The organism is Streptosporangium sp. NPDC051022 (assembly GCF_040683035.1).
GTDB lineage: Bacteria > Actinomycetota > Actinomycetes > Streptosporangiales > Streptosporangiaceae > Streptosporangium.
The window spans coordinates 1-55,924 of the sequence record NZ_JBFBCF010000046.1 but is presented as its reverse complement, the minus strand read 5'-3'; the positions used below and the strand labels follow the sequence as shown (position 1 = coordinate 55,924).

The 55,924-nt window shown below is 71.0% G+C and carries 56 protein-coding genes and 1 pseudogene (1 of these 57 cut by a window edge); 29 read left to right on the top strand and 28 right to left on the bottom strand.

Annotation, left to right across the window (positions count from 1 at the left end; all coding sequences use genetic code 11):
* Positions 1-987: the 3' portion of an ROK family protein gene (locus AB0N02_RS43445; protein ID WP_363960132.1), read on the top strand. The gene continues 153 nt to the left of window position 1, outside the view; 987 of the gene's 1,140 nt are visible here — the last part of the coding sequence; its start codon lies beyond the left edge, outside the window; the stop codon is at positions 985-987.
* 360 nt (positions 988-1,347) lie between these two features.
* Here AB0N02_RS43445 and AB0N02_RS43440 read toward each other — a convergent pair whose 3' ends face one another.
* Together AB0N02_RS43440 and AB0N02_RS43435 are read right to left on the bottom strand one after the other, a co-directional pair.
* Positions 1,348-2,097, bottom strand: coding sequence for an SDR family oxidoreductase (locus tag AB0N02_RS43440; protein ID WP_363960129.1), 750 nt, complete (start codon positions 2,095-2,097; stop codon positions 1,348-1,350).
* A gap of 157 nt (positions 2,098-2,254) precedes the next feature.
* On the bottom strand, positions 2,255-3,160 hold the full coding sequence (locus AB0N02_RS43435) for an AraC family transcriptional regulator (protein ID WP_363960126.1): 906 nt from the start codon (positions 3,158-3,160) through the stop codon (positions 2,255-2,257).
* Positions 3,161-3,264: 104 nt separating this feature from the next.
* Here AB0N02_RS43435 and AB0N02_RS43430 point away from each other — a divergent pair, with 104 nt between their 5' ends.
* The 5 genes from AB0N02_RS43430 (at position 3,265) to AB0N02_RS43410 (ending at position 8,512) form a co-directional block, all read left to right on the top strand.
* The gene (locus tag AB0N02_RS43430) at positions 3,265-3,621 is read left to right on the top strand and encodes an antibiotic biosynthesis monooxygenase (protein ID WP_363960123.1); all 357 of its coding nucleotides are present in this window, start codon (positions 3,265-3,267) and stop codon (positions 3,619-3,621) included.
* A 103-nt stretch (positions 3,622-3,724) separates the two neighbouring features.
* Positions 3,725-4,684: an alpha/beta hydrolase gene (locus tag AB0N02_RS43425; protein WP_363960120.1), complete on the top strand. Its 960-nt coding sequence runs from the start codon at positions 3,725-3,727 to the stop codon at positions 4,682-4,684.
* Between the two features lie 232 nt (positions 4,685-4,916).
* Entirely contained in the window at positions 4,917-7,001 is a 2,085-nt protein-coding gene (gene ligA, locus AB0N02_RS43420; RefSeq protein WP_363960117.1) for an NAD-dependent DNA ligase LigA, read from the top strand.
* Between the two features lie 299 nt (positions 7,002-7,300).
* A complete protein-coding gene (locus AB0N02_RS43415; protein ID WP_363960114.1) occupies positions 7,301-7,426 on the top strand; it encodes a hypothetical protein in 126 nt (41 codons plus the stop codon).
* A gap of 84 nt (positions 7,427-7,510) precedes the next feature.
* On the top strand, positions 7,511-8,512 hold the full coding sequence (locus tag AB0N02_RS43410) for a zinc-dependent alcohol dehydrogenase family protein (protein ID WP_363960111.1): 1,002 nt from the start codon (positions 7,511-7,513) through the stop codon (positions 8,510-8,512).
* A gap of 63 nt (positions 8,513-8,575) precedes the next feature.
* Here AB0N02_RS43410 and AB0N02_RS43405 read toward each other — a convergent pair whose 3' ends face one another.
* Complete coding sequence (locus AB0N02_RS43405; RefSeq protein WP_363960108.1) at positions 8,576-8,737, bottom strand: hypothetical protein; 162 nt, start codon at positions 8,735-8,737, stop codon at positions 8,576-8,578.
* On the opposite strand from AB0N02_RS43405, the gene AB0N02_RS43400 reads away from it, so the two are divergent.
* The gene (locus AB0N02_RS43400; protein ID WP_363960106.1) at positions 8,736-9,317 is read left to right on the top strand and encodes an inositol monophosphatase family protein; all 582 of its coding nucleotides are present in this window, start codon (positions 8,736-8,738) and stop codon (positions 9,315-9,317) included. The genes AB0N02_RS43405 and AB0N02_RS43400 overlap by 2 nt on opposite strands.
* Positions 9,318-9,351: 34 nt before the next feature.
* Here AB0N02_RS43400 and AB0N02_RS43395 read toward each other — a convergent pair.
* Positions 9,352-9,513, bottom strand: a pseudogene (locus AB0N02_RS43395) (IS630 family transposase); the annotation flags it as partial.
* 60 nt (positions 9,514-9,573) lie between these two features.
* Between AB0N02_RS43395 and AB0N02_RS43390 the strand changes: the two are divergent.
* On the top strand, positions 9,574-10,065 hold the full coding sequence (locus tag AB0N02_RS43390) for a leucine-rich repeat domain-containing protein (RefSeq protein WP_363960104.1): 492 nt from the start codon (positions 9,574-9,576) through the stop codon (positions 10,063-10,065).
* A gap of 254 nt (positions 10,066-10,319) precedes the next feature.
* On the opposite strand, the gene AB0N02_RS43385 is transcribed toward AB0N02_RS43390, so the two are convergent.
* From AB0N02_RS43385 to AB0N02_RS43370, 4 genes are all read right to left on the bottom strand, one after another.
* Entirely contained in the window at positions 10,320-11,096 is a 777-nt protein-coding gene (locus AB0N02_RS43385; RefSeq protein WP_363960101.1) for a L,D-transpeptidase family protein, read from the bottom strand.
* A gap of 27 nt (positions 11,097-11,123) precedes the next feature.
* The gene (locus tag AB0N02_RS43380) at positions 11,124-12,218 is read right to left on the bottom strand and encodes an FAD-dependent oxidoreductase (protein ID WP_363960171.1); all 1,095 of its coding nucleotides are present in this window, start codon (positions 12,216-12,218) and stop codon (positions 11,124-11,126) included.
* A 450-nt stretch (positions 12,219-12,668) separates the two neighbouring features.
* Positions 12,669-13,223, bottom strand: coding sequence for an erythromycin esterase family protein (locus AB0N02_RS43375; protein ID WP_363960098.1), 555 nt, complete (start codon positions 13,221-13,223; stop codon positions 12,669-12,671).
* Positions 13,224-13,587: 364 nt separating this feature from the next.
* A complete protein-coding gene (locus tag AB0N02_RS43370) occupies positions 13,588-14,400 on the bottom strand; it encodes an alpha/beta hydrolase (protein WP_363960094.1) in 813 nt (270 codons plus the stop codon).
* 51 nt (positions 14,401-14,451) lie between these two features.
* Between AB0N02_RS43370 and AB0N02_RS43365 the strand changes: the two genes are divergently transcribed.
* Positions 14,452-14,628, top strand: coding sequence for a hypothetical protein (locus AB0N02_RS43365; protein ID WP_363960092.1), 177 nt, complete (start codon positions 14,452-14,454; stop codon positions 14,626-14,628).
* A gap of 152 nt (positions 14,629-14,780) precedes the next feature.
* Positions 14,781-15,362, top strand: a complete 582-nt coding sequence (locus tag AB0N02_RS43360; protein ID WP_363960089.1) for a TetR/AcrR family transcriptional regulator — start codon at positions 14,781-14,783, stop codon at positions 15,360-15,362.
* A 236-nt stretch (positions 15,363-15,598) separates the two neighbouring features.
* Here the strand turns inward: AB0N02_RS43360 and AB0N02_RS43355 are convergent, their stop codons facing one another.
* Both AB0N02_RS43355 and AB0N02_RS43350 read right to left on the bottom strand, forming a co-directional pair.
* Complete coding sequence (locus tag AB0N02_RS43355) at positions 15,599-16,651, bottom strand: HAMP domain-containing sensor histidine kinase (RefSeq protein ID WP_363960086.1); 1,053 nt, start codon at positions 16,649-16,651, stop codon at positions 15,599-15,601.
* 266 nt (positions 16,652-16,917) lie between these two features.
* The gene (locus AB0N02_RS43350; protein WP_363960083.1) at positions 16,918-17,409 is read right to left on the bottom strand and encodes an SRPBCC family protein; all 492 of its coding nucleotides are present in this window, start codon (positions 17,407-17,409) and stop codon (positions 16,918-16,920) included.
* Between the two features lie 201 nt (positions 17,410-17,610).
* Between AB0N02_RS43350 and AB0N02_RS43345 the strand changes: the two genes are divergently transcribed.
* A complete protein-coding gene (locus AB0N02_RS43345; RefSeq protein ID WP_363960080.1) occupies positions 17,611-18,378 on the top strand; it encodes an NYN domain-containing protein in 768 nt (255 codons plus the stop codon).
* A gap of 60 nt (positions 18,379-18,438) precedes the next feature.
* On the opposite strand, the gene AB0N02_RS43340 is transcribed toward AB0N02_RS43345, so the two are convergent.
* From AB0N02_RS43340 to AB0N02_RS43330, 3 genes are all read right to left on the bottom strand, one after another.
* Positions 18,439-18,600, bottom strand: coding sequence for a hypothetical protein (locus AB0N02_RS43340; protein WP_363960077.1), 162 nt, complete (start codon positions 18,598-18,600; stop codon positions 18,439-18,441).
* Positions 18,542-19,504, bottom strand: a complete 963-nt coding sequence (locus AB0N02_RS43335) for a universal stress protein (protein WP_363960074.1) — start codon at positions 19,502-19,504, stop codon at positions 18,542-18,544. The genes AB0N02_RS43340 and AB0N02_RS43335 overlap by 59 nt, the downstream gene beginning before the upstream one ends.
* A gap of 95 nt (positions 19,505-19,599) precedes the next feature.
* Complete coding sequence (locus tag AB0N02_RS43330) at positions 19,600-20,082, bottom strand: CBS domain-containing protein (protein ID WP_363960071.1); 483 nt, start codon at positions 20,080-20,082, stop codon at positions 19,600-19,602.
* Between the two features lie 283 nt (positions 20,083-20,365).
* On the opposite strand from AB0N02_RS43330, the gene AB0N02_RS43325 reads away from it, so the two are divergent.
* Entirely contained in the window at positions 20,366-21,040 is a 675-nt protein-coding gene (locus AB0N02_RS43325; protein WP_363960069.1) for a pyridoxamine 5'-phosphate oxidase family protein, read from the top strand.
* A 173-nt stretch (positions 21,041-21,213) separates the two neighbouring features.
* Here the strand turns inward: AB0N02_RS43325 and AB0N02_RS43320 are convergent, their stop codons facing one another.
* The 3 genes from AB0N02_RS43320 to AB0N02_RS43310 form a co-directional block, all read right to left on the bottom strand.
* Positions 21,214-21,882 (bottom strand): CBS domain-containing protein, encoded by a 669-nt coding sequence (locus tag AB0N02_RS43320; RefSeq protein WP_363960066.1) that lies wholly within the window; start codon positions 21,880-21,882, stop codon positions 21,214-21,216.
* Between the two features lie 433 nt (positions 21,883-22,315).
* A complete protein-coding gene (locus tag AB0N02_RS43315) occupies positions 22,316-23,008 on the bottom strand; it encodes a methyltransferase domain-containing protein (protein WP_363960063.1) in 693 nt (230 codons plus the stop codon).
* Between the two features lie 188 nt (positions 23,009-23,196).
* Positions 23,197-24,375: a glycosyltransferase gene (locus AB0N02_RS43310; RefSeq protein ID WP_363960060.1), complete on the bottom strand. Its 1,179-nt coding sequence runs from the start codon at positions 24,373-24,375 to the stop codon at positions 23,197-23,199.
* Between the two features lie 182 nt (positions 24,376-24,557).
* Between AB0N02_RS43310 and AB0N02_RS43305 the strand changes: the two genes are divergently transcribed.
* Positions 24,558-25,790 carry a glycosyltransferase gene (locus tag AB0N02_RS43305; RefSeq protein WP_363960057.1) on the top strand — a complete coding sequence of 411 codons (1,233 nt, stop codon included), beginning with the start codon at positions 24,558-24,560 and terminating at the stop codon, positions 25,788-25,790.
* Between the two features lie 15 nt (positions 25,791-25,805).
* Here the strand turns inward: AB0N02_RS43305 and AB0N02_RS43300 are convergent, their stop codons facing one another.
* The 5 genes from AB0N02_RS43300 to AB0N02_RS43280 form a co-directional block, all read right to left on the bottom strand.
* Complete coding sequence (locus AB0N02_RS43300) at positions 25,806-28,496, bottom strand: tetratricopeptide repeat protein (RefSeq protein ID WP_363960054.1); 2,691 nt, start codon at positions 28,494-28,496, stop codon at positions 25,806-25,808.
* Positions 28,493-28,888 carry a hypothetical protein gene (locus tag AB0N02_RS43295; RefSeq protein ID WP_363960051.1) on the bottom strand — a complete coding sequence of 132 codons (396 nt, stop codon included), beginning with the start codon at positions 28,886-28,888 and terminating at the stop codon, positions 28,493-28,495. The genes AB0N02_RS43300 and AB0N02_RS43295 overlap by 4 nt, the downstream gene beginning before the upstream one ends.
* Positions 28,889-29,027: 139 nt before the next feature.
* Positions 29,028-29,450 carry a DoxX family protein gene (locus AB0N02_RS43290; protein WP_363960048.1) on the bottom strand — a complete coding sequence of 141 codons (423 nt, stop codon included), beginning with the start codon at positions 29,448-29,450 and terminating at the stop codon, positions 29,028-29,030.
* A gap of 236 nt (positions 29,451-29,686) precedes the next feature.
* Positions 29,687-30,304 (bottom strand): VC0807 family protein, encoded by a 618-nt coding sequence (locus AB0N02_RS43285; RefSeq protein WP_363960045.1) that lies wholly within the window; start codon positions 30,302-30,304, stop codon positions 29,687-29,689.
* Positions 30,301-31,479, bottom strand: coding sequence for an alpha/beta hydrolase (locus AB0N02_RS43280; protein ID WP_363960042.1), 1,179 nt, complete (start codon positions 31,477-31,479; stop codon positions 30,301-30,303). The genes AB0N02_RS43285 and AB0N02_RS43280 overlap by 4 nt, the downstream gene beginning before the upstream one ends.
* Positions 31,480-31,566: 87 nt before the next feature.
* Between AB0N02_RS43280 and AB0N02_RS43275 the strand changes: the two genes are divergently transcribed.
* Positions 31,567-32,130 (top strand): TetR/AcrR family transcriptional regulator C-terminal ligand-binding domain-containing protein, encoded by a 564-nt coding sequence (locus AB0N02_RS43275; protein WP_363960039.1) that lies wholly within the window; start codon positions 31,567-31,569, stop codon positions 32,128-32,130.
* A 93-nt stretch (positions 32,131-32,223) separates the two neighbouring features.
* Here AB0N02_RS43275 and AB0N02_RS43270 read toward each other — a convergent pair whose 3' ends face one another.
* Complete coding sequence (locus AB0N02_RS43270; protein ID WP_363960036.1) at positions 32,224-32,685, bottom strand: SRPBCC family protein; 462 nt, start codon at positions 32,683-32,685, stop codon at positions 32,224-32,226.
* Between the two features lie 580 nt (positions 32,686-33,265).
* On the opposite strand from AB0N02_RS43270, the gene AB0N02_RS43265 reads away from it, so the two are divergent.
* Positions 33,266-33,823 carry a DUF6886 family protein gene (locus tag AB0N02_RS43265; protein WP_363960033.1) on the top strand — a complete coding sequence of 186 codons (558 nt, stop codon included), beginning with the start codon at positions 33,266-33,268 and terminating at the stop codon, positions 33,821-33,823.
* Positions 33,824-33,916: 93 nt separating this feature from the next.
* On the opposite strand, the gene AB0N02_RS43260 is transcribed toward AB0N02_RS43265, so the two are convergent.
* Positions 33,917-36,226, bottom strand: coding sequence for an excinuclease ABC subunit UvrA (locus tag AB0N02_RS43260; protein ID WP_363960168.1), 2,310 nt, complete (start codon positions 36,224-36,226; stop codon positions 33,917-33,919).
* 338 nt (positions 36,227-36,564) lie between these two features.
* Between AB0N02_RS43260 and AB0N02_RS43255 the strand changes: the two genes are divergently transcribed.
* Genes AB0N02_RS43255 through AB0N02_RS43245 form a run of 3 tightly spaced genes read left to right on the top strand, consistent with a single transcriptional unit; the run spans position 36,565 to position 37,888 of the window.
* Positions 36,565-37,332, top strand: coding sequence for a MerR family transcriptional regulator (locus tag AB0N02_RS43255; RefSeq protein ID WP_363960030.1), 768 nt, complete (start codon positions 36,565-36,567; stop codon positions 37,330-37,332).
* Complete coding sequence (locus tag AB0N02_RS43250; RefSeq protein ID WP_363960027.1) at positions 37,329-37,484, top strand: hypothetical protein; 156 nt, start codon at positions 37,329-37,331, stop codon at positions 37,482-37,484. Before AB0N02_RS43255 ends, AB0N02_RS43250 begins: the two co-directional genes overlap by 4 nt.
* A complete protein-coding gene (locus AB0N02_RS43245; protein WP_363960024.1) occupies positions 37,481-37,888 on the top strand; it encodes a hypothetical protein in 408 nt (135 codons plus the stop codon). Before AB0N02_RS43250 ends, AB0N02_RS43245 begins: the two co-directional genes overlap by 4 nt.
* 75 nt (positions 37,889-37,963) lie before the next feature.
* On the opposite strand, the gene AB0N02_RS43240 is transcribed toward AB0N02_RS43245, so the two are convergent.
* Entirely contained in the window at positions 37,964-38,692 is a 729-nt protein-coding gene (locus AB0N02_RS43240) for a DUF4328 domain-containing protein (RefSeq protein WP_363960021.1), read from the bottom strand.
* A 255-nt stretch (positions 38,693-38,947) separates the two neighbouring features.
* On the opposite strand from AB0N02_RS43240, the gene AB0N02_RS43235 reads away from it, so the two are divergent.
* On the top strand, positions 38,948-39,691 hold the full coding sequence (locus AB0N02_RS43235; RefSeq protein WP_363960018.1) for a response regulator transcription factor: 744 nt from the start codon (positions 38,948-38,950) through the stop codon (positions 39,689-39,691).
* Positions 39,688-41,166 (top strand): HAMP domain-containing sensor histidine kinase, encoded by a 1,479-nt coding sequence (locus AB0N02_RS43230; RefSeq protein ID WP_363960015.1) that lies wholly within the window; start codon positions 39,688-39,690, stop codon positions 41,164-41,166. The genes AB0N02_RS43235 and AB0N02_RS43230 overlap by 4 nt, the downstream gene beginning before the upstream one ends.
* Before the next feature lie 42 nt (positions 41,167-41,208).
* On the opposite strand, the gene AB0N02_RS43225 is transcribed toward AB0N02_RS43230, so the two are convergent.
* Together AB0N02_RS43225 and AB0N02_RS43220 are read right to left on the bottom strand one after the other, a co-directional pair.
* On the bottom strand, positions 41,209-43,455 hold the full coding sequence (locus AB0N02_RS43225; RefSeq protein WP_363960012.1) for a glycosyltransferase family 39 protein: 2,247 nt from the start codon (positions 43,453-43,455) through the stop codon (positions 41,209-41,211).
* A complete protein-coding gene (locus AB0N02_RS43220; RefSeq protein WP_363960009.1) occupies positions 43,452-44,702 on the bottom strand; it encodes a bifunctional glycosyltransferase family 2/GtrA family protein in 1,251 nt (416 codons plus the stop codon). The genes AB0N02_RS43225 and AB0N02_RS43220 overlap by 4 nt, the downstream gene beginning before the upstream one ends.
* Before the next feature lie 198 nt (positions 44,703-44,900).
* On the opposite strand from AB0N02_RS43220, the gene AB0N02_RS43215 reads away from it, so the two are divergent.
* The 8 genes from AB0N02_RS43215 (at position 44,901) to ftsH (ending at position 52,113) form a co-directional block, all read left to right on the top strand.
* The gene (locus tag AB0N02_RS43215) at positions 44,901-45,692 is read left to right on the top strand and encodes a response regulator transcription factor (RefSeq protein WP_363960006.1); all 792 of its coding nucleotides are present in this window, start codon (positions 44,901-44,903) and stop codon (positions 45,690-45,692) included.
* A 74-nt stretch (positions 45,693-45,766) separates the two neighbouring features.
* Positions 45,767-45,949: a hypothetical protein gene (locus AB0N02_RS43210; RefSeq protein WP_363960003.1), complete on the top strand. Its 183-nt coding sequence runs from the start codon at positions 45,767-45,769 to the stop codon at positions 45,947-45,949.
* Positions 45,946-46,341 (top strand): substrate-binding domain-containing protein, encoded by a 396-nt coding sequence (locus AB0N02_RS43205; protein WP_363960165.1) that lies wholly within the window; start codon positions 45,946-45,948, stop codon positions 46,339-46,341. The genes AB0N02_RS43210 and AB0N02_RS43205 overlap by 4 nt, the downstream gene beginning before the upstream one ends.
* Positions 46,342-46,417: 76 nt before the next feature.
* On the top strand, positions 46,418-47,011 hold the full coding sequence (locus AB0N02_RS43200) for an MFS transporter (protein ID WP_363960000.1): 594 nt from the start codon (positions 46,418-46,420) through the stop codon (positions 47,009-47,011).
* 204 nt (positions 47,012-47,215) lie between these two features.
* Positions 47,216-47,815 carry a copper chaperone PCu(A)C gene (locus AB0N02_RS43195; RefSeq protein WP_363959997.1) on the top strand — a complete coding sequence of 200 codons (600 nt, stop codon included), beginning with the start codon at positions 47,216-47,218 and terminating at the stop codon, positions 47,813-47,815.
* Entirely contained in the window at positions 47,815-49,038 is a 1,224-nt protein-coding gene (locus tag AB0N02_RS43190; protein ID WP_363959995.1) for a Dyp-type peroxidase, read from the top strand. The genes AB0N02_RS43195 and AB0N02_RS43190 overlap by 1 nt, the downstream gene beginning before the upstream one ends.
* A 120-nt stretch (positions 49,039-49,158) precedes the next feature.
* Positions 49,159-49,935: a transglutaminase domain-containing protein gene (locus AB0N02_RS43185; protein ID WP_363959992.1), complete on the top strand. Its 777-nt coding sequence runs from the start codon at positions 49,159-49,161 to the stop codon at positions 49,933-49,935.
* Between the two features lie 225 nt (positions 49,936-50,160).
* The gene (gene ftsH / locus AB0N02_RS43180; RefSeq protein WP_363959989.1) at positions 50,161-52,113 is read left to right on the top strand and encodes an ATP-dependent zinc metalloprotease FtsH; all 1,953 of its coding nucleotides are present in this window, start codon (positions 50,161-50,163) and stop codon (positions 52,111-52,113) included.
* A gap of 78 nt (positions 52,114-52,191) precedes the next feature.
* Here ftsH and AB0N02_RS43175 read toward each other — a convergent pair whose 3' ends face one another.
* Positions 52,192-52,458 carry a DUF1876 domain-containing protein gene (locus AB0N02_RS43175; RefSeq protein ID WP_363959986.1) on the bottom strand — a complete coding sequence of 89 codons (267 nt, stop codon included), beginning with the start codon at positions 52,456-52,458 and terminating at the stop codon, positions 52,192-52,194.
* Positions 52,459-52,747: 289 nt separating this feature from the next.
* Positions 52,748-53,527 carry a helical backbone metal receptor gene (locus AB0N02_RS43170; RefSeq protein ID WP_363959983.1) on the bottom strand — a complete coding sequence of 260 codons (780 nt, stop codon included), beginning with the start codon at positions 53,525-53,527 and terminating at the stop codon, positions 52,748-52,750.
* A gap of 135 nt (positions 53,528-53,662) precedes the next feature.
* Here AB0N02_RS43170 and AB0N02_RS43165 point away from each other — a divergent pair, with 135 nt between their 5' ends.
* On the top strand, positions 53,663-55,585 hold the full coding sequence (locus AB0N02_RS43165; protein ID WP_363959980.1) for a Xaa-Pro dipeptidyl-peptidase: 1,923 nt from the start codon (positions 53,663-53,665) through the stop codon (positions 55,583-55,585).
* The last annotated feature ends 339 nt before the right edge of the window (positions 55,586-55,924 follow it).

Genomic DNA, 55,924 nt, shown 5'->3' with positions numbered 1-55,924 from the left:
CCCAGCAGCGCGGTCGGCGGCAAACCGTCGCGCCCGCTGTGGTTCTCCCCCAACAGCCCACCCATCGCCGCCGTCCACCTGCTGCCCGGACACGTCGAGACCGCGCTCGTCAGCGCGGGTGGCACGATCCTGACCACGGCGAGACGCGAGTACCCGGCAGACACCCACGACGCCGACCTGGTCGTCGACGCGGTCACCGACGCGTTGGACGAGCTGTTCGCCCCGAACCGACCGGCCGCCCTCGGCGTGGGCATCGCGGTCGGCGGCATGGTCAACACCGACAGCGGCACCATCGTGCAGGTCAACCTGGCTCCCGGCCTGGCAGGCCTGCCGATCGGTCCGCTCATCGCCGACCGCACCCGCCTGCCCGTCTACGTCGACCTGCACCCGCGCGTCCAAGCTCTCGGTGACCGCTGGTTCGGGCAGGGACGCGGGTTATCCACCTTCGCCTCGCTCTACGCCGGAGAGGCACTCGGCGTAGGACTGGTGCTGAACGGTTCGGTACACCGCGGGCCGGGCGGCGCGGGTGGCGAGATCGGGCACAGCATCGTGCAGGTCGACGGCCTCCCCTGCCGCTGCGGTCAGCGCGGCTGCTGGGAGACCATCGCCACACACCGCTGGCTGCGCGATGAGGCGGCCCGGCTCAATCTGCCCTCGGCGCCCACATTGACGGTCGGGCCACTGACCCGCCTCGCCGCCAAGGGCCACCCCGGGGCGGCTCAGTTGTTCGACCGGTATGTCGACAATCTCGCCGTCGGCATCACGAACATCCAGCAGCTTCTCGCCCCCGGGCTGTTCATCCTGCACGGCGATGTGGTCGCGGGCGGCGAAGCGTTGCGCGGCAAGATCGAGTGGCGAGTACGTCAGCGCACCGCCGCCCATCCGGGCAGCCAGCCGCAGATCGCGTTCTCCGCCCTGCACGACGACTCCACCCTCCTCGGCGCCGCCGGACTTGTGCTCTCCCACTTCCTCCAGCTCACCCCCTGAGACGGCCTCCCGAGAGGAGGCGCAGGGCAGAAAACGTCCGCGATCCCTCCCGGTCCTGCGCCGTAAGAGATCGACCGAAAGGAGTCGGCCGGGTGTCGACCCTCTCCAGGCGCGTGGGCGCGGCCCGGGTCTCGGCACGCGGCAGGCGCCCGATCGCGGCGGGCACCGCGACCGGCGCGGTCGTCGCCAATGAGCTGCGCAGTACGGCGCCGGCGTATGGATCGTCACGTCCCGATCCCCCGGATCAGGGCTGTCTCACGGCTGACGGATCGTGGACCGATCACATCCCGCCGACATCGTCCGCAGGACCGCGGACACAGACGAGCGGCGAACAGCGCGGCGTCCTCGCCCGCCGGCCCGTCACTTCGCCTGGGCGAGCCAGACCGCGTCGGGACCGGCCGGGAACCGCAGCTGGCCGGTCGTGTCGTGCACCGCTCGCCACACCGTCTCGGCGACGTCGCTCTCCTTGGTGAACAGGTCCCGGCTCGTGACGTCGTCCATGACCTTCTTCACCCACGGTACGTAGGGCGCCGGAACCAGATCCTCCAGCGGCCCGCCGTTCGTCGCCCTGGCTGCGAAGTTCGTCGTCAGGCAGGCGCCCGGCTCGACCGTCTTCGCCCGCACGCCGAAGGGCGCGAGCTCGAGCGCGAGGGATGCGGTGAACCCCTCAACGGCCATCTTGCTCGCCTTGTAGACGGCCGAGAGCGGCATGTGCCCCAGCACCACGCTGGAGGTCACGTTGACCACCACACCGCTGCCGCGCTCACGGAACCGGGGAAGCACCGCCTGCGTCGTCGCCATGACGCCGAACGTGTTGGTCTCGAAAACCTCCCGCACCCGGGCCATGGGGGTGCCCTCGAACACACTCATCGACGGGACGCCCGCGTTGTTGACCAGCACGTCGATGGGCCCCACCGCCTCGAACACGCCGGCGATGCTCTCGGGCTCGGTCACGTCGAGCTCGACGATGCGGAGCCGGTCCGACTCGGGCAGGACGCCCGCACGCGGCGTCCGCATCGTGGCGATGACGTTCCACCCCTGCGAGTGGAAGTAGAGGGCGGTCTCCCGCCCGTATCCGGAGGAGGTGCCGGTGATCAGGACTGTCTCCATGCTGTGCCCCTTGCGATGCGATGGGATCCGCGGATGGACGGGGGTCTTCCCGCTCAGCGGAAGAAGCGGTGATCCCATTGAATCGCTCTGACCTGCGGAGACAGTAGAACTATCCTCGCTCCCTCTTGCACAATCCTCCTTTGTGGTCCACTCCTGCTCAGGGCAGGACGCCCGCGGGGGTGCGTACGGTGTCCCGCAGGCGGGCCGCGTCCCGGCTCGGGGGCGCGCCGAACTGACGGCGGTACTCGCGGCTGAACTGCGACGGGTTGTCGTAGCCGACGCGGTGGCCGACCCCGGTGACATCGCCCGGGTGGGTGGCGAGCAGCAGCCGGGCCTCCTGGAGCCGGATCTGTTTCTGGAACTGGATGGGGCTCATCGCGGTCACCGCCTGAAAGTTGCGGTAGAAGGCGGAGACGCTCATGCCGGACAGACGTGCCACGTCTTCGACCCGGAAGGGTTCCGCGTAGTGCTCGCGGATCCAGCGCACGGCCCGGGAGACATGGCTGAGGCCGCTGTCGGCGAGGCCGAGCTGGCGCACCGCCGCACCCTGCTCGCCGGTGATCAGGCGCCACAGGATCTCGCGTTTGACCAGCGGGACCAGTACGGCGCGGTCGCGGGGTTCGTCGAGCAGGCGCAGCAACCGGACCGCCGCGTCGAGCAGCGCGGGCGGGGCGTCGCTGACGGCGATCCCGGACGGCGCGCCTCCACCGGCGCGGGGGATGTCTCCGGGACCGGCCTGCAGCAGCAGTTCGGCGACGGCGGACGGTTCCAGCGTGAGACCGAGGCCGAGGGCCGGCTGCTCGGGTCCGGCCTGGGTGAACTGTCCGGTGACGGGCAGGTCGACGGATGCGACCAGGTACTGCCCGGCGCCGTACTCGTAGACCCGGTCGCCCAGCGCGAGGCGTTTGGCGCCCTGGGCGATGACCGCGAGCACCGTGCCGGACATGGAGGGGGCCGGCGGATCCAGCCTGTCGACCTTCGAGATCAGGACGCCGTCGATGGCGGTGGTCCAGTCAGGACGGGCGTGCCGGGCCAGCAGGGTGCGGAGCTCTTCGAGGTGCATGCGTCCATTGCAACACCGTTCCGGGCCACAGCTCCCACAACTGCGAGGATCATGCAAGTACGAGCGAGTATCGTTCTAACGTTTTCGCAGGTCACCTCGGTTGAATGGAATCACCTCACTCCACCGCCGAGAAGAAGGAATCCATGATCGCCGACTACGGGTTCAACGCCGTCCTGACCGCCAAGCCCGGAATGGGCGACCGGCTGGTCGCCCTGCTGCTGACCGGCCTGAACGAGGGCAGCCCCGGCGCGAGCGAACACTGCCTCGTCTACCTCGTCTCCCGTTCCGTGTCCGACCCCGACGTCGTCCACGTCACCGAGGGGTGGACCAGCGAGGAGGACCATCACCGGATCTTCGCCGGCGAGGCCGCCCAGGCCATCGTGGCGCAGATCGACGGACTTCTGGCCAAGGAGTCCGAGTACACCGACTACGTCCCGGTCCGCGGCAAGGCCGCCTTCTGAACCCCGGATCGATCCCCCGGCCTGCCGCCGCCGCGCCCGCCGAGACGCCCCCGCCCCCGCCCTCCTCCGACCGTCGGAACCACCCCCGCGAAAGGCAACTACCATGACCACGGCACGCCCCGGCCTGGACCCCGAACTTCGTGAACTGCTGGCCGACATGCCGCTGATGTCCCAGCTCAGCCCGGAAGTGCTCGCGCAACTGCGTCGGCTCCCCTCGACGCCTGTCGAGTCCCTGCTCGCACATCGGCAGGCCGACCGGCGCGAGATCACCGTTCCCGCCGAGGACGGCGCCCCGATTCCCCTGTCGATTTTCAGCCCCGCGAGCACCGATCGCACCACCGCCGCTCCCTGCGTCTACTGGATGCACGGCGGCGGGATGGTCATGGGCGATCGCTTCTCGCAGATCGACATCCCGCTGGAATGGCTCGACGAGTTCGGCGCGGTCGTGGTCTCGGTGGACTATCGGCTCGCCCCCGAGGCCACCGGCACCGCCCTCGTCGACGACTGCTACCAGGGACTGCTCTGGATCGCCGGACACTCCGAAGAGCTGGGCATCGACCCCGCCCGGATCGTCGTCGCGGGCGCCAGCGCCGGCGGCGGTCTCGCCGCCGGCGTCACCCTGCTGGCCCGCGACCTCGGCACCCCGGCGATCGCCGCGCAGATGCTGATCTGCCCCATGCTCGACCACCGCAACACGAGCACCTCCAGCCGCCAGTACTCCGGCGGGCCCGGCGTCTGGACCCGCGAGATGAACGAGTTCGGATGGCGTGCCGTCCTCGGCGACCTCACCGGCGACGAGGTGTCCGAGTACGTCTCGCCCGCGCTGGCCGACGACCTCTCGGGCCTGCCGACCACCTACATCGACACCGGCTCCGCCGAAGTCTTCCGCGACGAGGACACCGACTACGCCACCCGCATCTGGGCGGCCGGCGGCCAAGCCGAACTCCACGTCTGGGCGGGCGGCTTCCACGGGTTCGACGCCCTGTACCCGCAGGCACACATCTCGGCCACAGCCCGCCGAACCCGCACCGACTGGCTCGCCCGGCTCCTGCTCCCGAACTGACACCGTCCCCCGCTCGTGGGCCGGCCGGTGTCCGAACTTCGCCGGTCTCGCTCGCGGACTCGGACGACGCAGGCGGCACCGTCGCCGCGGGTGACCGGCTGGGCCCGGCGGCCGTTCCGGTAGCGGGCGGAGACCGCCGGCCCGTCCAGCTTGGGTTCCACGCCCCAGGCCGTGACCGGATGCCCGAATTCCACAAGCTGAAACTGTCGGTGCCGAGCGACATGATGGGATCATGACCGACACGCCCCCCAGCACTTTCCTTGCTGATCAGACCGCCTATGCCGAAGCCGTTCAGCTCGCTCTGGACGCCGCTGCGGCCTACTACCGCGACGGCACGTCCACGCTGGACGACGACGCCTACGACCGGCTGGTTCGGGGCATCCAGGCATACGAGACCGAGCACCCCGACGAGGTGCTGCCGACCTCGCCAACGGGCAAGGTGGCCGGTGGCGCGGTGGTCGGCGACGTGCCGCACACGGTGCCCATGCTGAGTCTGGGGAACGTTTTCGGTTCCGAGCAGCTGGTCGACTGGGCCGCGTCGCTGGAGCGCAGGCTGGGCCGCCCGGTCACGGCATGGAGCGTGGAGCCGAAACTCGACGGGCTGGCGATCGCCGCGCGTTACCGTGGCGGGCGGCTGGCGCAGCTGGTCACCCGGGGTGACGGTGTCGCGGGTGAGGATGTGAGCCACGCGATCGGCACCGTCGTGGGGCTGCCCGCCAGGCTGGCCGAGCCGGTCACGGTGGAACTGCGCGGTGAGGTGATGATGACCACGTCGCAGTTCGAAGAGGCGTGCGCCAAGCGCCAGGCCCATGACGGCACCACGTTCGCCAGCCCGCGCAGTGCCGCCGCCGGCACGCTGCGCGCCCAGGACCGGCCGTATGTGTGCGAGCTGACGTTCTTCGGCTACGGCGCGCTGCCTCACCCCGACGACACCTCCGAGCCGGCCGTACGACTGCGCGAGCTGCCGCACAGCGAGGTCATGGCGTGGGTCGCCGCCCAGGGCGTGCAGACTCCCGCCGTCACCGACGTCGGCGGGATCGTCGCCTCCACCCTGGAGCAGATCCAGGAGCGGGTCGAGCAGATCGCCACGGTGCGGCCGGAGCTGCCGTTCGGCATCGACGGTATCGTGATCAAGTGTGATCTCGCCGCCGACCAGGCGCAGGCCGGCTTCAGCTCGCGCGCTCCCCGGTGGGCGATCGCCTACAAGCTGCCCGCCACCGAGAAGATCACCAAGCTGGTCGGCGTCGAGTGGAACACCGGCCGCACCGGGATCATCGCCCCGCGCGCGGTGCTGGAGCCGGTCGAGCTCGACGGGTCCATCGTCACCTACGCCACCTTGCACAACGCCTCCGACATGGCGCGTCGTGGCTTGATGCTCGGCGACAGCGTCGTCGTCTACAAGGCCGGCGACGTGATCCCCCGGGTCGAGGCGCCCGTCGTGCACCTGCGCACCGGCGCCGAGCAGCCGATCCCTGTCCCGCAGGTCTGCCCGAACTGCGGCGATGCGATCGACGCCTCCCAGGAGCGGTGGCGGTGCGTGCGCGGGCGTGCCTGCCGGGCGATCGCCTCCATCGGCTACGCCGCCGGCCGCGACCAGCTCGACATCGAAGGGCTGGCCGAAAGCCGCATCCAGCAGATGCTGGACGCCGGGCTGATCGCCGACTTCGCCGACCTGTTCTCCCTGACCCGCGAGCAGGTGCTGGGCCTGGAACGGATGGGCGAGACCAGCACCGACAACCTGCTGGCCGCCATCGAACGGGCCAAGGAGCAGCCGCTCAGCAGGGTCTTCTGCGCGCTGGGCGTGCGCGGTACCGGCCGTTCCATGAGCCGCCGCATCGCCCGGCACTTCGGCAGCATGGACGCCATCCGTACGGCCGACGCCGAGGCGATCCAGGCGGTGGAGGGCATCGGTCCGGAGAAGGCACCCGTCGTGGTGGCCGAGCTGGTCGAGCTCGCCGACCTCATCGAAAAGCTGGTGGCGGCCGGGGTCACCATGACCGAGCCAGGCTGGACACCACCCGCCGGCCCCGATGCCGAGACGGACCCGGAGGCGGGTGACACGTCCGAGCTGCCGCTGGCCGGGATGACGGTCGTGGTGACCGGCTCCATGACCGGCAAGCTGGAGGCACTGTCGCGCAACCAGATGAACGAGCTGATCGAACGCGCCGGAGGCAGATCCTCCTCCGGCGTCTCGGCGAAGACGTCGCTGCTGGTGGCCGGGGAGAAGGCCGGTTCCAAACGGGCCAAGGCCGAAGGCCTGGGGGTGCGGATCGCCTCCCCCGAGGAGTTCGCCGCCCTGATCAGCGCGTTCCTGTAAGCAAGAGGACGGCGCCCTCAGTCCCGTTCCATGACTCCCAACCTCACCACCGCGGGTTCGTGGACCGGGCCCGACCGGCAAGAAGAAGGCATGGACTTCGGCATTGTGCGCGGCGGCATCGATGAGACCGTTCAGCCCATAGACGCCACGGTGTTCGAGACCGGCGAGTCCGTGGTTCGCCTGGACGTCGACGGGCACATTCACAGGTAGACGGCAGCGGCGGCCGTGGCCACAAAGGCTCACAGCGGCAGCAGCCAGCCGAGCATCACCGCCGCCGTCGCGACCACCGCGGCGGGCGCGTGCAGGACGAGCGGACCGAGGTCCGCCGCTGCAAGGGCCTGGACATCCTCGCCGAGTGCAGGATGCGCGTCCTCGCCGGCGACACACCGTCCTCCAGCAAACTTCCGCAGACACTTACCGCTTAACCTGCAGAAACAGGATCACGCGGAGATCAACTCATACACCGCTCCGCTGGACGCGACCGTGACGACCACACTCTGGAGTCGGGAATGAAAGCCATCCGTTTCGCTCGGCATGGGGAGCCGGCCGAGGTTCTTACCGTCGAGGATCTGCCCATCCCCGAGCCCGGTGAAGGGCAGGTGAGGGTCCGCATCCTACAGACGCCGGTGAATCCGTCCGATCTCCTGTATGTACGGGGACACTACGCGGGTGTCCAAGCACATTTCCCGGCGCCGACCGGATTCGAAGGCGTCGGCGTTGTTGAAGCTCTCGGGCCGGGGGTGAAAGAGGTAACCGAAGGGCAACGGGTATCGGTCGTCAACGGCCAAGGCGGCAACTGGGCCGAATACGCTGTCGTCCCCGCCGGTGACCTGTTCCTCGCGCCCGACGAGATCCCCGATGACCAAGTGGCCTCCTTCGTCATCAATCCGGCCTCCGCCATTCTCATGGTCCGCCATGTTCTGGCGGTCCCCGAAGGGGAGTGGCTGCTCCAGTCCGCAGCCGGGTCCGAGCTCGGACGCATGGTCATCAGACTGGCCAAGCGGGATGGCATACGTACCGTGAACGTCGTCCGCAGACGCGAATCCGCGGAAGAACTGGAGCGACTCGGCGCTGATGTGGTGCTCGTCACCGCCGACGGGCCGATCGACGAACAAGTACGCAAAGTCGTCGACCCGGCGGGCGTCAAATACGCCATTGACCCTGTGGTGGGAGAAACCGGCACGCAGATCTTCAAGTCACTCCACGAAGACGGACGCATGCTGGTCTACGGCTCTCTCACGGGCGAGCCGATCCGCGTCGGTGACGACCCGCGTTTCATCCTGGCCGGTCGCCGAATCCTGGAGGTCTACTGGCTGGGATACTGGCTGCCAAGGCTCACGGAAGCGCAGCGAAAGCAGCTGGGCCAGGACATCACAGACCTTATGCGTGAGGGAATCGTGGAAACCTCTCCCGGGCGCAAATACTCTCTCGACGAGATCGACGAGGCTGTCGTTCAGGCGGAGCAGAAGGGCAGGCGGGGAAAGGTGTTCCTTGTCCCCGGAAACAAGTAGTGGGCGATCGTCGAACGCGGCGTTGGCATCCTCGCTCACGAGGGCCTGGAGGCGCTCGCCGGATCACATGCCGACCGACGACGAGCACGTGCTCCGCGCGATCCATATCGCGGTCAGCAAATCGCCCGCATGACCGACACCGGTCACGGCGGCAAGCGCGACGCCGACTTCCGCCGCGTCCTCGAAACACACGCTCCGAACCGCTGCCGCGAGCCACTCGGGCATGAAGATCACGATCTACGACTGGAGTACCAGGGCCTGCCTGGAGGCGGCCGGAGTCGAATGCGACTGCTCGTGCCTGGGCGCCCACCACGGCCAGGACTCCGACGGCTGGTTCGACCGAACCGGAGACGTGGTGGTGGCCGACCCGTTCGGCGGCGAGGTCTTTTTCACCGACGGTGAGTCCGCCTGGGTGCGGCACGACGGGGTCGATGCGCAGCTGGTGCCCACTTCCGCCACCCAGTTGGCAGACGTCAACCTGGACCCGCCGTTCCCGAGCGCGCCCGGATTCCGGGCCGTGGACCTGCCGGCCCACGCCGAGTTCGTCGAGCGGTTCCGGCCGCGGGTCGTGTCTACGACGTTGGCGCTGGCCTGGGTCGCGGCCGGCAAACGCGCCGCGTACGTCACCGATGGCGGTGACCTGTCCGGGAGCGTGCATTTCGCCGCCGGCATCGCTGTGTGCCGGGCCGCCGGCTGTGTGGTCACCGGGATCGACGGTGCCCCGATCGGGCAGGCAGGCCACGGGCTTGTGGTGGCCGCCGACGCCGAGACCCACGGGCTGCTGATGTCGATGATCCGCAGCTGAAACCAGTGCTGTGACCGTATCTCGCCGGGCTGGGTCAGGCTGCGGTCTTGAGCGGTCGTTCACCCCGGCGGACGCTTTTCTCGCTGCGGATGCGGGCACGTTCCTTGCCTTCGGCGGCCAGGATGTCGCGGTGCCGCGTGTTGGCGCTGCACCAGCACAGGTAGGCGTGCAGGGCCCGGGTCTGGAAGGTGCTCGACCTGAGTGAAAACGGCCTGAGCTAGGTACCCGAAACGGCCTGAGTCAGGTACCCGACTCGTTGGGAAACCTCATCGCCCTCACCGAGCTCAACCTGAGCGAGAACTACCTGAGCGCCGTGCCCGATCCGCTGAGAAACCTCATCGCCCTCACCAGACTCAACCTGTCCATGCTCGGGGTGCAGGCGCCGGAGTTCTTTCCCACGCTCGAACTGACGACATTGCCCGAATGGCTGGGCAACCTCACCAACCTCCCCGAACTCCACCTGGTCGGCAACCAGCTCCCCCCTGCCCGAAACACTGGGCGACCTCACCGGCCTCACCGAACTCGAATTGCGGGCAACCGGCTGACCGCCCTGCCCGAAACGCTGGGAGACCTTGTCAGGCTCACCCATCTCGGCCTGGCGAACAACCGGCTGACCACCGTTCCCGAGTCGCTCGGCGGCCTCCCCGCCCTCACCTGGGTCGACCTGTACGGTAACCCGTTGGTCGCCCTGCCCGAATGGCGGAGGGAAATCCACCTCCGCACCGGAATCGACGCCGACGACCGCTGAGCGGCCGCTCCGGGGCCCGGGGTTGAGGAGGACCGCGCCCGGCTCCTCATGTCGTACGACATCGTGGCCGACGACGACCACGGCGGCATCGGCGCCCGCGGGGCGACATCGGCCACGGCGCCGCCGCGCCGCAGCGCCGCGTCGTCCGGCGTCCGGCGCCGCGTCGTCCGGCGTTCGGTGTTCGGTGTTCGGTGTTCGGTGAGGAGACGGTGCCGGGTAGCTGCGTCCGGGACCTCCGTGAGCACGGTTGTGCCCTATCGGGAGTCGCGGACGTGGACCTGCTCCCCGTTTTCGACCATGTTGTAGAGGGGACGCGCGTTGTGGAGCGGAAGGCGGATGCATCCATGGGACGCGGGGCGCCGCGGGACAAGTTCGGAGCCGTGGAAGCCGATGCCGTCGTTGAAGTAGACGGTGTAGAACTGGTCGCCCAGGGGCCCGCTGGTCCATCCTGACGTCCGCCACCAGGCACGGAAGTCACCGGTGGGTGTGACGGCGACCCCGCAGCGGCCGTTCTTGCAGTACGGCTTGCCGGTGCCGGTCGAGATGTGCGAGACGAGCACGGGCCGGTCGTCCCGCCACGCCGTGAGCAGCTGGCGGTGTAGGTCGATCTCCACCCTTGAGGGTTCTCCTGAGCGCACCAGTGGCCTGATCCGCGCCGGGTGGGAGAGCGCCTGCCAGGTCGCCGGGTCGACCCGGTCGACGGGGGGCAGCCCGTTCGCCTTCTGGAAGGCCCATACGGCCATGCGCAGGGCGGAGCCGTACTCGTCGCCGGAGCCTCCGGGGTTGAACCCCAGCCGGTCGAGGCGGTTGCCGACCTTCTGGACCAGGGGCCCTCTGTCGCCGAGGTGGAGGGTGGGCGTCTGCAGCGGCACGGGGACATCCCCGGCCGGGGGGGTGCCTGCCGGGCCGGGGGTGGAATGCCCGGCCCGGTACGGAGACGCGATGCCGGTACGGGTGAGGTCCAACGGCAGGCACGACGTCAGCGCGAGAACCATGCCGGCGATCAGGAGGCACTTGATGTTTCTTCGCATTTTCCGCTCATCTACTCGGGAAATCAATTAGAAGGAATGCGAGTGCTTGCGGCTCTGCACGACTGAACGCACCAAGCCGACGGCTTCCCTGGCGCAGCCCCAGGAAAAGCTGAACCCGGCGCCGCCGTGCGCGAAATTGTAGACAACCTGATCCTCGTCATCCCATTCCAGGCAGACGTTCTCCTGACGGAATGGCCGCAACCCGGCCCTGACCGGCTCTTTGGGGTCTATTTCGGCGTTTCGCAGTGCGGGCATGAACGCCAGGCAGCGCTCATACATCTCCCGTACGGGTCCGTGGTTCTCCAGGTCGATGCCGGTGTCCCACTTGTCCCTCTCCGCCAGCCCGCCGAGGACGAGGAGCTCCGGATTGCGCGGCACGATGAAAACGATGTCCTGGCTGTCCTCGCCCTCGACGTGGGAGACACAGTGGGCCTCATCGATCCGGGGACCGTGGATCCCGCCGTTGCGAACACGCACGAGCGCGCCGCGCAGCGGATACATGCTGACGCCGCGGAGCCGGGCGGTACCGAGTCCGGCGCAGCAGACGATCACCTCGGCGCCGAACCGATCGAGGAGATCGGCTCTGCAGTCGGCCAGCAGCCCGTCGATCCGATATCGCTCGACCCGTACCCCGTGGATTTTGACCTGCCGCATCAGCCACTCCATGTACTGATCGGTGTCGATCATGGGCGCCATGTGGGAGTAGGCGTCGACCACGCCGTAGCCCGGACTGACACCGTTGCGTTCGGCGAGCGACCGGTCGCGGACGAAGCCGCGCACCTTCCCCGCGAGCTCCCGCATCTTGTGCAGATCGGACGGGTTCTCCTCGATGGGACACCGGAAATAGAAGTTGGACCTGCGCATGGCCACTCCGGGAACCCCGGCCCGGGCCAGCTTCTCGAACATCTCGTACGAGGTCATGCACCAGTCCTTGGAGCGGGCCAGTGAGACCTGGTCGTGGTGGTAACCGCACACCGCGGGCGGCCACTCCCACAGCGCGCCCGCGACGACCGAGACGATGTCCGGTGCGAACCTTTCGGCGACCACCGTGACGCGGAACCCCTCCCTGGCCAGACACAGCGCGGTCGTCAATCCACTCACGCCGGCCCCGACGACGAGCACCTTCCCTGAATCCCCACGCACCTTGGAACGCCTTCTCTCTTGATTCAACCGGTTTGATCGCTTTTTGGCACGACTGACCGTGAGAGGCTGTCGCGACGAACAGCGAAACCTGTCCAGGGTAAAGCCGGGAACCGATGAATTCCGGAGTGGAGAGGGGTTTGGAAGGTAAGAAAAACAACCGCAGCCGAAGGAAAGCCATTACCAGTCGAGGAAACAAACCCGATCAAAGCTCGCAGGATACGGCCGGATCGTCTCCACGCCGCGAAGGAGCAGACGCGCACAAGCTCGCGCTCACCGCCGCCGAATGAGCCGAAAACATTACGGCGAACCGGTCTCGATTCCGGTTTTGGGCGGCCTCCGCGAAATAGACCACAAGGCATGAAACGAGGATCTTTGTCGCCTCCGCCGCGTGGGGCGCAGCGCTCCGCCCGCCCGGCCTCAGCCTCAGCCTCAGAAGCGCACGGATTCATCCCGGGTGACCGTGGCGACGGCGAGGACCGCGTCGATGAGCGCGCCCTCGACGCTGCCCGGCGCAGGGGGCGGGAGCTGCGTTTCGGCCAGGGTGAAGCCGACTGCGGCGCTCTGGTCGGGACGCACGTCCGGCACGCTGTCAGCGGTGTGGGTGACGGCCAGTGAGCAGTAGTCCTGGCCGAGCATGCGCCGCAGGTGCAGGCCCACGGGCAGCACGGTGAACGCGCCGCCGAACTCCAGTGCCGTCTTCCGGATGTGGTTGTTGTGCGCCGCGACCACGATCCGTGTGCCGGGTTCGGCGTGCTCCAAGTGCCAGCGCACCGATTCGGCCAGGTAGATCTCGCGTACCGGCAGATCCGCGGTCATGCCCCGGCCGGACGGCAGCGCGTTCTGCTCCGCGGGGTCGAGGCGGGCCCAGGCGGGTGCCGCCGCGGCGCCGGAGCCGGAGCCCTGGAGGAACCCGTCGCCGATCTCCAGTGAGGCTTCGAGCAGGGGGAGCGTGTCGGGATCGACCTCGTGCAGGTAGTCGGCCACAGGTCACCGTCGTCGCCTTCGCCTTGGAGCCATCGGTCGAGCGGGAAGGCTTCGCTGAAGCCGGACTCGAAGGCGAAGACGGTGAACCCGCAACGCTCGGCGAGGAAGCGGAGGACACGCTGACGGGCTCGGGAGAACTCCTCGACGAAGTGGGCGTTCTCGCCGACGGCGACGACGTGGGCTCCGCCGACGATGTCCCGGAGGACTTCAAGGTCATCGAGAGGCTGGTGCGGGTCAAGGGTGCCGAGGGTGCCGAGGGTGCCGAGGGTGCCGAGGGTGCCGAGGATGGTGGCGTGCTCGCGGAACCAGTCGGCGAGCACGTTCACGGGAAGAGAAGACTGGTCGGTCGTGGGGTGAATTCCTTTCACAGCCGGTCGAGAAAGTCGCGGACGGCGGCGGCGAAGCCGTCCGGGTCGTCGTCGTGGGCCCAGTGGCCACAGCCGGGCAGCTCCCGCAGTACGGTGTTCGGCCGTCGCTCGGCCATCTGTCTGACCATCGTGGCGGGCAGGATGAGGCTGTCCGCGCCGTGCAGGAGAAGGGCGGGGCAGCTCGAACCGAGCCAGTCGGGCCACCAGTCGCCGACCAGTGCCTGCTGGGAGTTCATCATGTCGGCGTGGTCGAACAGGAAGCCCCAGCCGTCGGGGTGCTCGACGGCGCTCTCCAAGAAGTAGCTCGCGTCGGGGATGCCGTGGGCCTCGACCTGCCTGCGCAGCTCACCAAGGGTGACGGTACGGCGGGGCCAGCCCCGCACGTCCAGGACGGGGTGAGAGATCTCCGGTTGCCGGTTGTAGGCGCCGCCCTCCTCGACGATCAGGGCGCGGACCAGGTCCGGGTGCCGGGCGGCGAGCTGGTAGGCGGTGACCCCGCCCATCGAGTGGCCGAGCGCGACCACCGGGCCGAAGCCGAGGTGGCGCACGAACGCGGCGGCGTCGGCGACGTAGGCGTCCCGGCTGAAGTCGCCGTCGGTGTCGCTGTGGCCGTGACCGCGCTGCTCCAGCGAGATCACCCGGTAGGCGGGGGCGAGGGCGGCGGCCAGTGGGGCGAACATCCTGGCCCGGCCGAAATGCCCGATCACGGCCAGCACCGGGATGCCGTCGCCGCCGAGGTCCACGTAGGCCAGCCGCCGCCCGTTGACGAGCGCGTACCTCTCGGCGGGGCCTGCCGCGGTGGTTGTCATCGCCGTTCCTCCTTGGGGTCGTGGTGATGCGGATCTGTCAGGAAGAGAGCTGTGAGGGCCGACGCGGCCAAGGCCGGTCCGGCGGCGATGAGCGTGGCGTCGGCGAAGCCGTCCAGGAAGGCGTCGCGGGCCAGTGCCGCGAGCCGCTCTCCGTCCTGCCCGCCGCCCCGGACGGTCGGCCGGCGCGCCCAGGGCGACGCACAGGGCGACAAGATCGGCCAGCGGTGAGGGAGGACGGCGGGCGGGGGCAGGACAACCTCCGGAGGAGAGCGGGCGCGGCGGAGCGAGTTAGCGTAACAGTCGTTGCGCTAATATGCACAACGACTGTTACGTGAATAGGATGTGCGGCGGATGAGACCCGACCCGGAGGGAGCCGTCACATGGCCAGGCCCCGTGACCCGCGGCGCCGCGCCGAGTTGCTCGACGCGATCATCGATCACCTGACCGCCCATGGCGTCGCCGGGCTCTCATTGCGCCCGCTGGCTCAGGCCCTCGGACAGAGCACGTCGGTGCTCACCCACCACTTCGCCACCAAGGACGACCTCATCGCCGCCGTGCTCGAGCATCTGGACCGGCGGCAGCGCGACCGGTTGCAGGCCCTGCCCGGCTGGGAGGAGGGGCGCAGCCTGGGTGCCGTCATCCGGGCCTCGTGGGAGTGGCATCTGACCGACGACCACCTACCGCTGATCCGGCTGCTCCACGAGATCGAGGGCCTGGCCGCGGCCGGCCGGCTCACCGGGGCGTACGTCCCCACGATGCTCGGCGACCGCGCGGAGTTCGTGGCGGAGGCGCTACGCGCCCACGGCGTCCCGGACGACGTCGCCCGCGTCAACGCCACGCTGCTCAACGCCGCCTACGCCGGCCTGCAACTCGACTACCTGACCACCGGTGACAAGGAACGCGTCGAGGCCGCCCTCGACCGGCTTGTCGAACTCGCCGACGCCTGGACCCGCCGCCCCTGAAACACACGTGCCGGCCAGATCGGCGGCGGCCAGTGGGCGGGCAACCGATCGACGATCTTCTTGCCTGCCCAGGCGCCCGCGGCGCCGGCCGGAGAAGAGGGCAGGGAGTCGTCTCAGCGAGTGAAGGGGATCGCTCGTACAAGCGGGCCGCCGGGGTTGGGCCGGTACGGGTTGAGATCATGATGTCGCGGATTCGCCTGCGGAGAGCCCGCTGACGCCGGTGGATTCCTCACCCGCTATCTCGTGCCCGCCGGCAGCCCGACCGGCCGGGGGAAGCGTGCGACGAACCGTGCTCCGCAAGAGCTGTCTTCGATCGTGAGGGTGCCGCCATGGGCTTCGGCGATCTGCCGGGCGATGGCCAGGCCCAGGCCGCTGCCGCCGGAGTCCTTGGCGCGGGCGTCCTGCAGGCGAGTGAAGCGCTGGAAGATGAGTTCCCGCTGCTCGGGCGGCACCCCGCTTCCGTCGTCGTGGATCTCCAGTACCGCCACGTCGCCCCGGTGCTCGACGGTCACCGTGACGCTGGTGCGGGCGTGGCGTTCGGCGTTGTCCAGGAGGTTGTGCAGCAGCCGTTCCAGGCCGATCCGTTCGCCGTGGACCATCACGCCGCTGCTGAACCTCCTGACCACTCTGACCCTGCCTTGCTGACGGTCGTGCTGCCGATGATCCAGCTCGCCGTCCACCAGGACGGCTAGGTTGAGCAGGTCGTACTGACCGATGGTGCCCGCGTCAAGCCGGGAGAGCTCCAGCAGGTTGGTCACCAGGTCCTGCAGCCTCTCGACGGACTCCAGCAGTTTGCCGCCGGTTTCCCCCCAGTCGGTCTCCTCCGGCTCGATGAGCGCCTCCTCGATCTCGGTACGCATTGCCGCGAGCGGGTTGCGCAGGTCGTGGGAGGTGTCCGAGGCGAACCTCAGCTGCTGCTGGATCGCCGCCTGAACCCGTTCCAACGTCTGGTTGGTGCTCTGCGCAAGCTCCTTGAACTCGTCGTCATGACTCGGCAGTGGAACCCGCTCGCTCAGATTGGAAGGCCGGATCGTGGCGAGTTTCCCGCTGATGGCGCACACCGGCTTGAGGGTCTTGCTCATCATCCAGTACGTCCCGAGCGCGGTGGCCGCGACCAGCAGAAGCGAACCGCCGATGAGTCCGGCCAGGACGGCCGCGCTTCCGTAGAGCGGAGGCCGGGGAGCGCCCATCAGCAGCAGCAGGGTGGCGAAAGTACAGACCAGCGCCATGACGGCGCTCGCCACGATGGTCATGCGGGTTTTGACGGAGCAGTGATGCCATGCGCTCAAGGTGATCACCCCAGCGGCGCCCTGGGTGCGGCTGCGGACGAGATACCGGTTCAAACAGCCGATGAAGTTCCCCCTATTCCCATATGGCCCAACATCGGTGACTCAAGGTGACGAGTCATACCCCCCCGACACCCGCTCCTCCTTGAGGACGAGCACTTGTGCCCACAGAGTCCGAGGACGTCTCTCGCCGGTGCCGGCCGGTACAGCCGGGCCGAGCCGACGTCCTTCAGCCGGAGTACGGGGTGAAGGTGAGGTGTCTCCTCGCGTCAGCTCCGGCGGGAGGCCCAGACCCGTCGCAGCAGGCGTACCCACGGTGACCAGCGCGCGGGACGACGGCTCAGCCGGCCGGTCGCGGCGCGCTCGGCGTTGTCGAAGAGGTCATGTATCAGCGCCTCGTGCAGCCAGCGGATCGCCAGCGGCCACAGAATCCGCATCCGCCCCCGGACGGTGCAGGTGATCGTGTGGGTAAGGCGGCAGTGATCCGGACCCTGCGCGGTGATGAGAAACTCGTGGTGACCGTCGAGTCCCGTCGCCTGGTCGAAGAGGAAACGGGCGCGGCGGCCGGGCTCGTACTCGCAGACGCTGTAGCGGATCGGGCCGTGACCGCCGCGCGAACCGGGAGTCAGTCCCGCGTCGAGGACGAGCGGCGGCCAGGCCGGGACGGGCCAGAGGCGGTCGTCGGCGGTGGCCGCCCGGTCCAGGAGCGCACCGAGCCTGCCCGCCGGCGCGTCGATCAGTCGTTGCTGGATGTTCCTCATGCCACTCCCGTCCCCCGGCGATCATTGGAACCGTACTGCGACGGACGGCGAGGCCCTGAACCAGGTGGCGGCGGAAGCGCGGGGCTTGACCGGCGGCAAGCGTCGGCCACCTGGAATCTCTGCCCCCTTGACCGCATTACCGTATGACGGTGTGAGGCCTGCCACCTTGCCCGGCCGGCCCTGAAACGCATGGGAGGACCCTTGGCCAGTGACACCTCCGCCAAACTGGCGGTGCTGATCGACGCCGACAACGCTTCACCTGCGGCCGTCGAAGGCCTGCTGGCCGAGGTCGCCAAGTACGGCACCGCCCACGTCAAGCGTGCCTACGGTGACTGGACCGGCACCAGCCTGCGCGGCTGGAAGGAACAGCTGCTGGCCCAGTCGATCCAGCCCGTCCAGCAGTTCGCCCACACCACCGGCAAGAACGCCACCGACGCGGCCATGATCATCGATGCCATGGACCTGTTGTACTCCGGCCGCTTCGACGGATTCTGCCTGGTCTCCAGCGACAGCGACTTCACCCGCCTGGCGGCACGCATCCGCGAGTCCGGCCTGACCGTGTACGGCTTCGGGGAACGTAAGACGCCCAAGCCCTTCGTCGTGGCCTGCGACAAGTTCATCTACATCGAAAACCTCACCCTCATCGCCCCCGTGCCGGCCTCCTCCACCGCTCCCGCCCTCCCCATCGGCCTGCGAACCCCGGCCGCCAGGCTGAAAGGCGACACCGCGCTGGTGAACCTGCTGCGCAACGCGGTCGAGGCCAACTCCGACGACGACGGCTGGGCGCGCCTGACCAACGTGGGACAGGTCATCACCAAACAACAGCCCGACTTCGACGCACGCAACTACGGCTACACCAAGCTCAGCGACCTCATGGCCGCCACCAACCTGTTCGACCTGGACCGTCGTGTCCCCGGCGACGGGAAACCCGCAGTGGTCTATGCCCGGGACAAGCGGCGTCCCGGGTAACCCCCCTCGGGGTGATCCTGCCGACCATCGAGCAGGGCACCCGGCGACCAGCGCGGTGGATCAGCGCACCGGTACGGCCTGAGGCCCGGGCCGGACCTCCGCAGGTCCCCGCTCGGGACTTTCGGCATCGATCACATCCGTCACCGAGTGAAACCGATCGATGTCATTGAGCACCGCCGTATCGAACGGCGTCGTCGTCCCCTCCGCCTTGTGACCCCGCACAGGCCGGCACCGCGTCCGGCTCACCACCGCCACCGCCGCCGCTGTTATCACGTTCGATGTACGTCGGAGGCGGACGATCACCGGCGCGGTCCTTGACGACGGCCACCGGACAGCCCGCACGATGAAGCACCTCCTGGCTCACCGAGCCGGGCACCCGTTCACCGAGACGGGCCGGTCCCCGGGATCCGACGACCATCAGCCGGGCCCGCTCACCGTAGGGCAGCAGTGCCGGAAGCGGCGGTCCGTCGAGCGCGCTGACCGTGACGACCGTCCCCGGGCGGCTCCGGGGCAGCCTGTTCACGGTCTCGGTGATCCATCGCTCGACCTCCGCCGTACGCCGGAAGGAGGCGTCCGCCTTCGCGTGAACGACGTGCACCGCCAGCCGATGGATCCGGGCGTGACCGAGCGCGAACCTCAGTGCTGCCAGGGAGGAGGCCGACCCGTCGACTCCCACCACGACCTCCCCGAGGCGATCCCGCACCGCAGGATCGGGCCGCCGCGGTACGGCCAGCACCGGGCAGAGCGCGTGGGCGGTGACATGGGCGCTCACCGAGCCGAGCAGCGACCCGGCGATCCCGCCCGTGCCCCGGCCGCCCACCACCAGCATCTCCGCCGCCCTGCTGACCGAGGCCAGTTCGGGGCCGGGGGTACCGCGAAGCAGGATCGCCCGTACGGCCCGGCCCGGCAGCAGCCGCTCGGCCAGCTGTACCCCGTCGATCAGGGTGTGGCCCGCGAGCCCGCGTTCCCCGGCCGGGACCGTGGTCCCACGGCCGGCGCGAGGGCCGTCCCAGACGTGGCAGACGGTCAGCTCCACCCGCCGCGCCCGGCACTCCCCCGCCGCCCATTCGACCGCGGTGCGGCTGTGCGGCGATCCGTCGAACGCGACGACTATCTCCCGTCTCATCCGCGCCTCCGTTCAGCGCCGGGGACGGCACGCCCGGAGACCGGGCGGGCGAAGGTCCGGCGGAGGGAGGACGGACGGGCGGACCGGGTGGCCGGTCATCTCACCGTGACGGGAGGAAGCACCGGCTCCAGGCGGAACACGCCCGTCATCAGTTCCGGCCTCTCCCCGCGCTCGGGGAGGCGACCGGCCACGGCCCGCAGTACGTCGGTCACGGTCACGATCCCGACCAGCCTCGCCGACTCCCCCAGCACCGGAATCGCGTCGACACCGGCACCGAGCATGGCGTCCGCGGCGTCGGCCAGACGCGTCTGCAGGGTGGTGTGCGGGCAACGACGCCCGGCCACCAGCTCGCACACACGGACCTGTGACTGCTCGATCGGTCCGCCGGACCACCGGGCGGTGAGGTCCTCACGGGTCAGCACTCCCCGCAGCCGGCCGGCCGCGTCGACCACCGGCAGGTGGTGCACGTCGGCGCGGCGCATGATCTCCCAGGCCAGCAGGGGAGACTCCTCGGGGGCGACCGCGACCAGGGTCCGGCTCATCACGTGGGCCACGGTGAGGTCTCGCACGTCGGTCATGCTCGCCCTCCGGACCGCACCGCGTCGTCCGCGGCCCACTCCACCGCCGGTGAGGAAGGCGGGCCGCCGGTGCCCGCCACATGTGCTGTCATGTCGTCCTCCTCGATTCTCTTCCTCCATCCGACCGTCTCCCGGGCCCGTCCCGCAGCGGCCGAAGGGCCCGACCGACAGGGACTTCCGGCCCTCCTGCCCGTACCATTCCCACGATGGAACGGAGAACATGGCGGCCGGGAAGGGCCGGGCAGCTCCGCGATCGCCTTCACTTTCTTGCTGGGAGATTTCGATGACCGAACGCATGACGGCCCCGGGCGACCTGGGCCGCCGGGTGACCAGGCGGCGTGAGGACCTGGGACTGACCCGTGACCAGCTGGCCGGCCGGGCCGGGCTCGACGCGCTGTACCTGGCGTATCTGGAGGAGAACCCCGCCTCCCCGCCGGTCGAGACCGTGCGCAGACTGGCCGTCGCCCTGGACACCGGCGTCGAGGAACTGCTCGGCGGGACGGTGGACCTGCCGCCCGGCCGGGGCCGTCCCGCCGCGCGGCCAAGCCTGGAGAAACTCGACCCCGCCGAGTGCCTGCGGCTGATCTCTCCCGGTGGCGTGGGCAGGGTGGCCTTCAACGAGCCGGAGGGGCCGGTGGTCCTGCCGGTCAACTACGCGGTGCACGAGGGGGCGGTGGTCTTCCGCACCGCCTTCGGCGGCCCGCTCGACGAGCGCCTGCGCACCGGTGTCCAGGGGGTCGAGTTCAAGGTCGCCTTCGAGGTCGACCGGATCGACGACGCCAGCCGCGAGGGGTGGAGCGTGCTCATCCGGGGCGGCGCCCACCACGTCGCGACCGAGGACGAACAGGCGGAGGCGCGCTCGTCCGGCGTCCAGCCGTGGGCGGGCGGCGAGCGCGAGCTGTACGTCACGATCCTCCCCACGGAGATCAGCGGCAGGCGCATCCAGCACACCCTGTGACACCCCGCGAGGACGCGCGGCCGGTCGTTCCGGCCCGCGTCCTGTCGGCGAGCACCGGCTCACCCGTTCACGGTGGTTTCCCGGTGCTCCCCGGACCCGTGCTCCCCGGCGGGACACCGCCCTGTCCGGCCCGGCCGGGCGCGGCCGTCTCCTCCCTCGGGGCCGCGGGATTCTCAGAGGTGCAGCGGTGAGATCCGCTCCACGTCGTCGTGGTCGCAGGTGACGTCGACCTCCAGGTCGACGACCCCCTCTACCCGGCGTCCGGCCTGGACGAGTTCGGTGATCTGTGAGCGCCTGGCCAGCCGTCCTCCGATATGGACCACACCGGCGTCCACCGTGATCGTCAGTGCCCGCGGGTCCAGCCCCAGGCCCGCGACGGCCGCCGCCACGTCCGCCAGGATGTCGGCCGCCGACCTGCTGAAGACCTTCAGCAGGTCGGTCTGGTGCACGGTCCCGGCGATCTTTCCGCTGGCGGCGTCGATCACCGGGAGCTGCTTGATCCGGTTGGCGTGCATCAGCCGGGCGGCCTCCCGTACCGAGGTCTGCCGGGTGACGGTCAGCGCCGGCCTGGTCATGATCTGTCCCGCGGTCGTCCCTCCGGCCCTGTTCCGTTCCCGGTACCGCCCGCCGTCATCGAGGGCGCCCGTGCCGGGAGGGGGAACGATCTCCTTCAGCAGCAGATCGTCCTCGGAGACCACGCCGATCGGGCGTCCCTCGAGGTCGATCACCGCGACGGCCCCCACCTTGAAGCGGCGCATGGTCGCCACCAGTTCGGCGAACGTCGCCTCCGGCCGGACCGCGATGGCCACCACTCCCATGACATCCTTCACCTGCAGCGCCATGGCCCGTCCCTGCCTTCCTGCCCGTGCTGGTGTTTCCGCTCAGCCTTCCGAGACATCCGATCCCGCTGTGGCGTCCGGGCCGGGAGCCGCGTCCCCGTCTTCCCGTTCTTCCCTCAGGGCGGGAACGACGGCGACCGGGCCGGCCCCGTACCGGAGGACCGCCTTGGTGACCGAGCCGAACCCTCCGTCTCGGAGTCGTCGTAGCCGACGACGATGTCACGGGTGCGGGGCATCGTCGTCACCTCCGTCTCCATGTTCGGCACCGGCATGGTGAAGACGGCAGGGCGGAAGGTCCCATCGGCGTGGGACCTTCCGCCCCTGTCGGCCACCTTTCTGACCTGCGTCAGAACGTCATCGGCCGTGGGGCCTCCGGCCCCGCGCGGCGGAACGCGGGGACGCCGTGCCCGTCACCGGTCACGTGAGGGGCGGAAAATCACGAACTCGCCCGGTACGGGGTGTAGTCGAAGTTCTCGAAGTAGGCGGTGAGCAGGGGGATGATCTCGTCCTGCCCCGCGAAGGCCAGCTCGCGGGCCGCGATCCGTTCTTCCCAGTGGACCGCGGTGCTCCAGATCAGCTGGTCCGTCCGCCATCTGCGGGATTCCTCCGGGGGGACGAACTCCACCAGGCACAGCCACACCTGTTTGGGGACGAAGAGGAGCTCGCCGTTCTCCGGCAGGACCAGCCAGCGGTGCTTCTGGTAACCCGGATAGCGGGCCGTGAGCGGGCCGACGTCGACGTCGAAGGTGCATTCGATCCAGGCCGAGGGGACCTCCACGTAACCGCGCCGGGCGATCCTGCTCAGTTCCCGGCACACCGCGATCGGGTCGCGGACGTCCTCCAGCGTCTGGCCGCAGTAGGCGAAGTCGAATGCCTTGTCGGGGAACGGCCAGGGGGTCCGGCAGATGTCCAGCCGGTGCCAGGTCCCCTCGGTGTACCGCTCCGCGCCCTCCCCCAGCCGGCCGCCCCCGGCCCGCGACTCGTAGGGCATCAGATCGATGACGTGGTCGGCCCGGTTGAGCGGCTTCCACCATCCACCGACGTCGACGACCAGGTCCTCCGGACCGATACGGCCCAGCGCGGCGGCCAGATTGTCCGGATGCGGATCGGGAAACCGTGTCAGCTCCATATATGCCCAATGGTAGATCGCGCCGCGAAAAGCCGCCATGGATGCCGCCGTGGATATCTCCGACGGGCATCGCCGGAGCCGAGGGCGGCGATCGGATTCCGGCCGTGCTCCCTTATCGGGTAAATCACCGTGATGTCCGCGCCCGCTCCGGCCCCGAATTCCAGCGGCGTCCATCGGCTTCGCCGTTCTCATTCCGGGCCGGAGAGGACGCGCCAGCACTCGGCGAGCGAATGGGCCGCCTGTTCCCAGCTCGGCAGCGACGCCGCGGCGGTCCGCGCCCTGTCCTCGTGCAGGGAACGCAGCTCCGCGCGGTCGAGCAGGTCGGCGACGGCGCCCGCGAAGGAGTCGGCGTCGTCCCGGACGACGAACGCCCGGCGGGTGGGTTCGTCGAACCCCTGCGCGCCGACGGAGGTGGTCACGACGCACTTCCCGGCGGCGAGCGCCTCCAGGACCTTGATCTTTATGCCGCCCCCGATCCGGAGCGGGCAGAGCACGAGCTTCGCCGTGGCCAGCCAGGCCGCCAGGTCGTCCACCCAGCCGGGCAGGGTGATGCGCGGGTCCCGGTCGCGATGCGCGAGAAGCCAGCCGGGCGGATCGGCACCGACGATCGCGAGGGTCGCGCGGGGATGGCGCTCGACGACGCGGGGGAAGATGTGCGACACCAGCAGCCGGGCTCCGTCGAGGCTGGGCGGATAACCGAAGTTGGCGACGAACAGCAGGTCCGGCGACGGCAGGCCCCCGGCCGGCCGGGGTGCCGGCAGGTGGTCGGCGCCGCTGGGCAGCATGTGGACGGACACCCGCGGGGCGCGCCGCCGCATGATGGCCGCATCCTCGCCGCTCAGCGCACCGACCAGGCGTACCTGCCGCCAGGCGTTGAGTTCGGCGCGCTCGGTGAGCGAGACGTGCGCGAGCCGGCGGTACCTCGGCAGGCCCCCGCCCGCGGCGTCGGCGTGCTGGCGCAGCAGGGTCGACTCGACGTTGTGCTCGACCAGGAGCGCGCCGGCGCGGGCCCGCGCGGGGACCAAGGGCATCAGGTAGTGGCCCTCGACGTGCACTATCGGCGCGTGCGGCGGCGTCAGCCGGTGCCGCAGGTAGCGGCGGGCGGGCGCCGAGGAGTGCTGCCGCACCAGCGGGCTGCGGAAGGGGTGGTCCGCCGGTTCGGCGGCGAACAGCCGTACCCTCAGGCCGGCGCGTTCGGCCTCCGCGATTCCGGCCCGGTCGGTATGGGGGACCTTCGACACCGCGACCACCTCGATGTCGTACCGCGGGGCGAGCCGGACGAGCAGCTCGGCCTCGCGGCGGCGGCCACCGCTGAGGATCGGCCACGGTAGATGATGCGTGAGGAACAGAACTGTGTCGCGACTCATGCACGCCTCGCCGGTATCGCGAAACTGTCATACGCATTAAAATCGTACGTAGCGGATTATGTGTTAGCGAGACCGGCAGTTTCTGGCCACCACGTGTTGATACGAGGAATTATGCGTGCCGCGAAGGAAACGGCTACCGGAATTCGCACGTCCCCCGACGCGCCACCCCTGTCGTGACGGCCGTGACGGCCGTGACGACGGTGTCCGCCGTCCTGCTCGGTGTGACCGCGTCGATCGTGACGATCGGATCGCTGTTCAAACTGCGCGCGCTGTCACGGGCGGTGCTCCGCGACAGACGTGATCCGGAGCGTCCCCGCGACCTCGGGGCCCGGCACTCGTTCTCACTGCTCGTGCCCGCCCACGATGAGGCGGCCGTGCTCGCCGGCACGCTGGAACGGCTGGCCGGCGCCGATCACCCCGCGGTCCAGGTGATCGCCGTCGTCGACCCGGCGGATCGGGCGACGTCGGCCGCGGCGCGGTCGGCGGCGCGCTCGCACCCCGATCGCGTCACGGTGTTTCCCGAGCCTCCCGGAACCATGCGCAAACCCGCCGCGCTGAACGCCGCCCTGCCCGGCTGCGCGCACGAGATCGTGGGGGTCTTCGACGCCGACGGGCAGGTGCATCCCGGGCTGCTGCGGATCGTCGACGCCCTGTTCACCGAGCACGAGCTGGACGCGCTCCAGGTGGGCATCCAGCCCGCGGCGGCCGACCCCGCCTGGTACCAGCTGCACAACATGGTGGAGTTCCGCTGGATGTTCCTGAACGGCGCCACTGCCCGCCCCGACCCCCGGCGCGTCGTCCGGCTCAGCGGCAACTCCGTGTTCCTCCGCGCCGGCACGCTTCGCCGGATCGGCGGATGGAATCCGGACCACCTGGCCGAGGACTGCGAGCTCAGCCTGCGGCTCGCCCGCGACCGGGCGCGGACCATGGTCTGGTATGACGCGGCCTTCGCCACGATCGAGGAGATCCCCGGCAGCCTCGGCGCGTTCGTCCGGCAACGGTCGCGGTGGAACCAGGGGTTCGCCCAGGTGCTCCGTGACGGCGGGTGGAGGCCGTTGCCCTGGTGGCAGCGGCTGGAGTGCCTCCGGTTCCTGCTGGAGGCCCCGGCGCGGGCGCTCGCCGCGGGGAGCCTTCTCGTCGCGCTGCCGCTGGCGCCGGCCGCTCCGGCCGCGCTGCCCGTTCTTCTGGCGCCCCTGGCCCTCGGCGCGGTCAACACCGGCCTGCTGACGGTCCTGCTCGCCCGGCTGCCCGGGCGGTTCGGCGTCGCCGTACGCCCGGGAGCGTACGTGTCGTTGTGGGCGGGCGCGCCCGCCTTCCAGGCGGTGCTCTGCTGGGCCGCGGTCAGGGCGCTGATCCGGATGTTCCGCTCCGCGTCGGACTGGGAGAAGACACCGCACACGGCGTCGGTGCCGTAGCGGCGGACCGATGGGTCACCGCGCGGGCCCGCCGGGCGCGGCGCCGAACTCGTCCAGAAACGCCTCGACCTCCGGGACGCGGTGGCTGCCGATGGCGGCCAGCTCCTCCAGACTGCGCAGCGCGGCGGTGTGCGCCTCCGCTCCGCGGCCGACGGCCAGGAGGGCTCGGGCCAGCCCGAAGCGCGCGGTACCCGCGATCTCCACGACGTCGTTCGCCTCGGCGAGAAGCAACGCGTTCTCGTACCGCCGGCGGGCGGCTTCCGCCTCCCCCGCCGCCAGCTCGACCTCGCCGAGATCACGCTCGATCATCGCCCGCATCGTCGCGCCGCCCTCCGGCCCCTCCACCCGCATCGCCTCGTGGAGGCCGGCCCGCGCGGCGGCCGGATCGCCCTGGGCGCTGTTCACCAGCGCCAGCGCCTGGAGAGCTCCCACGATCGTGTCCGCGGCACCGACCACGCGGGCCGTCTCCAGACTCTCGGTGAGGTAGCCGGCCGCGGCCGGCAGGTCTCCCCGCTGCCGGGCCAGGTGGCCCAGCTCCTTCAGGGTCTGGCTGACCTTCTCCAGCCGTCCCTCGCGGCGGACGAACGCCAGCGCCTCGCGCAGCGCCTGGTCGGCGAGGTCGAGATGCCCGCTCTCGCGCCGGGCCCAGCCGATGTTCAGCAGCAGCGAGGCCTGCTCGTGATGGCCTAGCCCGCGCGCGGTGCCCAGCGCCCGGTCGAGATAGGGCAGCGCCTCCTGATAGTGCCCGCGGATCGCGTGCAACCAGCCGATGCCGTGCAGGGCGTCGATCTCACTGGAGCGCAGGTGCAGTGTCTCGGCGTAGCCCAGGCACTCGCGGAACTCCGCCTCGGCCTCGGTGTATCGGCCGCCGATGGCGTTCGTCCAGCCCAGGAACTGCAGGAGGTCGGCGACCACGGCCAGGTCACCGGCGCTTCTGGCCAGCTCCAGCCCGGCGTACAGGTGGGTGCGGGCCGACTCGTGCTCCGCCTTGAAGCGCCGTAACCAGCCCAGCCCCTGACGCGCCCTGGCCTCCAGCAGCCGCAGCCGTCCCTCACCGGCCGACCTCCGGGCTCGCTGGAAGTACTCCTCGCCCTCCTCGGTACGGCCCTGCAGCGCCACGCACCAGCCGAGCCGCAGCAACGCGTCGGCCGCGAGCTCGGTGCCGGCGTCCCGCCCGGCCAGCTCGACACCGGCCCGCGCGGCGGACTCCGCCTCGGCCAGCTCGCCGAGCTTCTCCAGAACCGTGGACAGGCGGTGGAACAGGCGGGCCCGCACACCGTCGTCCTGGGGACCGGCCAGGGCGACGCGGAGCTGCTCGGCGGCCAGCGCGTACAGGCCGAGCCGGTTGAAGAGCGGAAAGCCGCCCTCGACCAGGCGGAGGACCAGCTCGTGATCGGAGATCCCGCCCGCGTACCTGGTCGCCTCGGCGATGTCGGTGACGTCCTGGATCAGCGGATCCTCGCCCTCCTCCGCACCGTCGCCGTCGCCGTCCCCGTCCCCGTCCCCGTCCGCGGCCTCGGCGAGCAGCCCCGCGTAGAACTCGGCGAACCGCCGTTCCGCCTGCGGTGCCTCGGCCCGCTGCCGGAGGTGGTCGTTGACGGTCTGGTGCATGGTGAGACGGCCGGCCGCCGTGAGTTCCACCAGGCTGGAGCCGATCAGTGTGTCGAGTTCGGCCTCCGAGGCGAGGGCCACCGCGTGGGCCGCGTCCATCCGGAACGTGTTCGGTTTCGGGGTGAACGTCGCGAGCGCCCGCAGTTTGTCCCGCAGGGCCGGGTCGAGGTTGGTGTAGCTCAGGTCGATGACCGCGGGCAGCGAGATCGAGGCGCCGGCGCGGCCCGGCGACCGGTCGAGCGGCCCGGAGTCCTCTTCGAGGCGGAAGCGCCGCTCGGCGTCCTTGAGCCGGCGCAGGGTGTGCGCCAGCCTGCCACGGGGCTGGACCACCTCGGCAACCGCCAGGTATCTGCCGATCAGGATCAGCGCCAGAGGCAGCCCGCCGACCAGCCGGACGAGTTCCTCGGCCGTGGCCGGATCCTCGGCGCACGCGTCGGGTGCCAGGTCGCGCAGCAGGGACAGTCCGTCCGTCATGGTCAGCTCCGGAATGCGTGTCGCCGACCGGCCGGCGAACCGGACGGCGACCTCGGCGAGCCGGGTGGTCAGCAGATGAGCGCAGTTGGGACCGCCGAGCTTCACCGCGAGCGCGTCACCGACGCTCCAGGCGTCGTCGATGACGATGAGCATGCGCCGGACGCCGATCGCGGAGTGGATGGCGGCCACCCAGTCGTCCACCCCGGAGAGGTTCGACAGCTGGCCCGCCTCGATGCCGAGCGCGACGGCCACCCGGCTCAGCTGCGCGGGCAGATTCGGGCGCGGCCCGAGGCCGACCCACAGGACACCGTCGGCGAAGTGGCCGATGATCTCGGGGTCGTTGGCCAGGGCCACCGCCAGCGCGGTCTTGCCGACGCCGGGCAGCCCGTTGAACGCGTGCAGTGCCAGGGAACGGCCGGTGAGCAGCGCGGTCTTGAACGTCACCAGCAGCCCGTCACGCCCGACGACGCCCTGGGGCGGCAGCGAAGGCGCCATGAACGGGACGATCCGCTCACCGGCCTCGAAGATCATGGTCACGGTGTTGTTGTCGCCGTACACCACACCGTAGACGGGCTGGTGGAAATGCGTCTGCTGCTCCCGGGCCGATCCCTCGCCGGTCATGCGCGCTCGTCGTCCGTCCGGCCGGCCGCGCCGAAGCGCATCTGGACCTGGTTGTGGTTGCCCGAGACCACCCCCTGCACCTCGGCGTTGAACTGGGTGTTGAACACCGTCGGCTGGGAGCCCTGCGCCTGCGCCCGCTCCAGCAGCAGCGCCGCGGCCTGGAGCAGCTCGCGGTCGGCGCCGGCCCCGACGGCGGTCAGCTCGGAGCTGAGCGCCTCGGTCCAGGGCTCGGGGTTCTCCTCGAACCGGTCCAGTGCCACGGTCGCGCCGGCCCGCTCGTCCAGCCGCGCCCGCACCATGGCCTTGAGTCCTTCGTAGGCGTCGCTCACGGCCTGGGTGACCGTGTTACCGGCGCCCGCCGCGGCGCCGGCCACCAAAGCTGCGACAATCATCGATACCGGGTCCATGGCTCTCCACAGATGCTCATGAAACGCTCGTGCCATCGTGGCATTCGGCGGCTGATCAGACCAGCCCGATATTCAAGACGCGGATCCCGGGGAGCGGGTTGTCATGGACGTCCGGCCGCGGCGATCAGACGACTTCGGAGGGCGTGACGGGTACCCGTACTCGGGCACGGCCCAGCCACGTGTCGATCGCCCACGCCCCCGGGCCGACGACCGCGATCAGCAGGAAGGACCACGCGTAGAGAACGGCCGGCTCGCCGCCGTTGGCCAGTGGCCACAGCGCCGACGGCTGGTGGACGACGAAGTAGGCGTAGGCCATCTCACCCGAGCAGACCAGCGCCGCGATCCGCGCCACGAGGCCGAGAAGGACCAGGGTTCCCCCGACGAGTTCGATGACACCGGCGAACCAGTCCGGCCAGGCACCGATGCGGACCGCCTCGCTGCCGAACACGCCGAAGAGCTTGGCCGCGCCGTGGCAGGCGAAGAGCAGCCCGACGACGACGCGGAACAGGAACAGGATGTACGGCCTGGCCGGCTCGACAAACCTCACGCTGGTTCTCCTCTGCTGCCGTGCCCGCCCCCGGACTGCGGGCGCGGGGCGGATCGGGAAGCGGCGGCGGCTCCGGCAGGCGGTTCCCAGGCCGAAGGACGGCGGGCGGCAACCGGTGCCGGTGTGACGTCAAGGAACGCGCCACCGACTCCGAACAGCTTTATTCTCGCAGGTCAGAGCTGTTTTCCGGGAAGGGACAGCAGCGGGTCACTTCGGAACGGCGCCCGGAGCCGCGCTCAGGATCGCGGCGACGCGGAGAGGATCCGCTCGGCCCGGCCGCCGTACCGGGCGGACCACACGCCGAGCAGGACCAGCGTGGCGATCAGCAGCATCGGCGACAGGATCATCATGACGTCCATCGGCAGCAGGTAGACGAGCGGGACGCGGACGGCCGACTCGGCCAGCAGCGCCGCGGCCCACGTCAGGGTCATCACCACGTACACCCTCCGGAAGGCGGGCTGGGCCGCGTGAAGGGCGTCCCATCGGGCGGCGGTGGCCTCGTCCTCGGCGCCGAAGCGCTTGGCGATCCCGAAAGCCGCCGGACGCCCCGCCAGGCAGGTGCCGACCAGGACGAGGGCGAGGACCGCCGTGGTGATCGACTTGACGACCATCAGGAACCGGTGGTCACCGGTGAGGAAGGACAGGATCAGGCCGAGTGCGAAGACCAGGCCCGTGCACGCGGCGAAGCCGTCCAGCCTGCGTTCCTTGAGCGCCACCTGGCCGACGCGCAGCACGCCCACGCAGGTCGCGGCCAGCAGCGCGGTGTGCTCGGCGACCTGTAACCAGCGCAGCAGGTAGTAGGCCGCGATCGAGGGAAGCACGTCCCACAGCAGCACGGGCAGCATCTTCTTCATTGGAGGGTCCTCTCCAGCCAGTCACCGATGCGGGCCATGGCCAGGCGCTGCGCGCCCGACTGGCAGTGGGCGTCGGCGCCCTCGGCCTCGGTGAACTCGATGAACGTCTTGTCGCAGGTCAGATGGGCGTACAGGGCCTCGGGCTGGCCCTTGAAGCTGAAGTCCTCCGGCGCGGAGCAGACGAGGACCGGGCAGGCGATCCGTTCGGCGACGCCGTCGCGCAGGTGATAGCCGAGCATCGCGGTCAGATAGCCGCTCGGTGAGGTGCCCGTCACCCAGGTGCCGTGGGTGACGGCCCAGCGGGTGACCGCGTCCTGCGCCATCAGGCCGCGGACGATCTCCTCGGCCTCGGGCAGGGCCAGGGCCCGCCTGGTCGCCTCCCTGTCGCCGCCGAACCTCTCCGCGATGACGGCGCCCATGTCGTAGACGCCGTCGAAGGCGACGACCGCCTTGATCCTGGGCTCGAACGCGGCCGCGCGCGGCGCCAGCAGGCCCCCCATGCTGGCCCCGAGCAGCGCCACCCGGTCCGCCTCCACGTACGGCCCGGCCCGCAGCCAGTCGAGCACCGGGCCCACCACGTGCTCCCAGTCGGGCCGGAACAGCAGGCCCCTGCGCATCGCCCCCGGCTGTCCGGGACCGTCGAAGACCAGCACGTTGAAGCCGCGTTCGTGCAGCGCGGCGGCGGCGAAGAAGTGCATCTCCTCGGCGCTGCCGTCGAAGCCGTTGTGCATGACGACCGTGGCGTCACGGGTGCCCCGGTAGAGGTAGCCGGGCAGCGTGGTGCCCTCGTAGGGGATCTCGACCGGCTCGATACCACGGATTTCGGCGAATTTCCGGAAAGAGGCGACCTGGCGCGCGTAGGCGGCGTCGATGCGCGGGTCCGACGGATCACCGTGCAGGAAGAACTCGGCCGAGCGGTAGTAGTTGGAGGCCCGCAGGAAGCCGTCGCCCGCGCTGACGAGGTGTCCGGCCGCGAGCGAGCGCTCGGCCTCGGCCGCCACCCGGTCCGCCGTGGCCAGCCACTCGTCGTGCCAGCTGCCGTAGTCGCCCTCGACGATGCGCTGTGCGGTCATGACGACCTCGCCGAAGTCGGCGCCGCCGTACGCGATGTGACCGAACGAGCGCAGCGTCTCGTACCAGAACGTGGGGTCCTTCTCGAAGATGAACGGGCGCATCCACCGACTCCTTAATGCGAGTTATTTCGCTTCAAGGTAGCGCAGGGCGGACACTTAAAGCAATAGGCTTCGCGTTAAGGTGGGTCCATGCAACCTGTACAGAGGCCGGGCGGCCGCAGCGCGAGAGTCCGCACCGCCGTGCACGAGGCGGTGCTCGACCTGCTGCGTGAGGACGGGTGGGACGACCTGAACATCGCCCTGGTGGCCGAGCGGTCCGGCGTGCACCAGGCCACGATCTACCGGCGCTGGGGCACCCTCAACGGGCTGATCGACGACGTGGTGCACGAACGGCTCTCACAGGGATCGCCCGTGCCCGACACCGGCACGCTCCGCGGCGACCTCGAGGCGTACGCGCTGCGACTCGCCGACGACGTCGCGGGACCGATGGCCTCCCTGTATCTGCGCGCGGCCATGCTCGGCTCACGCGGCCCCGAGGGCGAGACCTACATGCTGAACCGTGCCGTGCAGCTGCAGGCCATGCTCGACAGGGCGGCGGCGCGCGGAGAGCGGCCGCCCACGCTGCTGGAGCTGCTGGAGGTGGTCATCGCCCCCCTCTACTACCACGCGGTCTTCTTCAACCGCCCGGTGGGCCCCGACCACGCCAGATCCCTCGTCGACAGGCTTCTCGCCCTGTGCGGATCGTCCCCCTGACCCGCGAGACGTCAGGCGGAACGGATCGCTGTCGTAGCGGCAGCACGGCCACAGGGTGCACCGGCTGCTCCAGGACGCCCGGCCCGGCCGTGATCACCGGGCCGCTTTCTCGATCTCCTCGCGGATGATCCCCATCTGCGTGAGCGCGTCGGCGTTGACGAGGCCGGTCATGGCGGCCACGTCCGGCGCGGCGTCCGGGCGCATCCGGAAGTCCTGGATCCAGCGCATCCGGGTACGGCCGCCGGGCTCCTCGGAGTAGATCCACTCGACGCCCACGTACTCGAGGGGACCCGGCTCGACCCGGCGCGAGGTGACCCGGAGCGCCTCCCGGTCGGAGGTGTGCTCCGAGATCCAGCTCCACACCTGCCCGTGCTCGTCGGGATGCGTGGTGAGCCGGAACCGCACGGTGTCGCCGTCGCGCCCGAGGATCCGCACGGAGGCGTACTCGGCGAACAGTCCGGGCCAGGACTCCACGTCGTTGGTCATGTCCCAGACCAGGTCGAGTGGCGCGTCGATGACGACGGAGGTGTCGGTGCGGCCGACGAGCGCGCTCACGCGGCCCGCTCCCGCCCGGCGGCAGAGGCGCGGCCGTCCGCCCCCGCGACGACCGTGGCCACGAACAACCGTTTGACGAACATGAACAGGTTCCCGAGCCCTTCCCTGTGACGCGTCCGGCACTTCTCTCCCGCGCGGCGTGACTCTCTCCCTCGCGGCGCGACGCGACGACCCCGTGCGGGGCCTCCCCCGAGGCCGTGCCGCCGCCCGCCCGGCAGGCGGGTGACCCCCCGGACCGGCACGGGCCGCGTTCCGGCGAGTGCCGCGGGCTCACCTGGCGGCTTCCGCATCCCCGCGTGCGCCGCCACACCGTCATGCCGTGCCTCTTCGCCGATCCGCTTTCCCAGAAGTATGCGGACCGGCGACCGGGAAGTCGTTGACGTTCTCCGCACGGTTGTTGCCGATTTCCGCAATGTTCCGCGGCGGGCCCGGCGGCATACCGATGCGACCGGCAGATCGCCGACGTCGAGGCGTTCCTCTCCCAGGACGGTGACGGGGACGGCCGTCCTGGCCGGTGAGCGACGATCACCGGCGGAGCGTATGAAGCGACTCGGAACGCGACACGTGATAGGGGTGGGGAATGCTTCCTGAACCAGGCCAGGTCCTGCATTTTTCGGAAGACCCGACGATCACCTGCTTCGTTCCTCATGTCGCCGCCACCGCGCGGCAGCCGGAGGCCTACGTCTGGGCCGTCGACCGCACCTGCGCTCCGAGTTACTGGTTCCCCCGCGACTGCCCGCGCGCGATGGCGTGGGCCGCTCCCGCGACGTCGGCGGCCGACCGGGACCGCGTCCTGGGTCCCGGCGGCGGCGATCGTGTCCACGCCATCGAATACGACTGGATCGACAGGTTTCTCACCGTCCGGCTGTTCGCCTACCGGCTTCCCTCGTCCCTTTTCACCCCCGTCGGCGAACCGACCCCGCACGCGGTCGTCGCCACCGAACCGGTCAGGCCCCTCGGGCCGCCCGAACCGGTCGGCGATCTTCTGCGACTGCACCGCGACGCGGGCATCCAGCTCCGCGTGTTCGACAACCTCTGGAGGTTCTGGGACGCCGTGACCACGAGCACGCTCGAGTTCAGCGGAATCCGCCTGCGCAACGCCCATCCGCGCCCGGAGACGGCGAGTCCCCGCCTGTGACGCCCGTGTGGGAGGCGGCGGCCCGGAGGGGCGGGATCGAGAAAGGCACCGGCACCCCGCGCCGTCCGGACCGCGCATCCGCTTTCGCGAGACTCAGATCCTCTCGCCGTGGGAGAGGTACCCGACGTAATCGCGGAGATGCCGGGCGGTGAGGGTGGTACCGGTCTCGACGAGCTCGGCGGGGGTGCCGGCGAAGACGACCCGGCCGCCGTCGTGGCCCGCTCCCGGGCCGAGGTCGACGATCCAGTCCGCGTGGGCCATCACGGCCTGGTGGTGCTCGATGACGATGACCGTGTTGCCGTCGTCGACGAGACGGTCGAGCAGCGCGAGCAACTGGTCCACATCGGCGAGGTGCAGGCCCGTGGCCGGCTCGTCCAGGACGTAGGTCGTGCCGTTTCTCGCCATGTGGATGGCGAGCTTGAGGCGCTGCCGTTCACCGCCGGACAGCGTGGTGAGCGGCTGGCCGAGGCCGAGGTAGCCGAGCCCCACCGCCGCGAGGCGGTCGAGGATCACCCGGGCCTGACCGCCGGTGAAGAACTCCCGCGCCTCGGCCACCGGCATGCCGAGGACCTCGCTGATGTTCCTGCCGCGCAGCCGGTACAGCAGCACCTCCGGCTTGAACCGCTTTCCCTCGCACTCCTCGCACACCGACGCCACCTCGGCCATCATGGCGAGGTCGGTGTAGGTCAGGCCGATGCCCTTGCAGGTGGGGCAGGCGCCCTCGGAGTTGGCGCTGAACAGGCCGGGCTTGACCCCGTTGGCCTTGGCGAACGCCGCCCGGATCGGGTCGAGCAGCCCGGTGTAGGTGGCCGGGTTGCTCCGCCGGGAGCCGCGGATCGGCGACTGGTCGGCGACGACCACGCCGTCCCGCCCGGCGACGTAGCCGTGGATCAGGGAACTCTTGCCGGACCCGGCGACGCCGGTGACGACGGTGAGCACGCCGAGAGGGATGTCGACGCTCACGTCCCGCAGGTTGTGCAGGCGGGCGCCCTCGATCGGCAGCTGCCCGGTGGGCTTGCGCACCTCCTCGCGCAGCCCCACCCGGTGGTTGAGGTAGCGGCCGGTCAGCGTGCCGGACCCGCGCAGCCCTGCCAGATCCCCGGTGAAGCAGATCCGGCCGCCCGCCGTACCGGCGCCGGGGCCGAGGTCGACCACGTGGTCGGCGATCCCGATCGTCTCCGGCTTGTGCTCCACGACGAGCACCGTGTTGCCCTTGTCGCGCAGCCGCAGCAGCAGGTCGTTCATCCGCTGGATGTCGTGCGGGTGCAGCCCTGCCGTGGGCTCGTCGAAGACGTAGGTGACGTCGGTCAGGCTCGAATTGAGGTGCCGGACCATCTTCACGCGCTGGGCCTCACCGCCGGACAGCGTGGAGGACTCCCGGTCGAGGCTCAGGTAGCCGAGGCCGATCCCGGTCAGCGAGTCCAGTGTCTCGCCCAGGGTCTCCAGCACCGGCCCGACGGCGGGATTCCCGACGTTCCGGACGAACTCCGCCAGGTCGCTGATCTGCATGGCCGAGCACTGCACGATGGTGTGACCGTCGATCACGCAGGAGCGGGCGGCCTCGTTCAGCCGGGATCCCTCACAGGCGGGGCAGCCCGTGAGCCTGACCGCCCGGTCGGCGAACGCGCGCGCCTGGGGCTGCATCGACTCCCGGTCCTTGGCGAGATACAGGCGCCGTACCTTGGTGACGAGTCCCTCGTAGGTGAAGTTGTTCGACCCGACCCTGATTTTGGTGGCGGGCTTGTGGAGGAAGTCCTCCCACTGGCCGGGGGTGTAGTCCCTGAGCCTGAGGCCGGGGTCGAAGAGGCCGGAGTGCGCCATCAGCTGCCAGTGCCAGGTGTCCACCCCGAACCCGGGGACGGTGATCGCCCCCTCGTTCAGCGACAGCTCCGTGTCGACCAGCCGGCCGACGTCGATCTCGGAGACCTTGCCGAGTCCCTCGCACTCCGGGCACATCCCCTCGGCCCTGTTGAAGCTGAAGGCGAAGGGCGGGCCGACGTACGGGGTGCCGATCCGGCTGAACATGATGCGCAGCATGGTGTGGGCGTCGGTGACGGTGCCCACGGTGGAACGGGAGTTGGCGCCCATCCGCTCCTGGTCGACGATGATCGCCGCGCTCAGGTTCCGCAGCGAGTCGACGTCGGGGCGGCCGAGGCTCGGCATGAAGTTCTGGACGAACGCCGTGTAGGTCTCGTTGATCAGCCGCCGCGACTCGGCGGCGATCGTGTCGAAAACGAGTGAGGACTTTCCCGAGCCGGAGACCCCGGTGAACACGGTGAGCCGCCGTTTGGGGATGTCCAGGGAGACCCCGGTCAGGTTGTTCTCCCTGGCGCCACGGACCTGTATGAGGTCGTGGTCGTCCGCGACGGCGCGAGCCGGTCCGCGGAGGTCGTCGTGCCGGATGCCGCTTTCCTGGTGGCTGAAGACCACGAAAACCCTTTCATCCTCGATTGATGGTTCGTGCGGTGGGGGGACAGACGGCCGGGAGCGCTCGTGCCGGCCGCCGTACGGTTGCTCTGTGCCGGGCGGCCACCTTCGAACCGGGATCGCGCCGCGCCGGTGGAGCGGGAAAGTCCGCGCGACCCACCGCGGCCACGCGGGGAACGTCGCCGACGTTCACGCCTTCAAGTGTCTCATTGAAGTTCCAGTGAAGACTTTTCCTCATCTATGGCGACATCCGCCGACGACATGTGCCGATAACCTTCAAGTCAACGGGGAAGGTTGTCGCGGAAGGGCGAGCGATGGACCGCGAGGGGGAGGGGCTGCGCCCCATCGATCTGGCACGGCTGGCGGGCGTGTCCACCCAGCAGATCCGCAACTACGCCGACGCCGGCGTCCTGCCCCCGGTTCCGCGGACTCCCGCCGGTTACCGCAGGTTCGACGCCGGGCACCGCCGGGCCCTGGTCACCTACCGGGCTCTGGAGAGGGGCTACGGCTGGGACACCGCCCGGGCGGTCATGCGGGCCGTTCACGCCGGGGACCTTCCGCTGGCGCTCGCACTCGTGGACGCCGCCCACGCCGCGCTGCACGGACAGCGGCTCTCCCTGCGTGCGGCGGGCGAGGCGCTCGAGGCGGTCGCGGTGCAGCCCCCGGACGCCTCGGCCGCGCCGCGGCCGGGCATGCGCATCGGGGAGGTGGCCGCCTATCTCGGCGTACGCGCGTCCGCCCTGCGCGTGTGGGAGTCGATCGGCCTGCTGGCCCCCGGGCGCGATCCGGGCACCGGGTACCGCCGCTTCGGCCCGTCCGACCTCCGGGACGCACGGATGATCCACATGCTCCGGCAGGGCCGCTATCCCCTCCCCCAGATCCGGCTCATCCTCGAGGGCCTGCGCCGGACGGGAAGCAGCGACGCGCTTCGCATGGCCATCGCACAGCGTCAGGCGGAACTGACACGGCGGGCGACGGCGATGCTCGAGGGCTCCAGCCACCTGCATCACTACACGACGGGCGGAGAGCCGGGTCTCGTTCCACGCCACGGCGGCGCCTCAGCGGCTAGCCTGGGGGCATGAACGACGCCGAGGTCATCGTGATCACCGATGAGCAGCGCGCCCGGATGAAGGCCAGGCTGCGCGAGTTGTTCGGCGAACCGCCGCAGGAGATGCTCGCCCTCGCCGCGCACCGTGAGGAGCAGTTCGCGCAGGCCCGCGCCACCGCCCGGTGACGACCGTCATCGGCCGGGTGCTCGACAGCGGCGCCCTGGTGGACTTCGCGACCCAGCGCACCCGATACATGGAAGCCGTCGTGTGGATGCACGACCAGCACGTCGGCTCCCTCGTCGTCCCGGCGCCCGCTCTGGCCGCGGCCACCGCCCAGCTTCCCGGCCGGGCCCTCTCGGTCCTGAACGTCCTGCTCGGCCTGGAGGTCACCGTCATCGTTCCCCTCACCCGGGAGAAGGCCGCCGCCCTCGCCGTCACGCTGCGGGCGGCCGGTGTCTCCGCCGCCGAGGCGGTCACCGCGGCCAGCGTCGTTCACGAGGCGCGTGTTCGCCGCGTCCCGATCGTCACCGACCGTCCCTTCCCGATCCGGGCACTCCATCCCGAGGCCGAGATCGACCCCCTCCCCTGAACGGAGCGGGCCCCGCGCCGGGGCGGGCGGGGGACCTCACGGTGACGACGTTCACCCTCACGTTCACCCCCACAGTCACCCCCACGGTACGGCGGCCGCCCGCCGCGCCTCCTGGGCCTGGGTGATCCGCATGACGACCAGGGCGGCCAGCACGGTGGCGGCGAACACCGGGATCGCGAAGTAGATCTCCGTCCTGACGGCCAGCAGTTCGGAGCCGAGGTCGTCACCCCGGGCCGCCCTGTAGAAGAAGCCGGCGCCCCAGAACGCGATCAGCCACGTCAGCCACCACGCCCACACCAGCCCCGAATGCCGGGCGCCTTCCAGCGCGGTGGGATGGCGCGGGTTCAACGGCGGATCCTGCGGGGTGGAGGTCACCCAGATGTCGTCGACGACCTGCTTGGGAAGCCACAGACTGGCAATCGGGATAATCCACCCGAAAATCAGCAGTGACTTACTTCTGCGGTGCGCGATCGGCGTGATGGCCTCGGCGTTCGACCGCGCCCGGTACAACCAGACGACGAACACGACACCGGTGAGAACATAGGCGGCCGTATCCACCACCCCGCAAAGCGCGTACCAGGAGTCGTTGGTCTCCACCGCGCTTATGTCGACGGAGTCCGGAGAATCGATGAGGCCGGAGACCAGGGACAGACGCTCGAAGGTCACCACGAGCGAGAACACGTCGACCAGCGCGCCGACGCCCAGCGTGACCACGACCGCGATCGCCAGGGCGCGGATCGGCCGTACGGGCCTGGCAGGGGGGTGAAAAGGGGGATCGTAGGGAGAAACAGGGGGATACACCATCGTCCTTCGCGTGGTCGCATCAATGGGCGGACAGTATTTCGGCATTTCACCTCCGCCGCCAAGGGAATATCGCGGCCCCCTCCGCCCGGCCACGTTCACCCGCCGCGGAAGGCGTCTCGTAACCGCCCGGCTTCCCCGTGCCGGGCGCCCGCCCGCGCCCGGCGTCAATGACCGGACCGGCCAGTTAATGACCGGACCGGCCAGTTCCGGACAATTCTCATGCAATTCCCAGATGTGCCGGATAAACCGGTGGTCATGAACGATTCCGCTCCGAGATCGGGACCTGCCGGGAGCCCGGTGGTGCTCGTCGTCGACGACGAACCCAATATCCGCGAGTTACTCCGCGACGCACTGCGGCTGAGCGGGTTTCTCGTGCGAACCGCCGCCACGGGGAAACAGGCGCTGGAGTGCGTCGCCGAGGACCGGCCCGACATCATCCTGCTGGATGTGATGCTGCCCGACCTCGACGGGTTCACGGTGGCGCGGAGTCTGCGCCCCGCCGGCGGCGGCCCGCCGGTGGTGTTCCTCACCGCGCGGGACACGGTCGCCGACCGGATCGCCGGGCTGACCGCGGGCGGCGACGACTACATCACCAAGCCCTTCAGCCTGGAGGAGGTGGTCCTGAGGATCCGGGCCATCCTGCGCCGCGTCGGCACCCGGGAGAAGACGGCCGACGGGCTGCTGCGCTGTGCCGACCTGGAGCTGGACGAGGAGGCCCACACGGTACGGCGGGCCGGACGGCACATCCACCTGTCGCCCCGGGAGTTCGGCCTGCTGCGCTATCTGATGATCAACGCCGACCGGGTCGTGAGCAAGACACAGATCCTCGACCGGGTGTGGAACCACGACTTCGGCGGCGACAGCCGGATCGTGGAGTCCTACATCAGCTACCTGCGCCGCAAGATCGACCTGGAGGGGCCGCCGCTGATCCACACGTTGCGCGGCGTGGGCTACTGCCTGCGGGGCCCCCACCGCAACCGGCGGGACCGGGCCCGGTGAGGACGGTGGCCCGGCCCTGGCCGCTACGGCGCCGGCTGCTGGTGGCGCTGCTCGGGCTGTCGGCGGCCGCGGTGGCGGTGTTCGCCGCCTCCGGTGTGCTGCTGCTGGAGCGGTCGCTGCTGTCACGCGTGGACGCGCAGCTCACCGAGATCTCCGTGTCCCTGAGAAAGGGCCCCCCTCCCACGCCGCCACCGCCGCCGGTCTGCAGGGACGATGTGGAACTGCCGGTGCAGTTCCACATCGCCTTCTACGACCCGTCCGCGGTCCCGCTGCACCGTGGACCGGCCTGCTCCGCGGACGGGCCCGCCGTTCCCGCCGCGGTGATCTCCTCGGTTCCGGCCGGCCCCATCACGGTGCTCTCCCGGGCGGGGACGAGCCAGTGGCGCACGCTGGTGGTGGGCCTGCCGGACGGCGGCAGGGCGGCGGTGTCGATGTCGCTGGAGTCCAACGAGACCACCGTCCACCAGATGCTGCTCATCGAGGTGGTGGCGGGGACGCTGGTGCTGGCGCTGCTCGGCGCGGTGGCGCTCGTGGTGGTACGGCTGGGGCTGCGCCCGCTGACCCGGATGGAGCGCACCGCCACCGCGATAGCGGCCGGGGAGACCCACCGGCGGGTCGCCGACAGCGATCCTCGAACCGAGATCGGCCGTCTGGGGCGCGCGCTCAACGTCATGCTCGAACGGCTGAGCGAGGCGCTGCGTCAACGAGAACGGTCCGAGCAGCGGCTGCGCCGCTTCCTGGCCGACGCCTCCCACGAGCTGCGCACGCCGCTCACCTCCATCCGCGGGTTCGCGGAGCTGTACCGGCACGGCGGGGCCGAGCGGGATCCGGCCGTGGCGCGCATCCTGCGCCGCATCGAGGGCGAGGCCGAGCGGATGGGGGTGCTGGTGGAGGATCTCCTGCTGCTGGCCCACCTGGACCGGGAGCGCGCGCTGGATCTGAGCGAGGTGGACCTGCACGTCATCGCCGGCGACGTGGTGCACGACGCGCGGGCCCGCGACCAGGAACGGGCCATCGAGCTGATCTTCGGCGAGGGGCCGGTACGCGTGGTGGGAGACGAGCACCGCCTCCACCAGATAATCGCCAACCTGGTCGGCAACGCCGTGGCCCACACGCGCCCGCGGGTCGCCGTACGGGTGACGGTCGGCGAGCTCGCCGCGACCGGCCCGCCGGCGCCCGGCGTCGTCTACGCGGGCACCGCGACGGCCACGGCGGGCACGGCGGGCACGGCCGCGTTCGTCGAGGTCCACGACGACGGGCCGGGCATCGAGGCCGAGCACCTTCCCCATGTCTTCGACCGTTTCTACCGGGCCGACAGCGCCCGCTCGCGTGACAGCGGCGGCACCGGCCTGGGCCTGGCCATCGCGGCCGCCCTGGTGGAGGCCCACGACGGCAGGATCGAGGTGCGCAGCCGGGCGGGCCACGGCACGACCTTCCGCGTCGTCCTTCCCCTGTCCGGTCCCGCGGGTGCCTGACCTCCCGTCCGGCCCCGCGGGCGCGTGTCCGGCGTGTCCGCGCTAACGGCGGCATTCGTACAGGACGGAGGCGCCGCCGAACGGCATCCTGTCCGAGGGCGCGGGCCGCTCGGCGCCGCCGTACCGGGTGGCCGGGACGACGTCACAGTTACGGCCGATCCAGGCCCGGCGCTCGGTGGCCGCGGCGCCGCCGAAGGGTCCCGCGCCGGGTCCGGGCATCCCGCTCCCGCCGGGCGTCCCGTTTTCGGGGGGCGTCCCGTTTTCGGGGGGCGTCCCGTTTTCGGGGGGCGTCTCGTTCCCGCCGGGCATTCCGTTCCCGGGGGGCGTCCCGTTCCCCGCGGGGGGTGCGTCGCCGGAGGGCCCCGCCTCCGGTGTCCCGCCGGCGGCCAGGACGAAGCGCAGCTCACCGCCGCGGACCCACCGGTCGAGCTGTTCCACGGACGGCGCCGGGTCCGCGCCCATGAACCCGCCCATGCCGATCACCGTCTCGCCGGAGTGGATGAGGTAGGCGGAGGCGGCCATCGCCCCGCCGTCGACGGCGAGCTTGATGCGCGCGCCGCCGGAGTGCGCGACGGCGTAGTCCAGGATTCCGCGCTGCCCGGCGGTCAGTCCGTCTCCGTGGGCCCACGGCGGGGCTCCGGCGGAGGCGAAGGGCATGGGCGCGGACGGGCCCGCGGTGGGGAAGGTCCCGTTGCCCGCGCCCGCGAGGACGCTCGCGCCCGACCACACCGCCGGGGCGAGCAGCAGGGGGACCAGGGCCGCGACCGGCACGAGACCGCCCGGCCCCGCCGTACGGCCGGCCCGGACGGTGAGAAGGACGGCGACGGCCACGACGGCGGCGGCGAGCACGGCGTAGCGCAGCCAGCCGTGCCACGACATGTCACGGGAGATGAGAACCCACGCCCAGGCCGCGGTACCGGCGACCGCCGCCGGGAGCGCCAGGGCCCGCAGCCGGCCGGCCTCGCGGTGCCGGCGCACCAGCCACACGGTTCCCGCACCGGTCAGGGCGGCGACGGCGGGAGCGAGCATGGCGGTGTAGTAGGGGTGGAAGATGCCCGCGGCGAAGCTGAAGACCACGCCGTTGACGAGCAGCCAGCCGCCCCACAGCACCCAGCCGGCGCGCCGCTCGGGCTCGGCCGGTACGCCGCGCCCGCGGGCGCGCACGGCGAGCACCACGGCGGCCGCGAGGATCAGCAGGGCGAGCGGGAGCAGCCAGCCGACCTGACCGCCGACCGAGTCGCCGAACATGCGCGCGACACCCGGCGGATCGCCGAACGGGTTCCCCACGCCGCCGCCCGGCCTCGGGAATCCCTCTGGGAGACCCCCCGGACCGCCTCGGGCGAGGTCGGCGATCCCGGGCGGCGGCTGCGGCACTCCCCCGGGACCGCCCGGTCCCCCAGGGGCGCCCGGACCGCCGGGACCGCCGGGACGCGGAAACCCTCCCGGACCGCCCTGCCCGAGGACACGCCCCAGGCCGTTGTAGCCGATCACCAGATCCCGGGCGGTCCCGTCGGCGCTCCCCCCGATGTACGGCCGGCCGCCGGGCCACAGGTCCGCCAGCGCCACCCACCACAGCGAGGAGACCAGCAGGACGACGGCCGCGGCTCCCAGGTCCGTCAGCCGCCGCCACAGGCCCGCCCCGGTGCCGGCCAGGTAGGCCGCCAGGAAGGCGGGCAGGCAGACCCAGGCGGCGAGCATCTTGGTGGTGAATCCGCAGCCGACGAGGAACGCCGTCAGCAGCAGCCAGCCGGTGGCCTCGCGGGCGGCGGCGCCCGCCCGTACCGCCCTGGTGAGGGTGTAGGCGGCGGCGACCGTCAGCAGCACCAGCAGCGTGTCGGGGTTGTTGTCCCGGTTGATCATCACGGTGACCGGGGTGAGGGCCAGGACGAGCGCGGCGACCAGTGCGGCCTCCTCTCCGGCCCACCGGCGTACCGCGCGGTGCAGCAGGAACACCGTCGCGACGCCCTCCACCGCCTGGGGCAGCAGCAGCGCCCAGCCGTGGTAGCCGAAGATCCAGGTGGAGACCACCTGGGGCCACAGGGCCATCGGGGGTTTGTCGACGGTGACGACACCGGCCGGGTCGAAGGAGCCGAACAGGAGGTTCACCGGGCTCGCCGACATGGATCTGACGGCCGCGCTGTAGTAGGTGTTGCCCCACCCGGTGGCGGCCCAGCCGTACAGCAGGGCCGCCAGCAGGCAGATCGCGGCGAGCGCGTGGCCCCGCCACCGCCACGGGCGGGCGCCGGGCTCGCCGGCCGTCGTCGTGGCGGCGGAAAGTGAGGTGGTCATCGTTCTCCAGAGGGGGCAGGGGGGTTGCGGCCGAACACCCAGCCGCGCAGCAGCAGGAAACGGCCCACCGTGCCGACGACACAGGAGCCGACCAGCACCGCGAGCTCCGCCGGGCGCGGCGGGTCCTCGACGAGGGCGTGCAGGGTCATGAGCGCGCCGGAGGTCAGCGCGTAGTACAGGCCGAAGACGACCAGTCCCGGCAGGTGGACGCCCACCGTCGAGGTGCGGGGCGCGGCGAAGGTGAAGCGCCGGTTGGCCTCGGTGTTGAGAACCGTGGTGATCGTCAGCGCGACCAGGTTGGCCGCCGGCACCGGCAGCCAGATCCGCAGCAGCGCGTACAGCCCGAGGTGGGCCAGGGTGGACAGCACGCCGATGGCGCAGAACGACAGCACCTGCCACAGCAGGCCGCCGCCGTCCCGGGCCAGGACGGCGTCGGGGTGGATCGCCCGCGGGCCGGGCCGCCGGGGCAGGCCGGGCACGCGGGCGGTCCCCGAGGCCTTCGCGCGGGCCACCCTGACCAGCCCCCTGAGGTCGTCGAGGGCGGTCCGCACGACCTGGACCCGGCTGTCGACGTCCTCCACCCAGTCGACGGGGATCTCGTGCACCCGCAGGCCGTTGTGGTCGGCCAGGAGCAGCAGCTCGGTGTCGAAGAACCAGGAGTCGTCCTCGACCCGGTCCAGCATCGGGCGGACCACCGCCGTCCGGGCGGCCTTGAACCCGCACTGCGCGTCGCTGAACCCCACCCCGTGGGTGCGTCTGACCAGCGCGTTGTAGCAGCGGGAGACGATCTCCCTGCGGGGGCCGCGCACCGTGCGCGCCCCCCGCGCGAGCCGGGAGCCGATGGCCAGGTCGGAGTGGCCGTTGACCAGCGGGGCGACGAGCGGGAGCAGCGCGTCGAGCCCGGTGGACAGGTCGACGTCCATGTAGGCCACGACGTCGGCCCGGCTCCGTGTCCACGCCGTGCGCAGCGCCAGGCCCCGGCCCTTGCGGTCCAGACGCAGGAGCCGGACGTTGGGGAAGCGCCCGGCCAGGTCCGCCGCGACCGCGCCCGTGCCGTCGGTGCTGGCGTTGTCGACCACGGTGATGGTCCAGGCGAAGGGGAAAAACCTCTCCAGATAGTCGTGCAGGACGGTGATGCAGCCGGCCAGGGCGCGTTCCTCGTTGTAGACCGGCACCACGATCTCCACCGTCGCGGTCCGCCCGGCGGGGACCCGCGCATCCTCGTCGGCCGTCGTGGCACTGTTCACCCGCGTCACCACCTCCAATACCGTCAAATCCGTCGACTCAGGTATGGCGGGTGATTGTGTGAGAAAGCTGGGAATCCCCAGTTTCGCCAGGCGAGCGCGCACCGGCCGGCCGCCCGCGCCACCATGTTTGACATGGGATATCGACTCGGTGTCGACGTTCCCAGCTAACTCCCAGTCAGGGCGCGTAGAACCCACGCTATGAAAGAGCCCGCGCCCGCCAGGGTGCTGATCGTCGACGACGAGCCCAACATCCGCGAGCTGCTGTCGAGCGCCCTGCGCATGAGCGGTTTCGAGGTGTCCGTGGCCGCCTGCGGCATCGAGGCGATGGAGGGCGCCGGCCGCGACCGCCCCGACATCGTGATCCTCGACGTGATGCTGCCCGACCTGGACGGTTTCACCGTGGCGCGACGGCTGCGGGCCCTTCACGACGGCCTGCCGGTGCTCTTCCTGACCGCCCGCGACGCCGTCACCGACCGCATCGCGGGCCTGACCGCGGGCGGTGACGACTACGTCACCAAACCCTTCAGCCTGGAGGAGGTCATCCTGCGGCTCCGGGCCATCCTGCGGCGCAGCCGCCCGCCCGCCGACCTCTCCGCGGACGGCGTCCTGCGCTACGCGGATCTGGAACTCGACGAGAAGGCGCACACGGTGCGCCGGGCCGAGCGGACCGTGCACCTGTCGCCCACCGAGTTCAACCTGCTGCGCTATCTGATGGTCAACGCCGAACGTGTGGTGAGCAAGACGCAGATCCTGGACCGGGTGTGGAACTACGGCTTCGGCGGCGACAGCCGGATCGTCGAGTCCTACATCAGCTACCTGCGCCGCAAGATCGACGCCGAGGGGCCCGCGCTGATCCACACCCTGCGCGGCGTGGGCTACTCCCTGCGGCTGCACCCGGCCGCCGGGGCGACGTCCCGGGACGGCTCCCCACTCCCCCGCCGAGGCGTCGCCCCGCACGGCGGAGAAAAGAGGGGACGACGCCCGAGCTGACCGGGTCGCGCCCGGAGTCCGGGAAGACCACCCGGCACCGGCGTCGAGATCAGCCGGTACGGCCCGCCGCCTGCGTGCCCCGGGTGCTGGCCCGGCTCGCCGAGCGCCGCCCCGGCGTCGGCGTCGAGGTCCGTACCTCGGCCGGCCGGGACGAACTGCTCGCCGAGGTGAGCGCCGGGCGGCTGGAGGCGGCGCTGGTGCTCGACACCGGGGACGCCCTCGGCGATCTCGGTTTCCCGCCGCCCCCGCTCCGCTGACCTTTCTCGACCTCGATCCGGTTCCGCTCGTCCTGGTCGCGATGCCCGGCCACAGGCTGGACGGCCGCCCCGGCCTGGAGGCGGGCGACCTGATCGGCGAACGGCTGCTGGTCAACGCGCCGAGCTGTTCCTTCCGGATGGCCGCGGACCGGTTCCTCGGCCCCGGGCCGGAACGGGTCCTGGCGGGCGGGGTCGCGGTGATGCGGGCGTGGGCGGAACAGGGCCTGGGCGTCTGCCTGCTTCCCGGGTTCGCGGTCTCCACCGCTCTGCGGTCCGGCACGCTCACCGAACTCGACTTCGCCGTCCCGGACCTCCGGCTGCGTCTGGTCTGGCGCGCCGACCGGGAAGACCTTCCCGGGCTGCGCGACGTCCTCTACGCCGCCAGCGCCTGACGGCCCGGCGGCGCGGACCGGCAGGTCCCGGCCTCGATCGGGGGGCGGCACCGTCGCGTGCGATGATTGCCCCACCATGCCCGCCACCATGCCCGCCACCCTGCCCGTGACCTTGCCCGCCACCATGCCCTTCCGTCTCGCCCGGGCCGCCGCCTTCGCCACGGCCTGCCTGGGGCTGAGCGTGATGGCGCATGTCCTGGCAGGAGGAACGGTCTCGGCGCCGAGCGCGGCCGGGGCGCTGGCGCTCGCGTTCACGGCGGCCCTCGCCGTGTCGGGGCGCGAACGCACGCCGGCGGCGATCCTGCCGCTCCTGACCGGGTTGCAGGCCGGGCTGCACGTGCTGTTCTCCCTGGCGCACGCCGCGTCCCCGGCACAGGGCGCCGGGCACGCCCACTCCGGCCTGCTGCCGGGCCTGGGCATGCTGATCATGCACGGCTGGGCGGTGGGCCTGACCTCCCTGTGGCTGGCGCGCGGCGAGGCGGCGCTGTGGGCGCTGCTGCGGCGGCTCGGCGCGCGGCTGTACCGCGTGCTCATCGTGTACACGGCTCCGCCGTACACCTCTCTCCTCTCACCGGGCCCGATCGAGCCGAAGCCGCTCCGCTCGGCCGTACTGCGCCACGCCGTAAGCCGGCGCGGCCCTCCCCCGGCTGTCACCGCCACCTCCGGCTGACCGCCCAAGGTCGCCCGGAGGCGTTGCCTCGTTCCCAGCCCGCGGGCGATCTCCCGATCCGTCGGCGCGGGCCCGCGCCGGCGCGGCCATCCGACCGCCCGGCGGACCGAATCAGCGTGACAGTTCCGGCTGCCCGCCGGCATGGCCACACCAAGGCGGCACTCGGCCGCGGCCTGCCGGCTCCGCCGGAGGAAAGGCTTCACCGTGTTCTCTCGCCGTATCGTCCCCGCCGCGATCCTGACCGCGGCCGTCACGGCACTGTGCGGATGCGGCGCCCAGAGCGCCTCCGCACCGGCCCCCGCATCTCCCACATCGTCCCCCGCGGCGGCCGTCGCCACCGCTCCCGCATCGGCCGCCGCGTCCCCTCAGGCTGTCCCGTCGGCCACCGGAGCGGCGCTGACGATCGTCGACCCGTGGGTGAAGACCGCCAAGAAGGGCATGAGCGCCGCCTTCGGCACCCTGGTCAACGACACCGGCACCGACGTGACCGTCGTCTCCGCCTCCTCACCGCTGTCGCCGAAGGTCGAACTGCACGAGGTGGTCGACTCCGGAGACAAGATGATCATGCGCCCCAAGAAGGGCGGGTTCGTCGTCCCCGCTCACGGCACGTACCCGCTCCAGCCCGGCGGCGACCACCTCATGCTCATGGGCGTCACCGAAGAGGTGATGCCCGGCGCGCAGATCCCCTTCGCCCTCGCCCTTGAGGGCGGCGGGAAACTGGAGTTCACCGCGGTCGGCAAGGATTTCGCCGGCGGCAGGGAGGACTACCAGCCCGGTATGGACATGGGCAAGGAGCAGGGCTGATGCGTCAACCCCGGCTGACCCGCAGAGGCCTGCTCACCGGGGGCGCCGTCACGGCGGCCGGCGCCCTGGCGGCCCGCGCCCTCCCACCGTCCTCCTCTCCCTCTTCCGCCTCGTCTCCCGCCCGGGAGCCGGGCGCGCCCTCCGCCCCCGGTCCGGCGATCGAGCCGTTCCACGGTGTCCACCAGGCCGGAATCGCCACCCCGCCGCAGGCCCACGCCGTGTTCGCCGGTCTGGACCTGCTGCCGGGCACCGGACGCGAGGCGATCGTCCGGATGATGCGCCTGCTCACCGACGACGCCCGCCGCCTGACCGAGGGCAGGGCCGCGCTGGCCGACACCGAGCCCGAACTGGCCGTGCATCCCGCCCGGCTGACCGTCACCTTCGGCTTCGGTCCGGGCCTGTTCGCCGCGGCCGGGGTCGAGGAGCTGCGGCCGGAGTCGGTGGCCCCGCTGCCCCCGTTCGTCGTCGACAGGCTGGAGCGGCGGTGGACCGGCGCGGACCTGCTGCTGCAGATCTGCGCCGACGACGCCGTCACCCTCGCCCACGCCCTGCGCATGACGATCAAGGACGCCCGTTCCTTCACCCGGGTGCGCTGGACCCAGCGCGGGTTCCGGCGCGGCTCCCAGACCGCCCCTCCCGGCACGACCCAGCGCAACCTCATGGGCCAGCTCGACGGCACCGTCAACCCCGTCCCGGGCACCCCCGACTTCGACCGGGCCGTGTGGACCGGCGACGGCCCCCGGTGGCTGCACGGCGGTACCACCCTGGTACTGCGCCGCATCCGCACACAGCTGGACAAGTGGGACGCCGCCGACCGGACGGCCAGGGAGTTCAGCGTCGGCCGCCGCCTGGACACCGGCGCCCCGCTGACCGGGCTGCGCGAGCACGACGAGCCCGACTTCGACAGGCTCAACACGCTCGGCTTTCCGGTCATCTCCGAGTACGCGCACATCCGCCGGGCCCACGTGAAGGACCCCGGCATGCGGATCCTGCGCCGCGTCTACAACTACGACGAAGGGATCACCCCCGAAGGACACGCCGACTCCGGGCTGCTGTTCGCCTCCTACCAGGCCGACGTCGCCCGGCAGTTCATCCCCGTCCAGCGGAGACTGGCCGAGGCCGACCTGCTGAACGAGTGGACGACCCCCATCGGGTCGGCCGTGTTCGCCGTTCCCCCCGGCTGCTCGGCCGACGGCTGGATCGGCGAGACGCTCCTCGGCTGACCGGGGTCGTCACCGAAGCGCGTCCGGTCTTCCACGGGGGCACCGGCCGGCGGGCAGGCGTCACGGCGCCTCTCGGCCCCGGGCAGGCGGCGGTAGAGGCAGGGGGGCACAATGACGACCATGACCGGTTCTCCTCCCTGGCCGCGAAGACGTGTGCCCGCCCCCGCCGGGACCGACCCCGCTCCGGTGCGGGGCGGGGTGATGCCCACCGGCATCCTCGACTGGGGGCATCCGCGCGTGGGCGCCTTCGTCGAGCGGGTGACCGCCCGGGCCCCCGAGGATCCGCTCGCCCTGCTGAGGGTCGCCCACGGCCACATCGCGCGGGCGATCCGCCCGGTCTACTCGCTCGAGGAACGGCGGGCGGTCTCGGAGATCCTGCGGCGGGAGCGCGGGTCGTGCAGCCAGCGCCTGGCGGTGCTGGAGGCGGTCGCCCGGGCACGCGGGATTCCCACCCGGGTGCGCGGCCTGCTGGTCGACGGTTCCTTCTGGCATCCGCGGTTCCCGCGTCTTCACCGTCTCGTGCCGGACCAGGTCGTGCTCGCGTGGCCGGAGTTCCGGACGGCGGACGGCTGGGTCCAGGTGTCCGAGCTGTTCGGCGACCTGCCCGAGCTGAGCCGGACGCCCGGCGGCGCCTTCACCAACACCGGCCGGGAGACGCTGTTCGAGGCCCTGTCGCGCACGGCCGTCGACTGGGACGGGGTGACCGGTGCGCCCAGGGCGTGCTCGGCGTGCTCGGCGTGTGATCTGTCGGCGAGGGTCCTGGCGGATCTGGGGCACCACGACTCCAGGGACGCGCTGTTCGCCGAGCACGGTCAGACGCTGTGCCGGGCCGCGAGGATCCTGGGAGAACCCGTCATGGGCCGATGGAGCGCGGGCGCTTCGTCCCCGACGGGGTGACGGACCCGGCGGCGACCGGTCACGGGAACGGCCGCCCGCGCCGGGACCGGGCGCCGTGACCAGACCCGGGCCCGGCGGACGGCCAGTGGGATGACGGTGAGATGACGGTGGGGTGACGGTGGGATCCGGCGGTCTCCGAGATGGCCTGCCGCATCGAACGCCCTGGTCTTGGGGCCTTTCGGCCCTGCCATATTCGGCCATATGGGGGGAGACTGGCAGTGAGCGGTGGAACTCGCAAGGGGGCTGCTGATGATCACCCGGGTACGGCTGCGCGGCCGCCACACGACAGGTAAGGCGAAGCCCGGACCGTCGAACGAACCCCCGCCCCCCTCTGCCCCTCCCCCCTCTCCGGGCTGGCGGAGCTGGCTGCTGCCGATCGGCATGCTGGTCATCGCGGCGTGGCTGCTGGTGCCGCTCGTCCTCGGCGGGACCGCGACCCGGTCCTACTCCTACAGCGACTTCACGGCCAAGGTGGACGCCGGACAGGTCAAGACCGTCACGATCGACGAGCAGGGCGCGGTGACCGGCACCCTGAGCGACGGCACCAGGTTCACCAGCCAGATCCCGACGGCACCCAACGCCGCCCAGCTGGAGAGCCGGCTGCACGCCAAGCACGTGCAGACCACCGCCACCCAGGCGGGAGGCTCCTGGACCTCCCTCCTCATCGGCCTGCTGCCGCTGGTACTGCTGATGGGCCTGTTCCTCTGGACGGGACGGAAGGCGCAGCAGTCCCTGGCCGGCGGCATCGGCGGCTTCGGCAGGTCACGAGCGAAGATCATCGAGGCGGAGCGGCCGACCACCCGGTTCGGGGACGTCGCCGGCTACGACGGGGTCAAGCAGGAGATCAGCGAGATGGTCGACTTCCTGCGCGCCCCCGAGCGGTACACGGCGGCGGGCGCCAAACCTCCCCGCGGTGTGATCATGGTCGGTCCTCCCGGCACGGGCAAGACGCTCATCGCCAGGGCGGTGGCCGGTGAGGCGGCCGTGCCGTTCCTGTCGGTCACCGGATCGGGGTTCGTGGAGATGTTCGTCGGCGTGGGCGCCTCACGGGTGCGCGACCTGTTCGACGAGGCGCGCAAACGCGCCCCCTCGATCATCTTCATCGACGAGATCGACGCGATCGGCGGCCGCCGCGGCTCCGGGACGATCACCGGCGGCAACGACGAGCGCGAGCAGACGCTCAACCAGCTGCTGGCCGAGATGGACGGCTTCGACCAGGGCAGCGGCATCGTGGTCCTGGCCGCGACCAACAGGCCCGAGGCCCTCGATCCGGCCCTGCTGCGGCCGGGCCGTTTCGACCGGCAGGTCACCGTGCCGCTGCCCAACCAGATCGAGCGCGCGGCGATCCTGGCCGTGCACGCGGCGGGAAAACACCTGACCCCGGACGCCGATCTCGGGGTGATCGCCCGCGCCACCCCGGGATTCTCCGGCGCCGACCTGGCCAACCTGGTCAACGAGGCCGCGATCAACGCGGTCAGGGCGGACCGCACGACCATCGACGCCCACGATCTCGACGCCGCCCGCGACCGGGTGCTGCTCGGCCGCCGGGACACCTCCAACGCCCTGCTCCCCCAGGAACGCCACGCGGTGGCCGTGCACGAGTCCGGTCACGCCCTGCTGGCCGCGCTGTGCGAGCACGCCGACCCGGTCGCCAAGGTGACCATCCTGCCGGCCGGCCTGACCCTCGGCGTGACCGAGCAGCTGCCCGAAGCCGAGCGGCACCTCTACAGCGAGAGCTACCTGGCCGACCTGCTGGCCGTACGGCTCGGCGGCCGGGCCGCCGAACTGGTCGTCTTCGGCGAGGGCTCCACCGGCGCCGCCAACGACCTGGCGGGCGCCACCCAGATCGCCACCCGCATGGTGCGCGACTTCGGCCTGTCGGCTGAGCTCGGCCCGGTCGGCTACTCCTCGGCCAGTCCCCAGTATCTCGGCGAGGAACTCGACGACCTGCGGCGCAAGCCGTACTCGGAGCGGACTCAGCGGATCATCGACGAGGAGGTGGGCCGCCTGCTCGGCGAGGCCGAGAAGCGCGCGGTCGGCCTGCTGCGCGCCCACCGCGGCGCCCTCGACCGGCTCTCGGCGATCCTGCTCGAACAGGAGACCGTCGGCGGCGAGGTCGTCGGCGGCGTGCTGCGCGAGGAGCGGATGACGGTACCCCGCCTGGACGCCACCGCCTGACGGGCACGCCGGTACGCCGGGGCCCTCTCGGGATCCTCCCTCCCCTCCGTCACCACCTGTTCTGCCCGGTCCCCTCCGTCACCACCTGTTCTGCCCGGCGGGCCCGGCGAACTGGGCGATGTCCTGCGAGGTGGTGGCGAGCAGCTTGTCGGCCAGATCCGCCAGCGCGCGGGCGACCGCGAGCTCGTCACCGATCTCGGGCACCGGACGGTCGATCGGGTTGCGGCGCGAGTGGCCGAAACCGGTCAGGTGGTGAATGTCCTTGACGTTCAGGAACACCCGGGCGAAGGTGTCGTCGCCCTCTTCGGTGATGTCGACCTGTATGTTCCACTGCTTGGCTTCCATGGTCGGAACCTCCAGTTCAACGAACGGCCACCGGCACGGGCCAGTCGTCTTCCGTGCCGGTCACCGGCCGGTGTCACGATCTCGGCGGCCTCAAGGTCCTGCGGAAGGTCCTGCGATCGGCACGCCCCCCGGCGAGATATGTGCTCTTTTCTGGATTTTCCCTCTCTTTTGCCCCATCGCTGGGCAAGGCTCAGGCACAGAGGCGGGAGATCCCCGGCGGCGGGGGCTTCGGCCGTCGCGTGAGACGACCGCGGGGCCCGGGGAAAACAGGCGGGGCGAGAATTTCACTCTACTCGTCCGCCCGGAGACGGAACGGGCCGCCCAGCGCCTTCGCCAGGAGCCGGGGGGCCTCGACCAGCGAAGGGCCGTACCACGTCAGATGACGGCCGCTGACGAGGGCCACGTCGACGCCGGGGAAGCTCTCCGGCCCGTCGCCGGCGGTGAAACGGTACGGCTCGTCCGGCAGCACCACCAGGTCGGGCCCGCCCTCCAGGAGCCGGTCGGCCGGGATCCTCGGATAACGCTCGGGGTGCTCACGGTAGAGGTTGTCCACCCCCAGCCTGGCCAGTACGTCACCGGCGAAGGTGTCACGGCCGACGACCATCCAGGGGCGCCGCCACACGGGAATGACGGCGCGCCTTCGGCGGGCGGGGGCGGGCGTCGCCCACGCCCGCGCCGCGTCCTCCAGCCAGGCGGGACGGGGCAGCCCGCACGCCACGGTGAGCACGCGCTCCAGGGAGACCAGCGCCTCGTCCACCGTACGGATGACGGTCGTCCAGACCGGGACGCCCGCCTCCCGCAGTTCCCGCAGGTCGCTCTCCCGGTTCTCCTCGAAGTTGGCCAGCACGACGTCGGGCCGCAGCGAGCCGATCCGGCCGAGGTCGGGGTTCTTGGTCCCGCGGACCCTCGTGACGGCCAGGTCCGCCGGACGGTCGCACCAGTCCGTGGCGCCCACGAGAAGCTCCCGCCCGGTGGCCGCGACGGCCTCGGTCAGGGACGGGACGAGAGAGACCACGCGGCGCACCCGCCCGGGAAGCCGCACGGCGAGGCCGAGGTCGTCTTTCTCCATGCGGTCACCGTACGCCCGCCACCCTCATGTCACACACCAGACCCAGGGTGATGTCGAACGCATAAAGGGATCTTGCCGACTATTCGGAACTCAAAGACATTGCGGATGTTTCTCTAGTTTCTCGGGAGGCTCCGCGTGCCACGATTACGAGCAGTCCTCATCGCCCTGGCGGTGACCGCGACGGGCATCACCCCCGCCCATGCGTCGTCCCCCACCCCCTCCATCACCGTCGAGAACGGAAGGACCCAGCCGGTCTTCTCCTACACCGACGCCATCCGCGAACACGTCTACGTCGAATCGAGCACCGACAGCGACGCCGACGGAAAACCCGACCAGATCCGCGTCGACATCATCAGGCCCAGAGAGTCGGGCCCCGCCCTCAAGGTGCCCGTCATCATCGACGAAAGCCCTTACTACGACAACGCGGGCCGCGGCAACGAATCCGAGCGGAAAACCTACGACGCCGCCGGAAACCCCCTGAAGTTCCCCCTCTTCTACGACAACTACTTCGTACCGCGCGGCTACGCCGTCCTCAACGTCGACATGAACGGCACCACCAAATCCGACGGCTGCCCCGACACCGGCGGCCGCTCCGACGTCCTCGGCGGAAAAGCCGTCATCGACTGGCTCAACGGCCGCGCCACCGCCCGCCGCGCCGACGGCACCCCCGTCAACGCCGACTGGACCACCGGCAAGACCGCGATGATCGGCAAGTCCTACGACGGCACCCTCGCCAACGCCGTCGCCGCCACCGGCGTCCAGGGACTCGAGACCATCGTCCCGATCTCCGCCATCAGCTCCTGGTACAGATATCAGCGCTCCAACGGCGTGATCTACAGCTACGACTACATGTCGTGGCTCGCCAACTACGTCGACACCGACCCCGACGCCAAATGCGCCGCCGTACGGGCCGACATGGACGCCAGGGACGGCGACGACACCGGCGACTACAACCCCTTCTGGGCCGAACGCGACTACCTCGACGGCCTGCTCACCAACGTCTCCAAAATGCACGCCAGCGTCTTCGCCGTCCACACCGTCAACGACCTCAACGTCAAACCCGACAACTTCAGCAAGTGGTGGCAGGCACTGGCCAGGAACAACATCCCCCGCAAAATCTGGGTCGGGCAGTACCAGCACGTCGACCCGTTCGACTTCGAAGGACGCCGCGACCTCTGGGTCGACACCCTCCAGCAGTGGTTCGACCACTGGCTGCTCGGCGTGAACAACACCGTCATGCGGCAACCCCGCGCCGACGTGCAGACCAGCACCAACCGCTGGATCACCCAGTCCGACTGGCCCGCCCCCCACACCCTGAAGGTCTCCCTTCACCCCGCCTCCGACGGCTCCCTAGGCCTCACCCCCGCCAGAAGAGGACAGACGGCGACCTTCACCGACACCCGCCAGACCGAGGACGCCATGGCCGCCGACATCGGCACGGCCGTCCCGGCGAGAGCGGCCTTCACCACCGGCCCGCTGCCGCTGGACCTCCGGCTGTCCGGCACACCCGTCATCGACCTGCGCCTGGCACTCGACAGACCCACCTCGAACCTGACCGCGCTCCTCGTCGACTACGGCCAGGACACCCGCATCGACTGGCGACGCGGCCAGGGCATAACCACCCTCACCGAGGAGAGCTGCCACGGCGAGAGCACGGCGGCCGACGACGCCTGCTACAGGAAGGTCGCCGTCAACCTCGCCGACCGTCCCCTGGAGATCGTCGCCCGCGGCTGGATCGACGTGCAGAACCGCGACTCGCTCAGCCGCCCCTCCCCCCTGCCGCCGGGCACCTACGGCAGGGTTCGCTGGGAGACCCTGCCGCAGGACTACATCTTCAAGAAGGGCCACCGGCTGGCCCTCGTCATCGCCGGCACCGACGCCACCTACAGCGGCGAGGCGGCCACCGGCGCGAACGTCACCCTCGACCTGGCCAGAAGCACGGTGCAGCTCCCCCTGGTGCTCACCGCCCTCGGCGGCGGTGACGTGCCGCGGGACAAGACCAGATGGCGCGGCCCCGCGCGGGTGACCCTGCCGGTACCGGAGAACACGTTCTTCTGATCCGCCCGGGAGCACGGGGCCGCCTCCGGCCGGTCCCGTGCTCCCCTCGGCGACGCCGGAAGATCTCCGGCCCCGCGAGCGGAACCTCACCCCTGTCACGCGGTGTGGAGCGCGGCCGCCGACTTCGTCCACCGCGTGAACCGGTAGACGGCACGGACCCGCGGGCCGCGCGGACCGGTGACGGGCGACCGCCGTCCCCGCGGCGGCCGGCGCCCCGGAACAGCGCCTTGGAACGGTGCCCTAGTAGGGCTTGGTTAGGTGGGGACAGATTGGGCGTGTCTGGGTAACGCGCGGCGGCAGGTGGGGCAGATCCCGGCCCAGCAGGCCAGGATCAGCTGT

Bases quoted from the DNA above. Each gene is read 5' to 3' on its own strand.
- AB0N02_RS43225 (WP_363960012.1), bottom strand. From the start codon at position 43,455: ATGACCACCTCACTTTCCGCCGCCACGACGACGGCCGGCGAGCCCGGC.
- AB0N02_RS43175 (WP_363959986.1), bottom strand. From the start codon at position 52,458: ATGGAAGCCAAGCAGTGGAACATACAGGTCGACATCACCGAAGAGGGC.
- AB0N02_RS43310 (WP_363960060.1), bottom strand. From the start codon at position 24,375: ATGAGTCGCGACACAGTTCTGTTCCTCACGCATCATCTACCGTGGCCG.
- AB0N02_RS43190 (WP_363959995.1), top strand. From the start codon at position 47,815: ATGCGTCAACCCCGGCTGACCCGCAGAGGCCTGCTCACCGGGGGCGCC.
- AB0N02_RS43285 (WP_363960045.1), bottom strand. From the start codon at position 30,304: ATGAAGAAGATGCTGCCCGTGCTGCTGTGGGACGTGCTTCCCTCGATC.
- AB0N02_RS43335 (WP_363960074.1), bottom strand. From the start codon at position 19,504: ATGAGACGGGAGATAGTCGTCGCGTTCGACGGATCGCCGCACAGCCGC.
- AB0N02_RS43240 (WP_363960021.1), bottom strand. From the start codon at position 38,692: ATGGTGTATCCCCCTGTTTCTCCCTACGATCCCCCTTTTCACCCCCCT.
- AB0N02_RS43280 (WP_363960042.1), bottom strand. From the start codon at position 31,479: ATGCGCCCGTTCATCTTCGAGAAGGACCCCACGTTCTGGTACGAGACG.
- AB0N02_RS43295 (WP_363960051.1), bottom strand. From the start codon at position 28,888: ATGATTGTCGCAGCTTTGGTGGCCGGCGCCGCGGCGGGCGCCGGTAAC.
- AB0N02_RS43360 (WP_363960089.1), top strand. From the start codon at position 14,781: ATGGCCAGGCCCCGTGACCCGCGGCGCCGCGCCGAGTTGCTCGACGCG.
- AB0N02_RS43265 (WP_363960033.1), top strand. From the start codon at position 33,266: ATGCTTCCTGAACCAGGCCAGGTCCTGCATTTTTCGGAAGACCCGACG.
- AB0N02_RS43425 (WP_363960120.1), top strand. From the start codon at position 3,725: ATGACCACGGCACGCCCCGGCCTGGACCCCGAACTTCGTGAACTGCTG.
- AB0N02_RS43325 (WP_363960069.1), top strand. From the start codon at position 20,366: ATGACCGAACGCATGACGGCCCCGGGCGACCTGGGCCGCCGGGTGACC.
- AB0N02_RS43200 (WP_363960000.1), top strand. From the start codon at position 46,418: ATGCCCGCCACCATGCCCGCCACCCTGCCCGTGACCTTGCCCGCCACC.
- AB0N02_RS43185 (WP_363959992.1), top strand. From the start codon at position 49,159: ATGACCGGTTCTCCTCCCTGGCCGCGAAGACGTGTGCCCGCCCCCGCC.
- AB0N02_RS43385 (WP_363960101.1), bottom strand. From the start codon at position 11,096: ATGCGAAGAAACATCAAGTGCCTCCTGATCGCCGGCATGGTTCTCGCG.
- AB0N02_RS43215 (WP_363960006.1), top strand. From the start codon at position 44,901: ATGAAAGAGCCCGCGCCCGCCAGGGTGCTGATCGTCGACGACGAGCCC.
- AB0N02_RS43235 (WP_363960018.1), top strand. From the start codon at position 38,948: ATGAACGATTCCGCTCCGAGATCGGGACCTGCCGGGAGCCCGGTGGTG.
- AB0N02_RS43350 (WP_363960083.1), bottom strand. From the start codon at position 17,409: ATGAGGAACATCCAGCAACGACTGATCGACGCGCCGGCGGGCAGGCTC.
- AB0N02_RS43250 (WP_363960027.1), top strand. From the start codon at position 37,329: ATGAACGACGCCGAGGTCATCGTGATCACCGATGAGCAGCGCGCCCGG.
- AB0N02_RS43435 (WP_363960126.1), bottom strand. From the start codon at position 3,160: ATGCACCTCGAAGAGCTCCGCACCCTGCTGGCCCGGCACGCCCGTCCT.
- ligA (WP_363960117.1), top strand. From the start codon at position 4,917: ATGACCGACACGCCCCCCAGCACTTTCCTTGCTGATCAGACCGCCTAT.
- AB0N02_RS43170 (WP_363959983.1), bottom strand. From the start codon at position 53,527: ATGGAGAAAGACGACCTCGGCCTCGCCGTGCGGCTTCCCGGGCGGGTG.
- AB0N02_RS43430 (WP_363960123.1), top strand. From the start codon at position 3,265: ATGGAATCACCTCACTCCACCGCCGAGAAGAAGGAATCCATGATCGCC.
- AB0N02_RS43440 (WP_363960129.1), bottom strand. From the start codon at position 2,097: ATGGAGACAGTCCTGATCACCGGCACCTCCTCCGGATACGGGCGGGAG.
- AB0N02_RS43275 (WP_363960039.1), top strand. From the start codon at position 31,567: ATGCAACCTGTACAGAGGCCGGGCGGCCGCAGCGCGAGAGTCCGCACC.
- AB0N02_RS43405 (WP_363960108.1), bottom strand. From the start codon at position 8,737: ATGCCCGAGTGGCTCGCGGCAGCGGTTCGGAGCGTGTGTTTCGAGGAC.
- AB0N02_RS43400 (WP_363960106.1), top strand. From the start codon at position 8,736: ATGAAGATCACGATCTACGACTGGAGTACCAGGGCCTGCCTGGAGGCG.
- AB0N02_RS43315 (WP_363960063.1), bottom strand. From the start codon at position 23,008: ATGGAGCTGACACGGTTTCCCGATCCGCATCCGGACAATCTGGCCGCC.
- AB0N02_RS43300 (WP_363960054.1), bottom strand. From the start codon at position 28,496: ATGACCGGCGAGGGATCGGCCCGGGAGCAGCAGACGCATTTCCACCAG.
- AB0N02_RS43255 (WP_363960030.1), top strand. From the start codon at position 36,565: ATGGACCGCGAGGGGGAGGGGCTGCGCCCCATCGATCTGGCACGGCTG.
- AB0N02_RS43320 (WP_363960066.1), bottom strand. From the start codon at position 21,882: ATGGCGCTGCAGGTGAAGGATGTCATGGGAGTGGTGGCCATCGCGGTC.
- AB0N02_RS43330 (WP_363960071.1), bottom strand. From the start codon at position 20,082: ATGACCGACGTGCGAGACCTCACCGTGGCCCACGTGATGAGCCGGACC.
- AB0N02_RS43370 (WP_363960094.1), bottom strand. From the start codon at position 14,400: ATGACAACCACCGCGGCAGGCCCCGCCGAGAGGTACGCGCTCGTCAAC.
- AB0N02_RS43410 (WP_363960111.1), top strand. From the start codon at position 7,511: ATGAAAGCCATCCGTTTCGCTCGGCATGGGGAGCCGGCCGAGGTTCTT.